The sequence below is a fragment of the Serratia sp. GW822-FHT06E05 genome, assembly GCF_058799445.1.
On sequence record NZ_JBXALM010000001.1, the window covers coordinates 172,514 to 229,054 of the forward strand.

At 56.6% G+C, this 56,541-nt stretch carries 53 protein-coding genes and 1 riboswitch (2 of these 54 only partly in view); of the genes, 25 read left to right on the plus strand and 28 right to left on the minus strand.

The annotated features are described in order from the left end of the window. A protein-coding gene (locus AC1RKC_RS00780; RefSeq protein WP_176983520.1) for an ABC transporter substrate-binding protein crosses the window boundary here: on the minus strand, positions 1–1,226 show its 5' portion. Its footprint begins 28 nt before the window's first position; 1,226 of the gene's 1,254 nt are visible here — the first part of the coding sequence; the start codon lies at positions 1,224–1,226; its stop codon lies beyond the left edge, outside the window. 465 nt (positions 1,227–1,691) lie between these two features. On the opposite strand from AC1RKC_RS00780, the gene AC1RKC_RS00785 reads away from it, so the two are divergent. The 4 genes from AC1RKC_RS00785 to AC1RKC_RS00800 all read left to right on the plus strand — a co-directional run bounded on the left by AC1RKC_RS00785 (position 1,692) and on the right by AC1RKC_RS00800 (position 6,912). Continuing rightward, positions 1,692–3,353 (plus strand): DUF4091 domain-containing protein, encoded by a 1,662-nt coding sequence (locus AC1RKC_RS00785; RefSeq protein WP_115058744.1) that lies wholly within the window; start codon positions 1,692–1,694, stop codon positions 3,351–3,353. Between the two features lie 168 nt (positions 3,354–3,521). Next, entirely contained in the window at positions 3,522–5,243 is a 1,722-nt protein-coding gene (gene olsF / locus AC1RKC_RS00790; RefSeq protein ID WP_020827038.1) for an ornithine lipid synthase OlsF, read from the plus strand. 99 nt (positions 5,244–5,342) lie between these two features. Next, on the plus strand, positions 5,343–6,125 hold the full coding sequence (locus AC1RKC_RS00795; protein WP_261439507.1) for an N-formylglutamate amidohydrolase: 783 nt from the start codon (positions 5,343–5,345) through the stop codon (positions 6,123–6,125). Between the two features lie 73 nt (positions 6,126–6,198). Continuing rightward, the gene (locus AC1RKC_RS00800) at positions 6,199–6,912 is read left to right on the plus strand and encodes a flagellar brake protein (protein ID WP_020827036.1); all 714 of its coding nucleotides are present in this window, start codon (positions 6,199–6,201) and stop codon (positions 6,910–6,912) included. Positions 6,913–6,953: 41 nt separating this feature from the next. Here the strand turns inward: AC1RKC_RS00800 and pdxY are convergent, their stop codons facing one another. The 3 genes from pdxY to AC1RKC_RS00815 are packed head-to-tail and all read right to left on the minus strand — an operon-like array spanning position 6,954 to position 8,764. After that, positions 6,954–7,793: a pyridoxal kinase gene (gene pdxY, locus AC1RKC_RS00805; protein ID WP_187961359.1), complete on the minus strand. Its 840-nt coding sequence runs from the start codon at positions 7,791–7,793 to the stop codon at positions 6,954–6,956. Between the two features lie 3 nt (positions 7,794–7,796). Further along, positions 7,797–8,510: a glutamine amidotransferase gene (locus AC1RKC_RS00810; RefSeq protein WP_046373448.1), complete on the minus strand. Its 714-nt coding sequence runs from the start codon at positions 8,508–8,510 to the stop codon at positions 7,797–7,799. After that, positions 8,507–8,764, minus strand: coding sequence for a hypothetical protein (locus AC1RKC_RS00815; protein ID WP_258089620.1), 258 nt, complete (start codon positions 8,762–8,764; stop codon positions 8,507–8,509). The genes AC1RKC_RS00810 and AC1RKC_RS00815 overlap by 4 nt, the downstream gene beginning before the upstream one ends. 68 nt (positions 8,765–8,832) lie before the next feature. Between AC1RKC_RS00815 and AC1RKC_RS00820 the strand changes: the two genes are divergently transcribed. After that, the gene (locus AC1RKC_RS00820; RefSeq protein WP_493092239.1) at positions 8,833–10,137 is read left to right on the plus strand and encodes an aminotransferase class I/II-fold pyridoxal phosphate-dependent enzyme; all 1,305 of its coding nucleotides are present in this window, start codon (positions 8,833–8,835) and stop codon (positions 10,135–10,137) included. A 1-nt stretch (position 10,138) separates the two neighbouring features. Here the strand turns inward: AC1RKC_RS00820 and AC1RKC_RS00825 are convergent, their stop codons facing one another. The 4 genes from AC1RKC_RS00825 to AC1RKC_RS00840 form a co-directional block, all read right to left on the minus strand. Continuing rightward, positions 10,139–11,122 (minus strand): MsnO8 family LLM class oxidoreductase, encoded by a 984-nt coding sequence (locus tag AC1RKC_RS00825; protein ID WP_048758770.1) that lies wholly within the window; start codon positions 11,120–11,122, stop codon positions 10,139–10,141. A gap of 156 nt (positions 11,123–11,278) precedes the next feature. Continuing rightward, on the minus strand, positions 11,279–12,112 hold the full coding sequence (pbpG, locus tag AC1RKC_RS00830) for a D-alanyl-D-alanine endopeptidase (RefSeq protein WP_493092238.1): 834 nt from the start codon (positions 12,110–12,112) through the stop codon (positions 11,279–11,281). Between the two features lie 163 nt (positions 12,113–12,275). Then, positions 12,276–13,190, minus strand: a complete 915-nt coding sequence (ppk2, locus tag AC1RKC_RS00835; protein ID WP_048758773.1) for a polyphosphate kinase 2 — start codon at positions 13,188–13,190, stop codon at positions 12,276–12,278. A gap of 26 nt (positions 13,191–13,216) precedes the next feature. Beyond that, positions 13,217–14,827 (minus strand): inorganic phosphate transporter, encoded by a 1,611-nt coding sequence (locus AC1RKC_RS00840; RefSeq protein ID WP_020827028.1) that lies wholly within the window; start codon positions 14,825–14,827, stop codon positions 13,217–13,219. A gap of 204 nt (positions 14,828–15,031) precedes the next feature. Between AC1RKC_RS00840 and AC1RKC_RS00845 the strand changes: the two genes are divergently transcribed. Continuing rightward, a complete protein-coding gene (locus AC1RKC_RS00845; RefSeq protein WP_020827027.1) occupies positions 15,032–16,060 on the plus strand; it encodes a transporter in 1,029 nt (342 codons plus the stop codon). Here AC1RKC_RS00845 and AC1RKC_RS00850 read toward each other — a convergent pair whose 3' ends face one another. The 9 genes from AC1RKC_RS00850 to AC1RKC_RS00890 all read right to left on the minus strand — a co-directional run bounded on the left by AC1RKC_RS00850 (position 16,061) and on the right by AC1RKC_RS00890 (position 23,517). Further along, positions 16,061–16,594, minus strand: a complete 534-nt coding sequence (locus AC1RKC_RS00850; protein ID WP_046373455.1) for an SRPBCC family protein — start codon at positions 16,592–16,594, stop codon at positions 16,061–16,063. A 3-nt stretch (positions 16,595–16,597) separates the two neighbouring features. After that, positions 16,598–16,945: an ArsR/SmtB family transcription factor gene (locus tag AC1RKC_RS00855; protein ID WP_020827025.1), complete on the minus strand. Its 348-nt coding sequence runs from the start codon at positions 16,943–16,945 to the stop codon at positions 16,598–16,600. Between the two features lie 88 nt (positions 16,946–17,033). After that, positions 17,034–18,260, minus strand: coding sequence for a Zn-dependent hydrolase (locus AC1RKC_RS00860; RefSeq protein ID WP_234529200.1), 1,227 nt, complete (start codon positions 18,258–18,260; stop codon positions 17,034–17,036). Next, positions 18,257–18,748, minus strand: coding sequence for an L-2-amino-thiazoline-4-carboxylic acid hydrolase (locus AC1RKC_RS00865; protein ID WP_234529201.1), 492 nt, complete (start codon positions 18,746–18,748; stop codon positions 18,257–18,259). The genes AC1RKC_RS00860 and AC1RKC_RS00865 overlap by 4 nt, the downstream gene beginning before the upstream one ends. A 28-nt stretch (positions 18,749–18,776) precedes the next feature. Beyond that, entirely contained in the window at positions 18,777–19,937 is a 1,161-nt protein-coding gene (locus AC1RKC_RS00870; RefSeq protein ID WP_261158924.1) for a branched-chain amino acid ABC transporter substrate-binding protein, read from the minus strand. Between the two features lie 34 nt (positions 19,938–19,971). Beyond that, positions 19,972–20,685, minus strand: coding sequence for an ABC transporter ATP-binding protein (locus AC1RKC_RS00875; protein WP_174574285.1), 714 nt, complete (start codon positions 20,683–20,685; stop codon positions 19,972–19,974). Continuing rightward, complete coding sequence (locus AC1RKC_RS00880) at positions 20,678–21,448, minus strand: ABC transporter ATP-binding protein (protein ID WP_493092237.1); 771 nt, start codon at positions 21,446–21,448, stop codon at positions 20,678–20,680. Before AC1RKC_RS00880 ends, AC1RKC_RS00875 begins: the two co-directional genes overlap by 8 nt. Further along, positions 21,445–22,557: an ABC transporter permease subunit gene (locus tag AC1RKC_RS00885; RefSeq protein ID WP_256813700.1), complete on the minus strand. Its 1,113-nt coding sequence runs from the start codon at positions 22,555–22,557 to the stop codon at positions 21,445–21,447. Before AC1RKC_RS00885 ends, AC1RKC_RS00880 begins: the two co-directional genes overlap by 4 nt. Before the next feature lie 9 nt (positions 22,558–22,566). Beyond that, positions 22,567–23,517 carry a branched-chain amino acid ABC transporter permease gene (locus tag AC1RKC_RS00890; RefSeq protein WP_256813701.1) on the minus strand — a complete coding sequence of 317 codons (951 nt, stop codon included), beginning with the start codon at positions 23,515–23,517 and terminating at the stop codon, positions 22,567–22,569. A gap of 172 nt (positions 23,518–23,689) precedes the next feature. On the opposite strand from AC1RKC_RS00890, the gene AC1RKC_RS00895 reads away from it, so the two are divergent. The 3 genes from AC1RKC_RS00895 to AC1RKC_RS00905 all read left to right on the plus strand — a co-directional run bounded on the left by AC1RKC_RS00895 (position 23,690) and on the right by AC1RKC_RS00905 (position 26,968). Further along, positions 23,690–24,598 carry a LysR substrate-binding domain-containing protein gene (locus AC1RKC_RS00895; RefSeq protein WP_129982799.1) on the plus strand — a complete coding sequence of 303 codons (909 nt, stop codon included), beginning with the start codon at positions 23,690–23,692 and terminating at the stop codon, positions 24,596–24,598. Between the two features lie 84 nt (positions 24,599–24,682). Continuing rightward, a complete protein-coding gene (locus AC1RKC_RS00900) occupies positions 24,683–26,563 on the plus strand; it encodes a potassium transporter Kup (RefSeq protein ID WP_115058755.1) in 1,881 nt (626 codons plus the stop codon). 102 nt (positions 26,564–26,665) lie between these two features. Then, positions 26,666–26,968, plus strand: a complete 303-nt coding sequence (locus AC1RKC_RS00905) for a cupin domain-containing protein (protein ID WP_048758784.1) — start codon at positions 26,666–26,668, stop codon at positions 26,966–26,968. On the opposite strand, the gene AC1RKC_RS00910 is transcribed toward AC1RKC_RS00905, so the two are convergent. After that, positions 26,969–27,553: a TetR/AcrR family transcriptional regulator gene (locus AC1RKC_RS00910; RefSeq protein ID WP_046373465.1), complete on the minus strand. Its 585-nt coding sequence runs from the start codon at positions 27,551–27,553 to the stop codon at positions 26,969–26,971. 141 nt (positions 27,554–27,694) lie between these two features. Here AC1RKC_RS00910 and AC1RKC_RS00915 point away from each other — a divergent pair, with 141 nt between their 5' ends. The 3 genes from AC1RKC_RS00915 to AC1RKC_RS00925 are packed head-to-tail and all read left to right on the plus strand — an operon-like array spanning position 27,695 to position 30,573. Then, positions 27,695–28,750 carry a sugar phosphate isomerase/epimerase family protein gene (locus AC1RKC_RS00915; RefSeq protein ID WP_020827013.1) on the plus strand — a complete coding sequence of 352 codons (1,056 nt, stop codon included), beginning with the start codon at positions 27,695–27,697 and terminating at the stop codon, positions 28,748–28,750. A 28-nt stretch (positions 28,751–28,778) separates the two neighbouring features. After that, positions 28,779–29,675, plus strand: coding sequence for an alpha/beta fold hydrolase (locus tag AC1RKC_RS00920; RefSeq protein ID WP_115058757.1), 897 nt, complete (start codon positions 28,779–28,781; stop codon positions 29,673–29,675). Beyond that, positions 29,665–30,573: an alpha/beta hydrolase gene (locus tag AC1RKC_RS00925; protein ID WP_187961346.1), complete on the plus strand. Its 909-nt coding sequence runs from the start codon at positions 29,665–29,667 to the stop codon at positions 30,571–30,573. Before AC1RKC_RS00920 ends, AC1RKC_RS00925 begins: the two co-directional genes overlap by 11 nt. A gap of 52 nt (positions 30,574–30,625) precedes the next feature. On the opposite strand, the gene AC1RKC_RS00930 is transcribed toward AC1RKC_RS00925, so the two are convergent. After that, positions 30,626–32,059 (minus strand): NAD-dependent succinate-semialdehyde dehydrogenase, encoded by a 1,434-nt coding sequence (locus AC1RKC_RS00930; protein WP_048758792.1) that lies wholly within the window; start codon positions 32,057–32,059, stop codon positions 30,626–30,628. Positions 32,060–32,272: 213 nt separating this feature from the next. Between AC1RKC_RS00930 and AC1RKC_RS00935 the strand changes: the two genes are divergently transcribed. Continuing rightward, the gene (locus AC1RKC_RS00935; protein WP_149573213.1) at positions 32,273–33,100 is read left to right on the plus strand and encodes an AraC family transcriptional regulator; all 828 of its coding nucleotides are present in this window, start codon (positions 32,273–32,275) and stop codon (positions 33,098–33,100) included. A 105-nt stretch (positions 33,101–33,205) separates the two neighbouring features. Further along, a complete protein-coding gene (locus tag AC1RKC_RS00940) occupies positions 33,206–34,171 on the plus strand; it encodes a DMT family transporter (RefSeq protein ID WP_020827008.1) in 966 nt (321 codons plus the stop codon). Between the two features lie 31 nt (positions 34,172–34,202). Here the strand turns inward: AC1RKC_RS00940 and fusA are convergent, their stop codons facing one another. The 4 genes from fusA to AC1RKC_RS00960 all read right to left on the minus strand — a co-directional run bounded on the left by fusA (position 34,203) and on the right by AC1RKC_RS00960 (position 40,249). Further along, entirely contained in the window at positions 34,203–36,308 is a 2,106-nt protein-coding gene (fusA, locus tag AC1RKC_RS00945) for an elongation factor G (RefSeq protein ID WP_493092236.1), read from the minus strand. Positions 36,309–36,580: 272 nt separating this feature from the next. Beyond that, entirely contained in the window at positions 36,581–37,618 is a 1,038-nt protein-coding gene (locus AC1RKC_RS00950) for an ABC transporter ATP-binding protein (RefSeq protein ID WP_176983532.1), read from the minus strand. Continuing rightward, a complete protein-coding gene (locus AC1RKC_RS00955) occupies positions 37,615–39,198 on the minus strand; it encodes an ABC transporter permease (protein ID WP_020827005.1) in 1,584 nt (527 codons plus the stop codon). The genes AC1RKC_RS00950 and AC1RKC_RS00955 overlap by 4 nt, the downstream gene beginning before the upstream one ends. 34 nt (positions 39,199–39,232) lie before the next feature. Beyond that, the gene (locus AC1RKC_RS00960; protein ID WP_308531327.1) at positions 39,233–40,249 is read right to left on the minus strand and encodes an iron ABC transporter substrate-binding protein; all 1,017 of its coding nucleotides are present in this window, start codon (positions 40,247–40,249) and stop codon (positions 39,233–39,235) included. A 515-nt stretch (positions 40,250–40,764) separates the two neighbouring features. On the opposite strand from AC1RKC_RS00960, the gene AC1RKC_RS00965 reads away from it, so the two are divergent. From AC1RKC_RS00965 to AC1RKC_RS00985, 5 genes are all read left to right on the plus strand, one after another. Beyond that, the gene (locus tag AC1RKC_RS00965; RefSeq protein WP_115058762.1) at positions 40,765–42,429 is read left to right on the plus strand and encodes an ABC transporter substrate-binding protein; all 1,665 of its coding nucleotides are present in this window, start codon (positions 40,765–40,767) and stop codon (positions 42,427–42,429) included. Positions 42,430–42,575: 146 nt separating this feature from the next. Further along, positions 42,576–42,749: riboswitch (M-box (ykoK) riboswitch) on the plus strand. Positions 42,750–42,821: 72 nt separating this feature from the next. Next, a complete protein-coding gene (locus AC1RKC_RS00970; RefSeq protein ID WP_081667701.1) occupies positions 42,822–43,844 on the plus strand; it encodes a magnesium transporter in 1,023 nt (340 codons plus the stop codon). Between the two features lie 142 nt (positions 43,845–43,986). Continuing rightward, on the plus strand, positions 43,987–44,079 hold the full coding sequence (gene mgtS, locus AC1RKC_RS00975; RefSeq protein WP_020827001.1) for a protein MgtS: 93 nt from the start codon (positions 43,987–43,989) through the stop codon (positions 44,077–44,079). Between the two features lie 110 nt (positions 44,080–44,189). Beyond that, on the plus strand, positions 44,190–44,369 hold the full coding sequence (locus AC1RKC_RS00980) for a hypothetical protein (protein WP_488764984.1): 180 nt from the start codon (positions 44,190–44,192) through the stop codon (positions 44,367–44,369). Between the two features lie 26 nt (positions 44,370–44,395). Then, a complete protein-coding gene (locus tag AC1RKC_RS00985; protein ID WP_048758808.1) occupies positions 44,396–45,778 on the plus strand; it encodes a cation diffusion facilitator family transporter in 1,383 nt (460 codons plus the stop codon). A 13-nt stretch (positions 45,779–45,791) separates the two neighbouring features. Here the strand turns inward: AC1RKC_RS00985 and AC1RKC_RS00990 are convergent, their stop codons facing one another. Together AC1RKC_RS00990 and AC1RKC_RS00995 are read right to left on the minus strand one after the other, a co-directional pair. Further along, complete coding sequence (locus tag AC1RKC_RS00990; RefSeq protein ID WP_392456060.1) at positions 45,792–46,244, minus strand: GNAT family N-acetyltransferase; 453 nt, start codon at positions 46,242–46,244, stop codon at positions 45,792–45,794. 45 nt (positions 46,245–46,289) lie between these two features. After that, entirely contained in the window at positions 46,290–48,017 is a 1,728-nt protein-coding gene (locus tag AC1RKC_RS00995; RefSeq protein ID WP_488764983.1) for an ABC-F family ATP-binding cassette domain-containing protein, read from the minus strand. Between the two features lie 506 nt (positions 48,018–48,523). Between AC1RKC_RS00995 and AC1RKC_RS01000 the strand changes: the two genes are divergently transcribed. Next, on the plus strand, positions 48,524–50,950 hold the full coding sequence (locus AC1RKC_RS01000; protein WP_488764982.1) for a DUF3772 domain-containing protein: 2,427 nt from the start codon (positions 48,524–48,526) through the stop codon (positions 50,948–50,950). A 6-nt stretch (positions 50,951–50,956) separates the two neighbouring features. Here the strand turns inward: AC1RKC_RS01000 and AC1RKC_RS01005 are convergent, their stop codons facing one another. Then, on the minus strand, positions 50,957–51,454 hold the full coding sequence (locus AC1RKC_RS01005) for a DUF2938 domain-containing protein (protein WP_488764981.1): 498 nt from the start codon (positions 51,452–51,454) through the stop codon (positions 50,957–50,959). Positions 51,455–51,554: 100 nt separating this feature from the next. Here AC1RKC_RS01005 and AC1RKC_RS01010 point away from each other — a divergent pair, with 100 nt between their 5' ends. After that, complete coding sequence (locus AC1RKC_RS01010) at positions 51,555–52,220, plus strand: ArsR/SmtB family transcription factor (protein WP_493092235.1); 666 nt, start codon at positions 51,555–51,557, stop codon at positions 52,218–52,220. 21 nt (positions 52,221–52,241) lie between these two features. Here AC1RKC_RS01010 and AC1RKC_RS01015 read toward each other — a convergent pair whose 3' ends face one another. Further along, a complete protein-coding gene (locus tag AC1RKC_RS01015) occupies positions 52,242–52,415 on the minus strand; it encodes a hypothetical protein (protein WP_020826993.1) in 174 nt (57 codons plus the stop codon). Positions 52,416–52,589: 174 nt separating this feature from the next. Between AC1RKC_RS01015 and AC1RKC_RS01020 the strand changes: the two genes are divergently transcribed. Next, entirely contained in the window at positions 52,590–52,859 is a 270-nt protein-coding gene (locus AC1RKC_RS01020) for a PTS sugar transporter subunit IIB (protein ID WP_493092234.1), read from the plus strand. Here AC1RKC_RS01020 and AC1RKC_RS01025 read toward each other — a convergent pair whose 3' ends face one another. Next, positions 52,860–53,795: a LysR family transcriptional regulator gene (locus AC1RKC_RS01025; protein ID WP_048758812.1), complete on the minus strand. Its 936-nt coding sequence runs from the start codon at positions 53,793–53,795 to the stop codon at positions 52,860–52,862. A 123-nt stretch (positions 53,796–53,918) separates the two neighbouring features. Between AC1RKC_RS01025 and AC1RKC_RS01030 the strand changes: the two genes are divergently transcribed. The 3 genes in view from AC1RKC_RS01030 to AC1RKC_RS01040 are tightly spaced (at most 33 nt apart) and all read left to right on the plus strand, a layout consistent with a single transcriptional unit that may run on beyond the window. Then, complete coding sequence (locus tag AC1RKC_RS01030) at positions 53,919–55,184, plus strand: ABC transporter substrate-binding protein (protein ID WP_493092233.1); 1,266 nt, start codon at positions 53,919–53,921, stop codon at positions 55,182–55,184. 33 nt (positions 55,185–55,217) lie between these two features. After that, positions 55,218–56,213: a carbohydrate ABC transporter permease gene (locus tag AC1RKC_RS01035; RefSeq protein WP_020826989.1), complete on the plus strand. Its 996-nt coding sequence runs from the start codon at positions 55,218–55,220 to the stop codon at positions 56,211–56,213. Beyond that, a protein-coding gene (locus AC1RKC_RS01040) for a carbohydrate ABC transporter permease (protein ID WP_115058768.1) crosses the window boundary here: on the plus strand, positions 56,210–56,541 show its start. 514 nt of this gene lie beyond the right edge of the window; 332 of the gene's 846 nt are visible here — the first part of the coding sequence; it begins with the start codon at positions 56,210–56,212; the stop codon falls past the right edge of the window. Before AC1RKC_RS01035 ends, AC1RKC_RS01040 begins: the two co-directional genes overlap by 4 nt.

Consider the following 56,541-nt stretch of genomic DNA (forward strand, 5'->3'; position numbering starts at 1 on the left):
TTGACCGACTTATCCATCTCCTGTTTGGCATCCGCGCCCATAAAGATTTTCTTCAGACTGGCTATCCACATGTTCTGCCATTTTGGCGTGTTGGTCCCGGCGGTCGGGTAGGCCTCGGTCACGTTGAGAGTGTCGATATAAGGCGTAACATCGACCTTCTTGATTTCCGCCGCCCAGGCTTTCGCCGCCACTTTATTGGCCGGGATCACCACTTTCGCCAACTCGGTTTGCGAAGCTTCGGTGCTCATAAACTCGATGTATTTCCAGGCTTCTTGTTTGTGGGTGCTGTTGGCGGACATGGCGAACGCCAGGCTGTGCGCCACACCGGATTGACGTTCGATTTTCGGCATCATTACCACGCCGATATGGTCGTTAATCAGCGGGTTGTTGGCGAACGGGGCCGCTAACCACGAGCCGGCATACACCATGGCTGCGCGGTTGGACTGGAAGATGTTCTCGGTTTTGACTTCGCTCATTTGCTGGGCGCTGGGCATCAGCCCGTCTTTCATCATTGACTGCAGCTGCTGATATACCCAGATGGACTTGTCGTTGGCGATGTCGGTCGGCTGGCCGTCTTTCGGGACGATGTGGTTGCCGTTCTGGAACAGCAGGTTCATGTAGCTGTCCTGGCCGTCGATGCTAAGGTCCATCACCAACGGGAAGGCACTGCCTTTCAAGCCGGTTTTCAAGGCTGCGGCTTTGGTTTTCAGGTCATCCCAGTTCCAATCGCTGGTGGGGTAGCTGACACCGGCCTGATCGAACAGCTTTTTGTTGTACCACACCGCAATAGAGTCCACGTCGCGCGGGATGGCCATCTGTTGGCCGTCATACTGATAGGCTTTTACCGAACTGGCGACCACGTCATTTAGCTTGACGCTGCTGCCGCTAATATAAGGTGTTAAAGGTTGCATAATGCCGTTTTTGGCATATTGAACAAAATAAGGCATGTTTATCCAGAATATATCTGGCGCTACGCCGCCAGCTGCGGCGGAATCCAATTTAACGAAGTATTGTGCCGACGGCGTTAATTCTATGGCTATTTTAATGTTTGGGTTTTCTTTTTCAAAGCGTTTGGCGATTTCCTGCTCGGCCGGTAATTGATTTCTGTCCCATACGGCATAACGCAAAGTTATTTGATCGGCGGCATATAACATGGTCGGCAATAATAATGCCGTCGCAATGGCAGAATGCGCCAGAAGACGGCCGGTATTTTTTATCGGTGACATTGCTTTCCCCTCGGTGGACGACGAATAAATATTTTCGTAACGTGAATTCTTTCTATCCCTTAACTTTCAATGTGTCAATACACCCCGATCTGCCCAAAAATGGGGCGCGAATGTTTCGATGTTGTTAAGATCGAAAGGGTTGGGGCGTAAACCGAAAGCGTAAGTTGTTCACAATTCGTTAACCTTTTGCGGCGGTTTTGGCCCTGCCGTTGGGCAATGACTGGCTGCTGGGGTCATAGGAATAAGTGATAACCCTTGCACCATAATGGGGATTAAAAACATTTTTATTGTGCATGTCTGGGTATCTTTCATTTTTGTGATGCAAATAAACAAAAAAATTGTATCGGCAGGCTTTGCCTCGACGTAAACGCCGTTTTTTGAATGACCACTATTGTTTGAATCGATAAAAGGGTTTAGCCTGAAAATCACTCATCGGTATTTCCCCATTAGAGCGAGATTATTGCTATGCGCCTTTCATTGACTTTTACTCACAGTCTGGAAAAGATATTTCACAGCCATAATGCACCACAGATTGATCAAATAAATAAGTTGAGTGGCCTGAGTAATGAAATGATTTCCTGGCAGGGGGTTTATTGCCTTCACCGGGCCGATAACGAAACTCGGCGTGAATTAAGCTACCGTCTTGAGGGATCACTGGCGGAGTATATCAGCGTGCGGCAGGTGCAATCGGTACCCAGCCACTTTCCCTGTTATGCCCAGACCGATGAGAACTATCTGCGTACCGAGCCGGGGTTATTTCCCGATCCGTTGATGCCGCTGGCCGAGCAGCGTTTCTTTGTCGCCAACAATTATTACGGCTGCCTTTGGCTGACCTATACACCGCCGTCGACGCCTGTGCCAGGCGGGGATTACCCGCTGAACCTGACCTTGTTTGATGTTATCAGCGGCGAAGCCTTGGCCAGCGCCGCCCTCACGCTGCATATCGTCCCGGTTGAACTGCCGCCGCAAACCCTGTTGCACACCGAATGGGTGCATACCGATTGTCTGGCGGATTATTACCGCGTGCCGGTGTTCAGTCCCGAATACTGGCTGGCGGTACGTAACTTTGTTCGCTGTGCGGTCAACAGTGGAGTCAACATGCTGCTGACGCCGATCTTCACGCCACCGCTGGATACCGCCGTCGGCGGCGAGCGCACCACGGTACAGTTGATTGGCGTACAGCGTTCCGCGCAGGGTTATCGGTTTGATTTCCAGCGGCTGGCCCAGTGGGTGGATATGGCGCAGGAAGAGGGGATTGAACATTTTGAGATTGCCCCGTTGTTCACCCAGTGGGGGGCGGCGCATGCGCCAAAAATTCTGGTGGAGATCGACGGCGCACTTTGCCCGCTATTCGGTTGGCACACTGACGCCCACGCGCAGGAGTATCAACAGTTTTTGCAGGCGCTGTTGCCGGCGTTGACCGCCTGGTTCCGCGATCGCCAGTTGCAACAGCAGGTCTGGTTCCATATCTCGGATGAGCCGACGCTGGAGAACATCGCCGTTTATCAGCGTGCCGTTGCCGCCTTGCGCCCGCTGCTGGCAGGATTTCGCACTTTTGACGCGCTGTCAGACTACGCGTTTTACCGGCAAGGCCTGGTGGAAACGCCAGTGGCCGCTACCGACCATATAGACGCTTTCCTTGAGCATCAGGTTCCGGGCCTGTGGGCCTATTACTGCTGCGTGCAAAAGACCGAGGTGGCCAACCGTTTCTTTGCTCAACCTTCGGCGCGTAATCGTATTCTGGGCATCCAGCTTTACCTGTACAACATCAGCGGTTTTCTGCACTGGGGGTTCAACTTCTATAACAGCGGCCATTCGCGAGAAAAACTTAACCCCTACGCGGTGACCGATTGCCGAAATGCGTTTCCTTCCGGCGACGCCTTTGTGGTTTACCCCGGCGAAAACCTGACGCCGGTGGAGTCGCTGCGGTTACGGGTGCTGCATCAGGGCTTGCAGGACATGCGTGCGCTGCAGCTGTTGGAAAGCCTGACGGATCGCAACACGGTAGAGGCATTGATTGAACAGGAACTGGGGATGCGTATCACTTTTAAACGTTATCCGCATCAGGCAGCACCGCTGCTGCGGCTGCGTGAAGCGGTGAATCAGCGGATCGAAGCGCTGATTTAATTGGCATAAAATGCGGCGAGGGGGCGACAAGCAGAGTGTCGCCACCAAGTTTTCAATAATTTGCTATACCTGATAGGTCGAGGGATTTCATTTTTTTGTCATGTTACTGACATGTTAGGGTCATAGCGCTGGCTTAATTTTGCAGCGACTAAGCCAGGAGATAACGCGATGTTTAGCTTGGACTCTCTGTTGCATGATGCATTTCCACACCGCAATACCCCTGCCTGGCAGCGTAGCCTGCTGAGAACTTTACTCTTCGAAAAAGAATTCAAACAGTTTGCCGCCGATTATCCCCATCTGAAAGGCCTGGATCTGATCGAGCAGGTGGTGGACTACTTCAACCTCAGTTGTGAACTGGTGGATGGTGACCTGGAAAACATCCCGAGCCAGGGGCCGGTGGTGCTGGTGGCTAATCACCCGATAGGGTCACTTGACGGACTGGTGCTGCTGCGTGCGGTCGCGGCGGTGCGACCGGATGTCAAAGTGGTGGCCAGCCAACTGCTGACCTATATCGAACCGCTGCGCAGCCTGTTCGTACCGGTAGACAACGTCGCCTATAAGACCAGCCGCAAGCAAATTGAAGGTATGCAGGCGCAATTGGACAAGCAGGGTGCGCTGATCCTGTTCCCCGCTGGCGAAGTGTCGCGCATGAGCCCGAAAGGCATTCGTGACGGGCATTGGCATACCGGTTTCTTGCGACTGGCGGCCAAGGCGCGCGCACCGATTGTGCCGATCCACATCAGCGCCCGTAACAGCAATTTATTCTACTTCACCTCCCTGGTTTATCGACCTCTGTCCACGCTATTACTGGTGCGCGAAATGTTCCAGCAGCAGGGCGGGCGCATTAAAATCCGCGTGGGTGGCCGTATTCCCTTTGCCAACTGGCACGACGGCCATACCAGCGCGAAAGATCTGGCGGAGCGTTTCCGCCGACACGTTTATCGCCTGGGACAGGGTAAAGAAGGATTGTTTGCCAGCGAATCTCCGATAGCCTTGCCGGAAGACCGACTGGAACTGAAGAAAGCGTTGGCAAACTGTGAGCGGCTGGGGGTTACCCCGGACGGCAAAATCATCTTCCTGTATCGCCGTCAGGATGAAGCGCGTACGCCTATCCTGCGTGAGCTAGGACGCCTGCGCGAAATCGCTTTCCGCGCGGTGGGGGAAGGCTCCGGTCGCCGCCGCGATCTGGACAGCTACGACGACGACTATTACCACCTGGTGCTGTGGGATGCGGACGAGTTGGAGATTGTCGGCGCTTACCGCTTTATCCCAACTGCCGAGCAGTTGGAGCGCAAGGGCCTGGAAGGCATTTACAGCAACAGCCTGTTCCATTATGACCGCGATATGGCACCTATTCTGGCGCAGGGGATTGAGCTGGGCCGCAGTTTCATTCAGCCGGCCTACTGGGGTAAACGCGGGCTGGACTACCTGTGGCTGGGCATTGGCGCCTACCTGGCGAAGTACCCGCAGTACCGCTATCTTTTTGGCCCAGTGTCTATATCCGGAGGCATGCCGGTAACGGCGCGCGATCTGCTGATCGCCTTCTACCGGCTGTATTTCTCGCCGGACAGCGCGCTGGCGCAGTCGCGGCAGCCGTATCCCGCCTCGTTACCTCAGGTGCTGGCGCAGTTTGCCGGCGATAACTATCAGGAAGATCTGGTGCGACTGAAAAGCCTGTTGAGCAATATCGGCTGTTCGATCCCCACGTTGTATAAACAATATACCGAGCTGTGTGAACCGGGCGGGGTGCAGTTCATCGATTTTGGCACCGATCCGGCCTTCAATAACTGTATTGATGGGCTGGTGCTGGTCGATCTCACTCGGCTTAAACCTGCGCGTTTCCAACGTTACATCGCAGTGCATCAGCCGCAGGAGGCGTGCATAGAGTAATTGGCGTGGCGCTCATGCGTTTTTGATCTAATCCGAAGCTTGGCGTCGGCGGGGGGAAATAGCCTAAGATAAGGCTTTGTTCCTCCGCCGGAGTTTTTCATGCCACAGCCGTTCGCCCCGTTTTTGTTGTCCGCCGAAGATCCCGCCGCCGTCGCGATTGAAACGCCAAAAGGCCTCGCGCCCTTCTTATTGCTTTGCGATCACGCTGGGCAGGCGATACCGCAGCAATTGGGCGATCTTGGGCTGCCGCCCGGCGAAATAGACCGTCATATTGGCTGGGACATCGGCGCACTGAACGTTTCACGTCACCTTAGTCGCCAGCTGGACGCTCCGGTGATTCATCAGCGCTATTCGCGTTTGGTTATTGACTGTAATCGGACACCCGGCATCCCCAGTTCCATACCAGAACTGTCCGAGTTGACGCCGATCCCCGGCAACGTGGGCATTGCGGCCGAACAGGCGCTGGCGCGCGAGCATGAAATTTTTCTGCCTTACCATCAGGCGATAACCGACAGCCTGGATGCGCGCCAGCGTAGCGGCTTGCCGACGGCGATCGTTGCCATGCACAGCTTTACGCCGGTGTTTAAAGGCAACGCGCGCCCGTGGCAGGTCGGACTGTTGTTCAACCGTCAGCCGGAGTTCGCGTTGTTGCTGGCTGAGCTGCTGCGTGAAGAAGGGGATTTGCAGGTGGGCATCAACGAGCCCTATGCCATGACCGACGCGACGGACTACACCCTGCCGGTGCATGCTGAGCGCCGGCAATTGCCCTATGTCGGTATCGAGATCCGCCAGGATCTGCTTGCCGATCAACAAGGTCAACAGGCCTGGGCAGAACGCTTCGCCAGACTGTTACCGCAAGCCTGGCATCGCTGGCAAATTTGACTTTAGGAATATTCCCAGTGATGATAACTGTAAGGAAAGTGTCAACGTCATTGGGAAGTGCCAGGAGCGTCAAGTGGAGCAGAATGATAACGGATTGTTTATCAAGCAGGAGCGCTTTGAAGTACTGGCGATTCTGCGTGAGATTTGTAAACAACGCACGCCGCTACGGGTCGTAAATGAGAAGCAGCAGTTTCAGAGTTTGTTATTGAGCGTCGGGCCGGACAACATCGTGTTTAGCGGCGATGAGGTGGATGCGACGGTTGATGGCGAATACACCATCGTGATTGAAAGCCATGATGCGAAGATCGAGTTCTCCGTAGGTCGGGCCGAATTCATCGAGCAGCAGGGCGTCAATGTCTGTTCAACCCAATTGCCGAAGCAGCTGGTTTACATCCAGCGCCGCCGTCAGTTCCGTGTGACTACCCCTCACTGGCGCCAGTTTTTGTGCAGTGGTGAATACGCCGATGGCAGTGAATATCAGCTGAGGATCCACGATCTGTCCGCCGGTGGTGTAGGGCTGCGCGTTGACGGTCCGTTACCGCCAAACCTACAGCCCGGCTTCCAGTTCAAAAAAGCGTTGTTGGATCTTGGCAGCTACGGCAGTTTCAAGGTCAATATGGAGCTGGTGGTGATCAACGACGATCACGAGCTGGATGACGACGACAACATGGTGCATTTTTCACGCCTGTCGTGCCGCTTTATGAAACTGGGTTTGGCCATGGAAAGAAAAATTCAGAGTGCAGTGTTTGCGTTTGAATTGGACTTCAACAAAAAGAAAAAACGCTAACCAAGACGCGAGGGGCAGCTGGCTGCCCCGTCACTCCAGGCCTATTTCAAGGCGCGCAGACTGCCAATTTCCTCCAGGCCGAAATGCTCCGCTTCCGCCAGAACATCACAAACTTCCCCCCCGGCGGTCACGATCGCCTCATCGAGACTTTTGCCGTGCAGCAGATGGCTGACCAGCAACGCGGCGAACATATCCCCGGTGCCTTTGACCTTTGATTGAATTCTGGGGTGGGTATAGCTTTGCACTTCGTCGTGCTTGACCAGCAGTAACCCCAGTTGATCGTCGTTTTCCGCCACGCCCGGTGCGCTGGTCACCAACACCCACTCGGTGGTGTCATTGAGCAACGCCTGTGCAGCCTGCCGCGTCTGTTCCTGAGTGGTCAGAGGGTGACCGCAAAGCTGCTCCAGTTCGAAGCCGTTAGGGGTCAGGCCATTGGCCAATTTCAGGAAGGGGGAGCGGTAGCAATCGACAATGCGCTTATCGACATAAACCCCTTCGCCGTAATCGCCCATCACCGGATCGATATAAATCTTTATCTGCGGATTGATCGCGCGCACGCGCTGTAACCAGGTATCCAGAATATGGCATTGGTCGACATTGCCCAGATAACCGACAATCACCGCCCGGGTGCGATTCATCACGCCGCGGGCCAGCAAATCCGCCAGAAAACCGCCGAACCATTCGGCGGAGATCACGCCGCCGCTGGGCGCACCGTAATAAGGGGGGCAACCGAACAGCACGCTGGGCACCTGCAGCACTTCCAGCCCCTTTTTCAACAGCGTGCGGTAGGCTATCCCGTTGCCGACGCTGCCATACACCACCTGAGATTGAATACTGATGACATCAATCTGCGGCGGCTGTAATTGAGAAATTTGTTGCATCTATCACTTCCTTGGTTCGATTTTATCCAACCAGCGCGTAAATACCTGGCGGGCGCGTTGCTCCAATTCTGTGCCGTAACGCGCGGCCTGTTGGCGCAAAAGCTGCGGCACGATGCCGGCCAGCTCAAGTTCACAGGCATGTCCCACCAGCCACCGTTCCAGATCGCGGTGATCGGCTTCCAGATGGAACTGTAGCCCAAGGGCGAAATCCTGATACTCAAATGCCTGATTAGGGCAGATATCGGTACCCGCCAGGCGGGTCGCGCCTTCGGGGATCATAAACATATCGCCGTGCCAGTGAAGCACCGGCGTGGACGCCAGTGGCGCCAGCACCGAGTCTTCATTATCCGTCAAGGTTAAGGGAGCGTAACCGATCTCTTTCACGCCAAGCGAAACGACCTCGGCACCCAGCGCCTGGGCAATCACCTGCGCGCCGAGACAGACACCGATCGTAGGCCGTTTTTGCTGGAGACGCTGGGTAACCAGTGCTAACTCATCGTTGAGAAACGCATAGTGTTGCTGGCCGGCGAAGTGTTGAGCGGCGCTGATTGGCCCGCCCAGCACCACCAGCAGGTCGGTATCCTCGTTAACGATGGTGCGGATGTCGTCACGGCCCGCGTCGAAATAATCAATCTGATAGCCACGCAATGACAGCAGTGAGCCCAGAATGCCGAGGTTTTCAAAATTCACATGTCGGATCGCGACAACTTTTTTCATTGTTGTGGTACCTCTTGGCTATGAGGGTAAGGTTCCAGTTCCAGCGTATCGCCCAGGATGGTGATGCCGCCAGTGCCGCTTTGATAAACTATCCGGCGCTCTTTGACCTGGCTGATACTCAACTGGTAGCCCTGATCGGCAGGGAACAGCGCCTGAGCCTGCTGAAGCTGATCGGCAGCCCAGGGCGTGAACATCTGCAAGCGGCCAAAGGCTTTCCCGCCCTGTTTAATATCCAGTACGTAATGTTTTTCCATCTTTACCCCTTAACTTTTCCGTTCGAAACAGGTAATCTATTTTGAACTAATACAAAAAGGTTTTATGTATGAGCTCATTGTATGCAAAAGGCGGCAGCGCTGTCCAGATTGCTGAACAGATCAGCACGCAGATAAAGCAGGGTGATCTGCAGCCGGGTGACCTGCTGCCGCCGGTGCGTCAATTGGCCGGCAAGTTGGGGGTCAACCCCAATACCGTCGCCAGCGCCTATGCCAAACTGCGTGATGCCGGTTTGGTGGCTACCCGCGGGCGTGCCGGTACTCAGGTACTTGAGCAACCTTTAATGACGGTGCGCAATGTTCGGCAAGTGCCTGAGGGGATGGGGGATTTGGCGAGTGGTAATCTGGATGCCACGCTGCTGCCGGCCCTGTCGCTGGGCACCGAAGACGTTTTCCCGCAGCAGACCGGTTATGACGTCAGCGGGGATTTACCGGCGTTATGTCGGCTTGCCGGCGACTGGCTGAGCCAGCAGGGCGCAGAGTTGCAGGAACCGGCGGTGTTTTCCGGCGCGCTGGACGCTATCGAAAAGGCGTTGCGTATCCATGCGGCGCCGGGAGCCTCGGTGTGGGTGGAAGATCCCTGCTGGCCACCGCTACTGACGCTGTTGCGGCATCTGCGGCTGAAGCCTTTGCCGTTACCGGTTGATGAACAAGGGTGCCGCTTGCCGGAAAAAGAGGCCGCACCTCTGGGAGCCGCGGTGATCCTGACGCCTCGGGCACAGAACCCGACCGGCATGTCATTAAGCGCGGGCCGGGCCGCGAGTTGGCGGGAATTTCTGTCGCAAAACCCCGGTTGTCTGGCGATCGTCGATGACTTCTGGGGACCGCTGTCGCAGCGGCCGCTGCATTTGCCCTTTACCGCAGATAATGGCCTGTATGTGTTATCGCTGAGCAAGTTCCTCAGCCCGGATCTGCGTATTGCGCTGGCCTGCGGCAAGCCGCAGCTGCTGCAGACCATGCGGGCGGATCAATACATTCGCGAGCGCTGGGTCAGCCATATCCTGCAGCAGATTGCCGTTAAACTGTGGACGCAGGCCCAGCAAGAGGGGCTGTTTGCACGGGCGCAGCAAACTTATCAGCAGCGGCGTGACGATTTGTCCGAGCGGCTGCGCGCATTGACCGGCGTGCCGGTGTCGTCGGGAGAGGGAGTGCATATCTGGTTGCCGGTGCGTTCAGAAGCCGCCGCCAGCCAAATGATGGCGCAGCGTGGCTGGCTGGTGCAGAGCGGCGAGCCCTTCCGCCTGAAAAGCGGCCCGGCGATCCGCATCAGCCTGGCTAACCTTGAGCCGGCGCAGCTGGAAACGTTGGCTCAGGATCTGGCCGTCGCCATCGGCACCGGCACCGTGGTTAACTGAATCAAACAGCATCACCCGCTAGCGCCAGCAATTGCAGAGAGGCGAGGCGGGCGGCAGGCTGGCTGATGGGGGTATCAATCACAAACTCCTCTACGCCGTACTGTTGGTGTAACTGATCCAGCTGTTGACGCACCTGCCGGGCGGTCCCCAGCAGTATGTGGCTTTCGCGCGGTTCGATACGGTAATCGGTAGCGCCGGCCTGTTGCACAAAGCTTTCCGCCTGCTCAAGACTGCCGACGGTCACGCTTTGCCCGCCGGTCACGTGGACACGATACTGCTGGATCCCAGCTGCCAGATCCTTGGCCTGGCTTTCGCTGTCGGCGACGATCGCTGCCACCGCCAACAGGGCTTTTCGACCACCGCTTTGCTCACTGTAATGAGCCAGCGCCCGTCGGATATCCTCCGGGTTGCCATTGAGATGAGCGGCAAATACGAAGGCCCAGCCGTGTTCGGCGGCCAGTTGGGCGCTTTCATTGCTGGCGCCCAGCAGAAAGCGTTGCGCCGGCTGAACCGGCTGTGGCGTTGCGCTCAGGCCGGGCTGTGCATCATCGTTCAGATAGGCATTTAGCTGCGCGAGCTGTTTAGGGAAGTCAGGCTTATTCTGCTGATCGTGCGCGGCCTGCAGCGCCTGAGTCGAGAGCGGTAGCCCGCCAGGCGCTTTTCCCACGCCCAAATCAACCCGGCCCGGTGCCAGCGTGGCCAGCAGATTGAAGTTTTCCGCCACCTTATAAGCGCTGTAATGCTGCAGCATGACGCCGCCGGAGCCGATACGGATCCGTGAGGTTTGTCCGAGCAAGTAAGCAATCAGCACTTCAGGGGAAGGGCAAGCCAGCTGCGGGGTATTGTGATGCTCCGCCAGCCAAAAACGGCGGTACCCCCAAACTTCCGCCTGCTGTACCAGATGCAGCGTGCGTTTGAGCGCCTCGGCGGCGCTTTCTCCTTCGGCAATCGGACTTTTTTCCAACACGCTCAGGGCATAAGCCATTTTCCTGTTCCTTTATCATCGATGATTGATGACAAATACCATGCAGAACACCAGCGGCGTAATATTGATTGGAGATAGGATATTCCATTGATAAAAAACGGATTTAGATATGCGCGGAGTGGTAAAGGGGCGCGTGGTTGACGCGCCCGATTCACATCAGGACTCCAGCCAGGCCTTCAGGCGAATAGCGTCGCTGTAGTGGCCGTAGCGCTGCTTTGAGCCGAGGAGGATGATCACCACCGGCTGCCCCTTGATCAGGGTTCGCATCACCAGACAGTGGCCGGCTTCGTTGGTGAAACCGGTCTTTTGCAGCTGAATTTTCCAGGCCGGATTGTTGATCAGCCCATTGGAACTGCGATAAACCAGCTGGTCCCGACCAGGACGGACGATTTGCTGCTTGTCGGTGCTGAAACGGCGAATGGTCTGATAACGGTAGGCGTGATTCACCATTTTCAGCAGATCCCTGGCGCTGGCAACGTTGCGCGGCGTCAGGCCGGTCGGATCGTAAAAACGGGCGTGTTTCATGCCGAGGCTGCGTGCTTTCTGATTCATTTTCGCCACAAAGGCTTTTCGTCCCCCGGGATAGCCGCGGCTCAACGCGGCCGCCGCACGATTTTCCGATGACATCAGGGCGATGTGCAGCATATCGCGCCGGCTGAGAATGGAGCCCAGGGTCAGGCGAGAATGGGTCTTCTTGAGCAGATCGCGGTCGGCAGGAGTGACTTTTATCGGGTTGCCCAGCGGGCGTTTGCTGTCTAATACCACCATGGCGGTCATCAATTTGCTCAGCGAAGCTATCGGCAACACGCGGTTGGCTTGTTTCTGATACAGCGTTTTACCGGTACGCTGATTGACCACCAATACCGAAGCAGAGTGAAGCGCCAGCGGCGCAGCAGCCTGCGCAGAGGGCTGAAACAACAGCAGCGTGAGAATCAAAATGACGCCGAAGCCTGAGGTGGAAAAGCGAAAAAGGGAATTCAATAAATGCATGGCAACCGTGACTATGTTCCTGACTGATGAAAAAATATCAGCAAGAGTCTGCACAGCAAATGTGGAGAAAATAAGGTGACCCTTCCGGATCTGAAAACTCGGCGGTGGCGTTCTGGCGTGAGGAGAAGGCAGGGAGGCGGCCAAGCGCCTCCCTGGCAGGGCATCAATACACTTCTGGCACGACCATATTATCCGGCACCGGGCTGCGACTGTAGTCCGGGCTGCGTTTGCGTGGTGGCAAGGTGATCACGTTGCCTTCGGCTTCTTCGTAGGGCACTTGCTTGAGCAGATGGCTGATACAGTTAAGCCGGGCCTTTTTCTTGTCGACACCCTGAACCACCCACCATGGCGCCTCAGGAATGTTAGTGCGCGCTAACATGACTTCTTTGGCCTCGGTGTAATCCTCCCAGCGTCGGCGGCTCTCCAAATCCATTGGGCTGAGCTTCCACTGCTTGAGCGGATCGTGAATGCGACTGAGGAAACGCAGTTCCTGCTCATCGTCGGTGATCGAGAACCAATACTTGACGATTTGAATGCCGCTGCGCGTCAGCATCTTTTCGAACTCCGGTACGCTGCGGAAAAACTCTTCGTATTCCTCGTCGTTGCAAAAGCCCATCACTTTTTCCACTCCGGCACGGTTGTACCAGCTGCGATCGAACAACACCATTTCGCCGGCGGCCGGCAGGTGGGCGATATAGCGCTGGAAGTACCACTGGGTACGTTCGCGATCGTTGGGGGCGGGCAGCGCGGCCACACGGCAGGTACGCGGGTTCAAACGTTGGGTGATGCGTTTGATCACACCGCCCTTGCCGGCGGCATCGCGGCCTTCAAAGATGATCACCAGACGGTGGCCGGTACGCATCACCCAGTCCTGCAGTTTGACCAATTCACCCTGCAGTCGCAGCAATTCGCGAAAATACTGTTTGCGCCAGGCTTTTTTCTGGTCGCTGTCCACCTCGGCGTCGTCAAAGCGCAGGTCGTCCAGTTCCATTTCCAGCTCTTCGTCATAGCTGTCGTAGAATTCCTGCAGCAGGCGCTGGTTGAAGGTGTCGTCGTGATTAAATTCATGCATAGCCATAGTTGATTCTCCGTGTTAGCCCGGTTTTAAAAATGGGTGAAGATCCAGTAGAGCCCGGCGGAAAGCAGCACCGAGGCCGGCAACGTCAACACCCAGGCCATCAGCAGATTGCGTAGGGTGGACATTTGCAGGCCGGAGCGGTTGGCCGCCATGGTCCCGGCAATGCCGGATGAAAGAACGTGGGTGGTGGAAACCGGCAGGCCGAAGGCGTCCGCCGCCCCGATAGTGGTCATCGCCACCAGCTCGGCACTGGCGCCCTGCGCATAGGTAAGGTGGCTTTTGCCGATCTTCTCTCCCACGGTGACCACGATGCGCCGCCAGCCGACCATGGTGCCCAGCCCAAGCGCTATCGCCACCACCACCTTGACCCAGAACGGAATAAAGCGGGTGGCGCTGTCCAGTTCGCCTTTCAGCGCGTCCAGATTGCGTTGCGAGTCAGCGGGGATCTGAAGTTGTTTTTCCGTCTTCAGGTGCTTAATGACCTCCGACGTCAGGTACATATCATTTCGGGTGTTGGATACTGCCTGCGCAGGGATTTTGTCGACCGAACCGTACTGGCGAATTTGATCGCCGATGGCGCCGGTCAGTTGGGCCAGGGCAGGCACCACCTCCGGCGTCAACTCGCTGGTGCGAACATAGCCGGTGAGGACTTCACGCGCAGGAACCTGACTGACCGCTGGGAACTGTTGCAGCAGTTGGTTTTTTGTCACTTCCGCCAATGCCGCTACGCGGGGGATTTGCTCCGGCGGCATCGAACGGTTCAGCGCATAGGCAATCGGCATGGTACCGACCAGGATCAGCATGATCAGGCCCATGCCTTTTTGCCCGTCATTGGAGCCGTGAGCAAAGGAAACGCCGGTACAGGTGAGGATCAGCAGGCTGCGGATCCACAACGGCGGCGGCGAGTCATTTTTGGGGGCGGTATACAACTGACGGTTTTTAACAAAGACCTTCAGCGCCAGCAGCAGCAAGGCGGCAAATACGAAGCCGATCACCGGTGAAAGCAGCAGGGCATACCCCACTTTAATGGCTTGCCCCCAGTCGACGCCGCTGGTGCCGGTGCGGCCGTGGATCAGGGCATTAGCCACCCCTACGCCGATGATCGAGCCTATCAAGGTATGCGATGATGACGCAGGCAGCCCCAGCCACCAGGTGCCGAGGTTCCAGATAATCGCCGAGAACAGCAGGGCGTAGACCATGGCGAACCCGTTGCCGGTACCGGCCTGCAAGATCAGTTCAACCGGCAGCAGCGAAATGATGCCGAAGGCCACCACGCCGCTGGAGAGCAAAACGCCGAGAAAATTAAAGAACCCCGACCAAACCACGGCCACCATCGGCGACAAGGAATGGGTATAAATCACGGTGGCTACCGCATTGGCGGTATCGTGGAAACCATTAACGAATTCAAAGCCGAGCGCGATCAATAACGCCATTCCTAATAAAAGAAACGGAACGTAACTGGTATAAACCGCGCCGGCATCGCTGACGTCGTTAAATAGATTTACGCCAGCAAAAGCTATCCCCAGCACTAATAATAAAATAAAAAAAAGAACAGTGAGTCGACTGTTCTTTTGGTAGATTTTTGGCAGGCTTGACGCAGATGGCGCACCCGCTTGAACGGCGCTGTTATCGCTCATAAAGGACCTTCCCGATAGGCTTCATTAGATTTCTGACGGTGCTGTACGGTGTTGCCATCAAAGTATTGGGAAATAATGTGACTTTTTTATGACGTTAATATTAATCATCGGGAACAGTGAAAATAATTAACGTTGGCATTTAAAGGTTGATATAAAGACTGAGATTGATTAATTCATGCGTGCGGTTATTCGGGACAAAGGTTTATGGCTCAAACGGTTGCGGAAAAATTACACAAACTTGATTTTGACGATGAGGTCACCGGGCTGATTTACGGCCACGTTTTTCGTACGTCAGAGCCACCGCAGCGGGTCTCTTCGCAGCAGGCCTGCCAGGCCTATCAGACGCTGTCGCCGGGGGAGGGATTTATCTGGCTGCATCTCAACCTGAATCATGCCGCGGCGGAAAAATGGCTAAAAAACCACTTCGAGATTTCTGAGTTTTTCTTTGACGAGATCCGCCACGGTTCTCATACCACGCGCATAGAGCGTCAGGGAGAAGATCTGTTCGCGGTGCTCAACGACGTAATCTTCCACCCGAAAGAGAACAACCCGGAGATTGCGACGCTATGGCTGTATTGCCGTAGCGGCCTGGTGGTCACGGTGCGGCACAAACCGCTGCGTTTGATTGAGCGGCTGCTGGGGCGACTGGGGCCGCTGCAGTTGGCGTCTTCTACCGAATTGCTGGCGCATTTGCTGGAAGAGCAGGAAGAGGTGCTGGAGCAGGTGGTGCGGCAGGCCAACCAGTACGTCGATACCATTGAAGATCGCCTGCTGAGCAACCATGTGAAACGCAACCGCACCGAACTGGGCAGAATGCGCCGTATGCTGCTGCGTTTTCAGCGTCTGCTGGCGCCGGAGCCCGCGGCGCTGTTTCGTTTGCTGAACCGGCCACCGACCTGGCTGAGCCGGGACGTGGTACAGGATCTGCGGCAATTTACCGAAGAGTTCACGGTGGTGCTAAACGATCTCGCCAGCTTGACCGAACGCATTCGCTTGTTACAGGAAGAGATAGGCGCCAAGCAGATGGAACAGAACAACCGCACGCTTTACACCCTGACGGTGATCACCGTGTTGGCACTGCCAATCAATATCGTCGCCGGTTTCTTTGGCATGAACGTGGGGGGGATCCCGCTGGCCAGCAACCACCACGGCTTTGTTTTGCTGGTGTTGCTGGTCGGCGGCTTTACGCTGGTTACCGGCTATCTGGCTTTCAGACGCCGGGATGAAGGCTGATCACAGTCTGGCCCGGTACTCTTCTTCCAGGCGAGTGTGAGTGCTCCAGAACGGCTGCGGCTGACGATTGTGCAGACGATCGACCAGGATATCCAGGTGGGTATGCCAGCCCCCGGCCACGCTGAGCATTTCATCACGGTTGGCCAGGCGACGGTGGGTGACCGTCAGCAGCACGGCTTTGCCCTGTTCGGTCAGTTCGAAGGTCACCTCGGAAGGGCGGCTTTGCCCCTGTTCAGCCCAGGTAAAACTCAGCAGCCGCGGTGGGAAAAGGCAGGTGATATGGCCGACGTTGCTGACGCTGCAGCTTAGGTGCTTATATTTGGCCGGCGTTTGCTCGTGTTCGCCGGTCAGATCGGAATTGCGAAACACCAGCTCTACCTGGGCGCCGTTTTCCAGCTTCATTTCGCCGGCGGCCAACCAGGTGGCGCGTTTGTCGGATTCCGTCAGATAGGCCCAGACCCGTTCGATAGGGCCGGGCAGCAGCCGCTGAATACGCAGCGTGCCAGTTTCAATAATCATGCCGTAGTCGTTCATGGTTCACTCCTTGGGAGGATTCGGTTCCGGTTGCAGCAGCGCTATTTCCAGCGCGTCCAGCCGCTCAGTCCAGAAATGCTCGTAGGTTTGCAGCCATTGCATGGCCTGCGCCATAGGCTCGGGTTCAAGCCGGCAGATATGGTTTCTTCCCTGCACGGTACGCTGCACCAGCCCAGCAAGCTCCAGTGCTTTGATATGCTTGGAAGCGCCGGCAAACGACATCTGCAACGGCGCAGCCAGTTCGCCAATGCTGTGCTCGCCACCGGCCAACGACCGCAATATTGCGCGGCGTGTCGGATCGGAGAGCGCATGGAAAATGGCGTCCAGCTGTGAGGAAGATAATTTAACCATATGGTTGAATATAGAACAGGCAGGCTAATATTCAACCAGTTTGTTGAATATTTTTTCTGGCTCCGACAAACAGGCCGGAGCCAGGGGATCAGGCGTGAGTTTGCGCCAATATGGCATTGAGCAACACGTTGGCACCGGCGGTCGACCACGCCGGGGAGATGTTTTCCAGTTCGTTGTGGCTGATGCCGTCCACGCAGGGGATAAATATCATCGCCGTAGGGGCTACCCGGTTCAGGTAACAGGCGTCATGACCGGCACCGGAAACCATATCCCGGTGCGAATAGCCCAGGGTCTTGGCGGCCTGCCGCACGCTGTCGATACAAGCTGGATCAAAACGTATCGGCTGATATTGGAATATACGCTCGGCATGGGCATTTAGCCCATCGACGCCCACTTCGGCCACCGCAGCCAGCAAACGTTGTTCCATCTGCGCCAATACTGCCTCTTGCGGGTGGCGGAACTCGACGCTGAAAAACACCTTGCTCGGCACCACGTTGCGGGAGTTGGGTGTGATTTGCGCCATACCTACCGTGGCACGGGCATCCGGCATAAAGTCGTTACCGATATCATTGACCGCCTTGACCATGGCGGCGAAGCCGAGCAGGGCGTCGCGCCGTCTATCCATCGGCGTCGTACCCGCATGGGCGCTGAACCCGGTGATCTCCAGTTCATACCAGCGCTGCCCCTGTGCGGCGGTCACCACGCCAATCTCAATGTTTTCCGCTTCGAGGATCGGCCCTTGCTCAATGTGCAGCTCAAAGGCGGCGTGAATCGGCGTGTTGCCCACCGGATGCTCACCGGCGTAGCCGATTTGCTGCAAGGCTTCGCCGATGCTGGTGCCCTGTGCATCCTGGCGCGACAGGCCGTATTCAAGCTCGAACACGCCGGCAAATACCCCAGAAGAGATCATTGCCGGCGCAAAGCGTGCGCCTTCTTCATTCGTCCAGTTAATGACTTCCACCGCACGTTCGGTTGCGATTTGTCGATCGTTCAGGGTGCGGATCACCTCCAGCCCGGCCAGCACGCCGTAAATGCCGTCGAAACGGCCGCCGTTGGGCTGGGAGTCAACGTGGGAGCCGGTGACCACCGGGGCCAGATCCGGGCGAGTGCCTTCACGGCGCAGGAACATATTGCCCATGCGGTCGATGCGTACGCTGCAGCCGGCCTCCAGGGCCCACTCGCGCAGCTGGTTGCGCGCCATGCGGTCTTCTTCGCTCAGGGCCAACCGGGTCACGCCGTCTTTCGGGATAGCCCCGAACTGCGCCATGTCGAGCAGGCTTTGCCACAGGCGTTCTCCGTTTACTCGATGCGTCACTTTTTTTCTCCCTGCGCTTTGGCGGCATAGCGAAAATCGCAGCAGGGCGCGCCGGACATGATGGTCTGGGTGCGCTGCAGTTCGACGTCGGGCGCGTAGCCGACGATAAACTGGCTGTCGCGCGCGCAGGACAGCAGATGGCCGATCTCACCCAGCCCCATCTGATGGTACATCTCGGCATAGCGACAGCGGGTGACGTCATAGTCAAAATGCTGCTCGTCCTGGTAGATCACCTTCACCTGCAGCGCATCGTCTTTTTCCCACAGGTACTGCAAGGCGGCGAAACTTTGCAAATCCGCGCCATTCGGCTCCTGCGCGGCGAAGTTTTTGCCGGCTTCAATGGCGGCATTTTCAATTGCCTCGCCAATCACCGCCTGTGCGCGCTCTTTGCCGATCTCGCGCACCAGGATCTGGTAGATCGGTTTGATGATTTCCGCTTCTATGCGGCGCCGTGCCAGAATACCCAACTCGTTTTTTGCATCGCTCATCACCTTGCTCCTCATTGCTTGCGGATTTTTATTGTTTTTTTGCGCCGCCCAATACGGTCTGCGGTTGCCATTTGCCGTCAACCACCCGGTACAGGGTGAAGCTCGGCTGTTGCAGGTTGCCCTGCGAATCGAATGCAATGGTGCCGGTGACGCCTTGATAATGAATGGCTCGCAGCTTCGGCAGATAATCGGCCGGATCGGCGGATCCTGCCTGCTCGATGGCGGCAATCAGTACCCGAGTGGCGTCGTAGGCGAACGGCGCATGCAGTTCGATATGGGTTTTATAGCGGTCGCGATAGGCCTGCTCAAAGGCTTTGCCGCCGGGCATATGCTCCAGCGGTAAGCCAGGCTCCAGGGCCACAACGCCTTCACCTTCTTTCTGTGCCAGCGTCAGGAAGGTCTGGCTAACGAAGCCGCCGGCCCCCATCAGCGGGGTGTTCATGCCCAACTGTTTGATACGGCGCGCCAGCGGCGCTGCCTGTGAGTCGACGCCGCCGAAGAAGATCAAATCGGCGTTCTTGCTGCGCACGGTGGTCAGCACCGCGCTGAAGTCGACGGTCTTGTCGTCGACATATTCACGCGCCACCGGCTGGATACCCTGAGCCGCCAACGACTTGATGAATTCATCCGCCAGTCCTTGCCCGAACGCGGTGCGGTCGTCAATCACCGCAATGCGCTTGGCTTTTAGCTGTGTGACGGCATAGATCCCGGCGTAATTGCCGCCATCGTCGTCATGGCCCATGACGCGGAAGCTGGTATCAAACCCTTGTTGAGTATAGCCATGGCCGGTGGCGACCGGCGCAACCTGGGCAATACCGGCGTCGTGGTAAATACGCGCCGCAGGAATGCTGGTGCCGGTGTTCCAATGGCCGACCACACCGACCACGCCTTCGTCGACCAGACGTTGCGCCACCGCGACGGCGGTGCGCGGATCGGATTGATCGTCTTCGGACAACAATTTAAAGGTGACCGCTTTACCGTTCAGCGTGGGTTTCTGGGCATTGGCATCGGCGATCGCCAACTGAGCGCCGTTCTCCAAATCTTTGCCGATACGGGCGGAAGGGCCGGTTAAAGGACCGGCCAGGCCGATCAGAATGGTTTCATCGGCCAGCGCCGACGAGGCGGCACCCAGGCTGACCAGAATAGCGGCGGCCAACGCCAGCGGCTTGAAGCGAGTTATGTTGTGCATGTAAAACTCCCGGTGTGGTTAAAAGTAAAAACGGTTATTCGCCCAAATAGGCTTGTTTAATTTTTTCATCGTCCAGCAGGTCGGCAGAGCGGCCGCTATGGTTCAGATTGCCGCTGTCCAGCACATAAGCGCGATCGGTCGACGCCAGCGCCAGCCTGGCGTTTTGTTCAACCAGCAGTAGCGTGACACCGTCACGTGACAGGCGTTTGATAACCTCAAAAATGGCCTCAACCACGATAGGCGCCAAGCCCATAGAGGGCTCATCCAGTATGAGCAGGCGCGGGCGGCTCAGCAGTGCACGACCGATCGCCACCATCTGCTGCTCACCACCGGAAAGTAATCCGGCCTGTTGACGCAGCCGTTCGCGCAAGCGAGGGAAAAGCGCGCAAACCTGCTCCATATCCTGTCGAACCGCCGGTTTGTCAGAGCGTGAATAAGCGCCAAGCTGCAGATTCTCCAATACCGTCATGCGGGCGAAAATCCCGCGGCCTTCCGGCACCATCACCAGCCCCTGCTGCAGCAAGCGATGCGGGGGTACGCCACGAATGGAAAGGCCGTCGAACAGGATTTCTCCTTCAAACGGCTGCAGGCCGGTCAGAGCGCGCAGGCTGGAGGTCTTGCCCGCGCCGTTGGCGCCGATTAACGTCACCTGTTCGCCGCTGTTCACCGTAAAATCGATGCCTTTCACCGCATGAATCCCGCCGTAAGACACTTTTAAATTTTTAACGCTGAGTAAGGGCTCAGACATGGGCAGCGCCTCCCAGATAAGCGCGGATCACCGCAGGCTCACGCCTTACCTGTGCCGGTTCGCCTTCGGCGATGACTTTGCCGTAGTCGAGCACCGTCATGCGGTCGCATAGCCCCATCACCAGCTTGACGTCATGCTCGATCAGCAACAGCGTTTTGCCACTGTCTCGAATGCGTAGCAGCAGATCGCGCAGTGCCACTTTTTCGGCCGCGTTCATCCCGGCGGCGGGTTCATCCAACGCCAACAATTTGGGCTCGGTCGCCAATGCCCGGGCGATTTCCAGCCGGCGCTGGTGGCCATAGGAAAGATCGCCGGCGCGATAATGCGCGAACTGACTGATGCCGACGTAGTCGAGCAGCGCGTGGGATTTTTCCCGCGTGGCCTGTTCTTCCTGTCGGGCGCGCCGATGGCGTGAAATCGCTGCCCACAGGCCGTTGCGGGTGCGCAAGTGGCAGCCGACCATCACGTTTTCCAGCACGCTCATCTCATTGAACAGGCGCAGGTTTTGGAAGGTGCGGGCGATACCGGCCTGGGCCACCTTATCGATAGCCTGCGGCCTGTAGCGTTGATCATGCAGGCGGAATTCGCCGCTGTCGGCGCGGTACAGACCGGTGATCAGGTTGAAGCAGGTGGTTTTGCCGGCACCGTTGGGGCCAATCAGGCCGTAAATCTCTCCCTGACCGATGCTGATACTGACATTGTCCACCGCGGTTAATCCGCCAAAGCGTTTACTGACGTGACTGAGCGTGAGAAGCGGCGTCATAAAGTGGCCCCCTGTGGATGACGTGCGGGCCACAGGCCTGCCGGGCGATACAGCATCACCAGAATCAACGCCAGCCCGTAGAACAGCTGACGGATGATTTCCGGATCGATCCACACCTGGCCGAACAGGGCCTGTTGCAGCGGCCCCATGGTGCTGCGCAGCAGTTCAGGCAAGGCGGCCAGCAACAAGGCGCCGAGGATCACCCCGGGGATATGGCCCATGCCGCCCAATACCACCATCGCCAGTACCGCGATGGATTCTTGCAGCGTAAAGGACTCCGGTGAGACAAATCCTTGAAATGCTGCGAATAAAGCGCCGGCGATGCCGCCAAAAGTGGCGCCGATGGCGAATGCCAACAGCTTGAAATTACGGGTATTGATGCCCATCGCCCGTGCCGCGTCTTCATCTTCGCGGATGGCGGTCCAGGCCCGACCCACCCGTGAATGTTGCAGGCGAAAACAGATAAACAGGATCAGCAGCAGCAGGGCGGCGAACAGGTAGTAATAGAGGTACAGTGACGAAAAGCGGAAACCGAACCACTGATGCATGCCCGAAAACTTCAGGCCAAACAGTGAAACCGGATCGATGCCGGAGATCCCTTTGGGGCCGTTGGTGATGTTCAGCGGCCGATCCAGATTGCGCATCAAAATGCGGACGATCTCGCCGAAGCCCAAGGTGACGATCGCCAAATAGTCTCCACGCAGTCGCAGCGTCGGTGCGCCCAGCAGAATGCCGCACAACGCCGCCAATATTGCCGCCAGCGGGATCAGCAGCAGGATCGACAAATGCAGCCCATCGGGGAACCACTGCAACAGGATTGGAAACTGCTCGGTCAGGTGGGGTGACGACAGCAGAGCGGTCAGGTAGGCGCCTACCGCGTAAAAAGCGATAAACCCCATGTCCAGCAAACCGGTTAGGCCAACCACGATGTTCAGCCCTAACGCCAGCATCAGGTAGAGCAAGGCAAAATCAATCACCCGCACCCAGTAGTTACCACCGGCGGCACCGGCCACCCAGGGGGCAAGCAGCAGGCCGAGCATAAACAGCGCCACGCCGAGTTTGGCGCGGCCAGGGGAATCGGTTTGCTGTAGGTGAGTCAAAACAGTCATTTTGTATCCTCAGGCGCGGGTGGCGACGCGTTCGCCCAGCAGGCCGGATGGGCGAAATACCAAAACGGCGATCAATATCAGGAAGGCGAAAACGTCCTGATAATTACTGCCGAAGGTGCCCCCGGTCAGTTCGCCGAGATAACCGGTGCCCAGCGACTCGAACAACCCCAGCAACAGGCCGCCGAGCATGGCGCCGCGCAGGTTGCCGATACCGCCCAATACGGCGGCGGTGAAGGCTTTGATGCCCGGCAGGAACCCCATGGAGAAACCGGCATTGCCGTAGTTGCTGGCCATCATGATGCCCGCCACGGCCGCTAAAGCACCGCCGAGGGCGAACGTCAGAACGATGATGCGGTTGGGGTCTATGCCCATCAGGCCGGCAACCTGCGGGTTTTCCGCCGTGGCGCGCATGGCGCGGCCAAAGCGCGAGTGTTCGACCAATAGCAGCAGCCCGGCCATCACCAGCAGCGCGATAGCCAGCGTGGCAATAGCGGTACCGGTGATCACTGCCGGCGCGTGGTTGGCTCTGCCAGACGTCAGGGCGATGGGCTCCATGGGCAACAGTTGCGGGAACATTAAGGGATTGCGTGACCAGATCAGCATCGCCAGCGTTTGCAGCAGCAGAGAAACGCCAATCCCGCTGATCAGCGGTGCCAGGCGCGGGGCATTGCGCAGACGGCGATAGGCCAGACGCTCAATACTCATCGATACCAGCGAGCAGACCGCCATGGCGATCAGCGCCGCCAGCAACAGCGTGACGTAAGGTGATAGCGTCGGGAAATGATGTTGTAACACACCGATGGCGGACAACGCGCTCAGCGCGCCGACCATCAGCACATCGCCGTGGGCAAAATTGATGATGCGCAGAATGCCGTACACCATGGTGTAACCCAGGGCAATCAATGCATAAATGCTGCCAAGCATCAGTCCGTTGACGGTCTGCTGTACCAGCGTATCCATAGGAAGGAGTCCCGAAAAATAATGATTCAGGAAGCTCACAGTAGAGAATTAAAAAAAATTGTAAAATACGGAAAAATAATTTCTTATACAGAAAATGTGTGTTTTTAATTGTTTGATTTATTTGTATATTAATTTTTAATCATCGGCGATTTTTCAGCAAAATAGTCAACATATGAAAAAAACAGAACAATGCAATGCGTCGTTACCCAATGATCCACCGCTGCGCGCCGTGCGGGCATTTGAGGCTATCGCGCGTTTGGGGAGCATCAGCGCCGCGGCGCTTGAACTGGAAATATCGCCTTCGGCGGTGAGCCATCAGCTCAAAACGCTGGAGGCCTTTCTGCAAATGCCGCTGACCGAACGCCAGGGGCGCCGGTTAATATTGCGCAGCGAAGGACGGGACTATTACCGTTCTATCCGCTCGGCATTTAACGTATTGCGTCAGGCAACCGAGCAGGTGCGCGAGCAGTCGGCTTCCCGGCAGGTCACCATCAGCCTGATCCCGTTGTTCGGCATGGGCTGGTTCATTCCGCGACTGCGCGGCTTTCTGCGCGAAAATCCCGAGATAGATATCAACGTGGTGTATGCCAATCATCGCAATTACCTCAGCGATGCCGCAGATATCTCGATCCGCTTTGGTGCGGGGCAATGGAGCGGCTATCGCAGTGAAAAACTGATGTCCGGCAAAATGGTGCCGGTATGCAGCCGCAGCTTTATCAAGCTGCACGGGCTGTTGGACACGCCGGAGCAACTTGCACCTTTGCCGTTGCTGCACGACGAAGAGCGCGCTACCTGGATGCAGTGGTTTCAGTCAGCCGGTGTCAAACGACCGCTGCGCAGTACCGGCCCGATGTTTGAAGACGGTCTGCTAACGTTGGCGGCGGTGCAGGCGGGCCTGGGCTGTGCGCTGATGCGTGAACCCCTGATCGAACCCTATCTCAACAGCGGTGAGCTGGTTAAGTTGTTCGATCTGGCGATTGACGATGGGCGCGATTACTACCTGTGCGTGCGGCAAGACAATGAACTGTCACCAGAAGGGTTGAACTTGCAGCGCTGGCTGCTGAAAGAGGCGGGGAACTGAAGGTTTTCACCCAATATCGGCACGCGCTAACCGCCTGAATTGACTATCCTGAATAAATCGTAATGGCTTATTCAGGAAACTTCGATGAGCACAGGGAATGAACAGGAACAGACGCCGAAAATAAGCATGCCGCTGTTGGCCGGTGGCGCACTGGGGGTAGTGTTTGGTGATATCGGCACCAGCCCGTTATACACCCTGAAAACCGTGCTCTATCTCTCGGGGGATGCGCCGTCCGCGCCGGTGATCCTGGGCCTGCTGTCGCTGATTTTCTGGACGCTGGTGATCGTCACCTCGCTGAAATACGCCATGTTTGCCATGCGCATCGATAACCGCGGTGAAGGCGGCATTATGGCGTTGATGTCGTTACTGGTCAGCAAGAAAAAGGCCCGGCCGATGGTGCTGTTTGCCGGCCTGTTCGGTGCGGCGCTGATCTACGGCGACGGGGCCATTACCCCGGCGATTTCGGTGCTGTCGGCGTTGGAAGGGCTGAACATCGTGCTGCCCGAGTCGAAACCCTATATTTTGCCTGCGGCGGTGCTGATCCTGGTGAGCTTGTTTGCCATTCAGCCGTTAGGGACCGCGCGTATCGGTAAAGTCTTTGGGCCTATCATGGCGCTGTGGTTTTTCTCTATCGCGGTGCTGGGTATTTGGGGCATCGTTCAGCATCCGGCGGTGCTGATGGCATTGAATCCGCTGTACGGCATCCACTTTCTGTTTTCCAACGGGCTGACCAGCTTTTTAGTGCTGGGTGGGGTGTTTCTCTGCGTCACCGGCGCAGAGGCGCTGTATGCCGACATGGGGCACTTTGGCAAAAAGCCGATTTGGCTGGCCTGGTTTGGTATCGTCTTCCCCAGCCTGCTGCTGAACTACGCCGGCCAGGCCGCGTTGATCCTCTCCGGCGCCGACGTCACCCAAAACATCTTTTTCCGCCTGTGCCCGCCGATGCTGCAGATCCCTCTGGTGATCCTGGCGACCTTGGCCACCATTATCGCCAGTCAGGCGATCATCAGCGGCGCCTTTTCCATGACTCGTCAGGCAATCCAACTGGGTTGGTTGCCGCGTTTGCGGGTGAAACAGACCACTGAGGAGAGCTACGGGCAAATCTATATCGGTGCCATCAACTGGTTGCTGATGGCGGTGACGGTTTTTCTGACGGTGTTTTTCAAGTCTTCCGACAATCTTGCCGCGGCTTACGGCATTGCGGTTTCTCTCACCATGATCATGACCACCGGGCTTTTGTTTGTGGCCATGCGCGAAGTATGGCGTTGGGGAACGCTCGCCAGCCTGTTGGTTGCCGGCGGCTTTTTTATCGTCGATCTCAGCTTCCTGTTGGCTAACCTCAGCAAAGTCATGCAGGGCGGTTATGTCCCGTTGCTGATGGCCACGCTGGTCTATGGCGTGATGTTAATCTGGCATCGCGGGGTGCTGGCGGCTTCCCGCACGCTGGGGGAAAAGAACCTGCCGCTGGCGGATTTTCTGGCGCATCTTGAAGAACGTAACATCCCAAGGGTGCCAGGCACGGCCATTTTTCTGACCCGAACGTTAAATGGTACACCGCCGGTGATGAGATGGCAGGTTAAACGCAACGGTTCGCTGCACGCCAATGTGCTGGCGCTGCACATCATGATTGTTAACGAACCGCGGGTGGCAAACGCCGAACGTTTGGTGATGCGGCAACAGTCGCCGGGTTTCTGGTGCGCGGTAGCCAGCTATGGCTTTATGGAACGACCCAATATTCCGCGTTTATTACAGCATGCGGAGGCGCAGAAAACCGGGCTGAACTTTGACGATGCTACCTATTACCTGGGCCATGAAAGCGTGGTGCGCCGTGAAGCCCGTGACCGATTGCCGGCCTGGCAGCGCAACATTTTTGCGCTGATGGTGCGTAACGGCATGCACGTGACGGATTATTATTATTTGCCCAGCGATCAGGTGGTGGAGATCAGCCGTCGGGTGCCGGTTTGATCCGTCTGGCTATAGGTTAAAAGCAAAGGTTATTTAGCCGTCGGAGCGCGAGGGAGTAAATTGCCGTGGCAGCGAAGGGCGCTGCTTGCTGATGAAGGGCTTATGTCATTATTCGATCTTACCGCGCTGGCCGCCGATTTGCCGCAGGCATGGCGCTCCAGCGTACTTGGGCAGGTAGGCGCGGCCAATATCAAAGTGTTGCGGATGGATCAGCGTGAGATTGCCGAAGAGGTCCACGATTATCATGAAGGATTGCTGGTGATCGCCGGGCAACTGCGGCTTGAAGTGCAGGGTGAGGAAATCACGGTTAACGCCGGGCAATTGTATCAGGCCGCCGCTGGCGTGCCGCATCGGGTGCTGGCGGGCAGCCAGGGCACCCTGGTGATTTTTGATTTGCCGGAGTGATCAATCCAACGTGGCGAGCGCAATTTTGACCGCCGCTTCCAATCTTGCCCTGCTGACGCCATCGCGCGCCTGAATCGACAATCCGTGCAGGAAGGCGGCGAAATAGTCGCCAAGAGCATCGGCATCGGTATCGGGCGGCAGTTCACCGCAGGCGACGGCGGCGTGCAGGCGATCAATAATGCCTTGGGTGCGAAGCAGACGATGTTCCGCCAGCCAGGCTTTGATCCCGCTGTTTTCGTCGCTGACGCTGGCGGCAGAGGAAACCACCATACACCCCTGCGGCAGGTCTGCGCGGCTGTAGAGCGCCACTGCATCGTCCAGCATGCGTTTTATCGCCAGGCGCACGCTGCTTTCTTCACTGAATGCGCGATCGGCAAATCCGCCTTCATGGCTTTCGTAACTTTCGATGGCTTCACGAAACAGCAACTCTTTCGAGCCGAACGCCTTGTAGATACGGGCGGAAGCGATGCCCAGTTCGGTCACCAAATCCGACATCGAGGTGCCTTCGTACCCCTGACGCCAAAATAAATCTCGTGCTTTCAGTAACGCCTGCTCACGGTCGAATTCGCGCGGTCTGCCTGCCATTAATCAATTCCTGGTTGCCTGTCCCTCAGCGAAACAGGATCGCTTAAATCTATTGTAATACCAACGAGTTTTTAAAATTCGCTTGCTGAGAGATTCATTTAAGCCTATTGTTTGTCAATCGACAAACAATAGGAGTTTACGATGAAAACCCTGAAAGGTCCAAGCCTGCATCTCGCCCAATTCAGTGACGACGCTGCCCCATTCAACAGCTTGCCGGCTATCGCTCAATGGGCGGCAGAAACCGGTTTTAAAGCCCTGCAGATCCCCGCCTGGGACAGCCGACTGTTTGATCTGGCCACCGCGGCGGAAAGCCAGACTTATTGCGACGAACTGATCGGCATGCTGGCGGAGCAGGGACTGGTAGTCAGCGAACTGACCACCCACATTTTCGGTCAGCTGATGGCGGTGCATCCGGCTTATGACGCATTGTGCGACAGCTTTGCGCCACCGGCATTGCATGGCAACCCGCAGGCGCGCAGCGAGTGGGCGCACCAGCAACTGCTGCTGGCGGCCAAAGCCTCAGCGCGACTGGGCCTGACCGAAATGGGCACCTTTTCCGGTTCGCTGGCCTGGCCTTATCTATTCCCGTTCCCGCAGCGCCCGGCGGGGCTTATCGAAACCGCGTTCGATGAGTTGGCCAAACGCTGGCTACCGGTGCTCAACGCCTGCGATGAACAGGGGGTGAACCTGTGTTATGAAATCCACCCCAGTGAAGACCTGCACGACGGCGTGACCTTTGAAATGTTCCATCAGCGTGTTGGCGGACACCCGCGCTGCCAAATACTGTTCGATCCGAGCCACTTCGTGCTGCAACAGCTGAACTATCTGGATTACATCGATATTTATAAGGATTTCATTCGCATGTTCCACGTCAAGGATGCCGAATTCAATCCGACCGGGCGGCAGGGCATTTACGGCGGTTATCAGTCATGGACCGAGCGCGCCGGACGTTTCCGATCATTGGGTGACGGCCAGGTGGATTTCAAGGGCATCTTCTCCCGGCTGACGCAGCACGGTTACGACGGTTGGGCCACGCTGGAGTGGGAATGCTGCCTGAAGCATCCACAGGATGGGGCTCGCGAAGGTGCCGCCTTTATTCGTGATCACATCATCAACGTGACCGACAAGGTGTTTGATGACTTCGCCGGTGCGCCGGTTGATCAACAGCAAATCAATACCTTGCTCGGCCTGCGCTGAGCCCGCAATTCCACGACGGAGAACATCAATGACACTGCAAAATAACGGGTCCATGACCAATGGACCTGAGCCGGAACACGTCTATGCGCGGGTAAAGGGTAACCGCATCCACTGCGTCACGCTGGGCGAAGGGCAGCCGGTATTGCTTATCCCTGGCTGGCCGCAGACCTGGTTTACCTGGCGTCATGTCATGCAAGCGCTGGCGGCGGCCGGTTTTAAAGCGATAGCGGTAGACCCGCCGGGCATCGGCGATTCGGACAAGCCGATCGGGGGATATGACACCGGCAGCGTTGCCGCGACGCTGCACCAGACCATGCTGCAACTGGGGCATGAACGTTACCAACTGATCGGCCATGACATCGGCATGTGGGTTGGCTATGCAATGGCGAGTGACTTCCCGCAGGCGGTGACGGGGCTGGTGCTGACGGAAGCGGTTATTCCTGGCCTGGCACCGGCGCCACCGATTTTTGTCCCGGCAGATCAAAATATTTTCCTGTGGCACTTCATGTTCAACCAACTGGCGGATCTGCCGGAGACGTTGACGCTGGGCCGTGAGAGGGAGTATCTCAGCTATATCTTTAACCGCTGGTCCTATCGTCGGGATCGGGTGGCGGCAGAAACCTATATTGCCGCCTATTCAGCACCGGGAAGCCTGCGGGCCGGTTTTGACTACTACCGCGCCATTCCGGAAACCATCCGCCAAAACCAGCGGCGGGCAGAGACTCGGCTAACCATGCCGGTGATGACCATTGGTGCAGAACATGCTACTGGCGAGGCGCCATTCGTCACGCTGCGTGACAACGCGGTGGATCTGCGAGGAGAAACCGTGGCCGGCTGTGGCCATTTCATCACCGAAGAGTGTCACGAGGAATTTATCGCGTTGGTGATCCCCTTCCTGTCAGGGAGCCAGAACCATGCCGCTTGATCCTCAGATTGCTCGTTTTCTGGCGGAGGCTGCGCAGGCACCAGCGCCTGCATCGCTCAGTGAGATGCGGGAGGTCGCTCAGGCCGGCTTGTTGGCGCTGCAGGGTGAAGCCGAAGCCAGTGGTGGCGTCCGTGATGGTTGGGTGACCGCTGACGACGGGCAGGCTATCGCCATTCGTGCCTATACGCCGGGAGGAGCGACGCCGGGTGAGCCTTTGCCTGCGATGCTGTATGCCCACGGCGGCGGCTGGTGTCTGGGATCGCTGGCGCTGTATGACCGGCCTTGTCAGGCACTGGCCAATGCCACCGGGCGAGTGATCCTGTCGGTTGATTACCGGTTGGCGCCTGAGTATCCCTATCCACGGCCGCTTGAGGACGTGTATCAGGCCCTGTGCGGCGTGGTGGAAAGGGCCGATGAGTGGGGCGTTGACGTTGCCCGCATGGCGGTAGGCGGCGACAGCGCAGGCGGCAACCTGGCCGCGGCGGTGGCGTTATTGGCCCGAGACCGCAAGGGGCCGCAGATTGAGCATCAGCTGTTGCTGTATCCGGCATTGAGTCGTGCTATGGATACCGCAAGCTATGAGGAGTACGCGCAAGGGTATTATTTGACGCGGGAAGTGATGGCGTTTTGTTGGAACACCTATCTGGGCGAAGCGGACAAGCCGCAGGATCCTTACGCAGAGCCACTGCATGCCCCAAGGTTACAGCGGTTACCCCCGGCGACCATTCTCAGCTGCGAATACGATCCGTTGCGTGATGAAGCCGAGCTTTATGCCAAGCGGTTACAGGAGGCGGGCGTAGCGGTGCGTTGCGAGCGGCTGCCGGGCATGGTGCATGCCTGCATTCACATGCTGGGCTTGACCCCGGCGGCGCGGGTGTTGTTCGACAAGGTTGGCTGATAAAAAATGCCCCGTATGAATGATACGGGGCATATGTACCGGCCTGAATGGCTTAACGGCCGGCGACGGTGACGAAGCGGGTTTCCAGATAGGATTCGATCGCTTCGCTGCCGCCTTCGGTACCGTGGCCGGAGTCTTTCACCCCGCCAAACGGCGTTTCCGGCAGGCCAAAACCGATATGGTTGATGCTGAGCATGCCGCTTTCCACATCGCGTCCCAGCGCCGTCACCGTGGCGATGCTGCGGCTGTAGGCGTAAGCCGCCAGACCGTATGGCAGGCGGTTAGCCTCGGCAATGGCTTCCTCATAAGTGGTGAACGGACGCAGCAGGGCTACCGGACCAAAAGGTTCTTCAGACATCGCGCGCGCACTCAACGGCACGTCACGTAATACCGTCGGTTCAAAGAAATTGCCGACGCCCGCCACCCGGTGACCGCCGGTCGTGGCTTTAGCACCCTGGGCAATCGCATCCTTCACAAAGGCATCAATGGCTTCTACGCTGCGTTGCAGAACCATCGGGCCCATGGTGACGCCTTCCTCCAGACCATTGCCCAGCTTGATATCACGCACCGCGGCTGTGAATTTTTCAACGAAGGCTTCATAAACGCCTTGCTGGATCAGGAAACGGGTCGGGGCGATGCAGACCTGGCCGGCGTTGCGGAATTTGGCCAACGCCAGCTCTTTGGCGGCAGCGTCGAGATCGGCATCGTCAAAAATCAACACCGGCGCGTGGCCACCCAGCTCCATGGTGGCTTTCTTCATGTGCTGGCCGGCCAGTGCCGCCAAATGTTTACCCACGCGGGTGGAGCCGGTGAACGAGATTTTGCGAATGGTCGGATGCGGGATCAGGTACTCGGAGATCTCCGCCGGAGTCCCGTATACCAGCGCGATAACGCCCGCCGGCACGCCTGCGTCGGCAAAGGCTCTGATCAGCTCCGCCGGTGAGGCCGGAGTTTCTTCCGGGCCTTTGACGATGATCGAACAGCCTGCTGCCAGCGCGGCGGACAGTTTGCGTACGATCTGATTAATCGGGAAGTTCCACGGAGTAAAGGCGGCAACCGGCCCAACCGGCAGTTTCAGGGTCTGCTGCTGCACATCGCGACTGCGGGACGGGATAATCTGGCCGTAGGTGCGGCTGGCTTCGCCGGCAAACCAGTCGATCACATCCGCCGAATTAAGAATTTCAACCTTGGCCTGCGCCACCGGTTTGCCTTGTTCCTGACTCATGATGGCGGCGATCTTCTCGGCGCGCTCACGCAACAACGCTGCGGCCTTGCGCATCAGGTTTGCACGCTGATAGGCGGAGGTGTCGCGCCAGACTTTAAAACCGCGTTCGGTTGCGTCCAGTGCCAGATCAAGATCGGCTGCGGCGGCATGCGCCACGCTGCCAATCACCTCATCGGTCGCGGGGTTGGTGACCGGCGTGGTTTTGCCGGCGACTGCGTTACGCCATTGTCCGTCGATATAGAGTTGAGTATCTGGATACATTGTTGCCTCTTACTTTCAAGGGGTTAAAAACGGGTTTCCCGTTCTGCGGCGGGATAATCAAGACGCCGGTGCCGGCTTGCTGACGCCGGGCGCTGAGTAAAATACCCTACGCTGAATGAGTACCAGCGTCCAGAGAACCGCGTTACGCACTACTCAAAACCTGCCGCGTTGACTATCATATCGGCACCAGCGAAATAGAAGCAGGGTGGCAAGGTGCAGGGTGTTCCACAACAGTTTCCCTTTGAAAAAGACAGCGCGCAATTTCGGCATTTGCCGCAGGTGCCGGGCGTTGAGCTTTATCACGCCCATATAGAGCGCTATGTTTTTGAGCCGCACACGCACAATGCATTCGCCATTGGCACCGTCGATTTTGGCGCTGAACGTTTCCGCTACCGTGGCGCGCAACATTTGGCGGCGCCGGGTTCGTTGGTATTGATGAACCCGGACGAGTTGCACACCGGTGAGGCGGAAACCGCCGGCGGCTGGAATTACCGGATGCTGTATCTGGAGCCGGACACGCTGGAATTGCTGTCGGGTGAGCAGGGGTTCTGGTTTACCGAAGCGGTACGCGAGGAGCCATTGGCGGCGCAGCGATTGTCCGCCACGCTGGCCGCGCTGTGGCAAGCCAAAGATCCCTTGACCATCGACGACTTGCTGATGCAGGTCATCGGCATTTTCCGCCCACACATTCAGGCGGCACGTCCGTTGAAGGCAGAGGCGGCGCACCGTTTCGATATCGTCAAAAGCTACCTGCACGATAACTTTGCCTCTGTCATTACGCTGGAGCAGTTAGCGGCGCTGGTTTCGCTCAGCCCATATCATTTTCTGCGTAAATTCAAAGCCCAATATCACGTATCCCCCCAACAGATGCTGATGGCGATCCGTCTGTCACAGGCCAAACTGATGCTGGGGCGCGGTATGCCCGCGGCCCAGGTGGCGGCAGCGGCGGGGTTGACCGATCAGGCGCATTTGACGCGCGCCTTTGCCAATCGTTACGGTGTCACGCCAGTGCGCTACCAGAAACAGGTCACCAACCGCTAAAACAGCAACCTGCTACAATATTTTCCCGCCCGAGCTCGTTAGGCTGACCCCCAAGTATTTAATCACGGGTCCGCATTGCTGTTCCCGGTTGTTGATGGAGTCATTATGTTTGTCGGCGTGTTATTTGCCTTGTCTGCCGGGCTGATGTGGGGGCTGATTTTTGTCGGCCCGGTGTTAATCCCTGAATACCCGGCGGCGTTGCAGTCGACCGGGCGTTATCTGGCCTTTGGGCTGATTGCCTTGCCGTTGGCGTGGTTTGATCGTCATCGTCTGAAAAAGTTACATCGTCACGATTGGCTGGAGGCGTTAAAGCTGACGGCGATTGGCAACCTGCTGTATTACCTGTGCCTGGCGAGTGCCATTCAACGTACTGGCGCGCCGGTTTCTACCATGATTATCGGTACGTTGCCGGTGGTCATTTCGGTGACCGCCAACCTGTTTTACAGCCAGCACGATGGCCGACTTTCCTGGCGTAAACTGACGCCGGCGCTGGTGCTGATTGCCTGCGGTCTGGCATTGGTCAACGTTGCCGAACTGCAGGGCAATACGGCCCCGGTTGACGTCTGGCGTTATACCAGCGGCTTGGGCCTGGCGGTGTTGGCGGTGGCGTGCTGGACCTGGTTCCCATTGCGTAATGCCCGCTGGCTGCGGGAGAACCCGGGCCAAAGGTCCGCGACCTGGGCAACGGCTCAGGGGCTGGTGACGCTGCCGCTGGCACTGATCGGTTACGTGGTGGTTTGCGGTCAATTGGCTTTTACCCAGCCGGAGTTTGCATTGCCTTTCGGACCCAGGCCTGAAGTATTTGTCCCGTTGATGATTGCCATTGGCATGTTGTGTTCGTGGATTGGCGCATTGTGCTGGAATGAGGCGAGTCAGCGCCTGCCGACGGTGTTGGTCGGGCCGCTGATCGTCTTCGAAATTCTGGCGGGGTTGGCTTACACCTTTATGCTGCGACAGGCCTGGCCACCGCTGCTGACGTTGGGCGGTATTGCCTGCCTGATCGTGGGAGTGGTGTCTGCGATGCGGATTAAGCCACAGCCGGTGGTGGTCAGTATTGGGGCCAAGGAGTAATGCCTGCCGCAGAGCGCGGCAGGCGGTAAGTTTACTTTTTGCTGTGGTGAATGATCTCTTCGGCCACGTTGCGCGGCGCTTCGGCGTAGTGGCTGAACTCCATGGTGTAGGTGGCGCGCCCCTGCGACATCGAGCGCAAGGTGGTGGAATAGCCAAACATCTCCGACAGCGGCACCTTGGCATGAATCTCCTTGCCGCCGCCGCCCGGAATATCTTCCATCCCTTGCACCAGTCCGCGGCGTGACGACAGATCGCCCATCACGCTGCCGGCGTAATCTTCCGGCGTTTCTACCTCTACCGACATGATGGGTTCGAGGATCACCGGATCCGCCTGACGGCAGGCCTCTTTAAAACCGAAGATGGCCGCCATGCGGAACGCCTGCTCCGAGGAGTCGACGTCGTGGTAAGAACCAAAGGTCAGGTGCACTTTGACATCGACCACCTGATAGCCAGCCAGCACGCCGTTATTCAAGGCTTCCAGCACGCCTTTTCTTACCGCCGGGATAAATTCGCCCGGGATCACGCCGCCTTTGATTTCATCGAAAAATTCAAAGCCCTTGCCCGGCTCATTGGGTTCCACCGTCAATACCACGTTGCCGTACTGGCCTTTACCGCCGGACTGGCGCACGAACTTGCCTTCCACGTCGGTCACGCGCTTGCGGATAGTTTCGCGGTAGGACACCTGCGGTTTGCCGGTGGTGGTCGCCACGCCAAATTCACGCCGCATGCGGTCGACGATAATTTCCAAATGCAGTTCGCCCATGCCGTAAATAATGGTCTGGCCCGACTCTTCGTCGGTACGCACGCGAAATGACGGATCCTCTGAGGAAAGGCGTTGCAGCGCGATGCCCATCTTCTCCTGATCGGCTTTGGTTTTCGGCTCAATCGCCTGAGCGATGACCGGTTCCGGGAACACCATTTTCTCCAGCGTGATAATCGCGTTGGGATCGCACAGGGTGTCGCCGGTGGTAACATCTTTTAGCCCCACGCAGGCGGCGATGTCACCGGCGTGCAGCTCTTCGACATCTTTACGATCGTTGGCGTGCATTTGCACGATGCGGCCAATACGTTCTTTCTTCCCCTTCACCGGGTTGTATACGCTGCTGCCTTTGGCCAATACGCCGGAATACACTCGCACAAAGGTCAATTGGCCGACGAAGGGATCGGTCATCAGCTTGAATGCCAGCGCCGAGAACTTTTCATCGTCAGACGCGCGGCGGATCACGATATTGTCGCGCTCGTCGTGGCCTTCCATCGGTGGAACGTCAAGCGGCGAGGGCATCAGCTCAATCACCGCGTCCAGCATGCGTTGCACCCCTTTGTTGCGGAATGCGGAACCGCACAGCATCGGCTGAATTTCGCCGGCCACGGTGCGCAGGCGCAGGCCGCGAACGATCTCTTCTTCGCTTAGCGGTACCTGATTAAGGTACTTGTCCATCAGCTCCTCCGAGCCTTCGGCGGCAGCTTCGACCATTTTATCCCGCCATTCCTGTGCCGATTCACGCAGTTCCGCCGGGATCTCTTCAAAGCTGAAACTCATCCCCTGGGTTGCTTCGTCCCACAGGATTGCTTTCATGGTCACCAAGTCCACCACGCCGGTGAAGTGGTCTTCGGCACCAATGGGTATGACGATCGGTACCGGATTGGCCTTAAGGCGCTCGATCATCATTTTGCGCACGCGGAAAAAGTCAGCGCCCACGCGGTCCATTTTGTTGACGAACGCCAGCCGCGGCACCTTGTATTTATTGGCCTGGCGCCAGACGGTTTCCGACTGTGGCTGTACGCCACCCACCGAGTCGTAGACCATGACCGCGCCATCGAGCACGCGCATCGAACGTTCGACCTCAATGGTAAAGTCTACGTGCCCGGGGGTGTCGATAATATTGATGCGGTGCTGCGGATAATTATGCTGCATGCCGTTCCAGAAACAGGTCGTCGCCGCCGAAGTAATGGTAATACCGCGTTCCTGCTCCTGCGCCATCCAGTCCATGGTGGCGGCGCCGTCGTGCACTTCGCCCAGCTTGTGACTGACCCCGGTGTAAAACAGAATCCGCTCGGTGGTGGTGGTTTTGCCGGCATCAATATGCGCCGAGATGCCGATATTGCGGTAGCGTTCGAGGGGGGTAGTACGTGACATAATTAACCTTTCTTAGCCGCATCAAAGAAGGGCGGCTTTAAGCAGCATGAATAATTATGATAATCCTCTGTGGGTTATCTCCGGACGGGTGAATGCTTGCACCGGTCACAAACTAATCGTAGTTGATGAAAGGGTTTTTACTCAACGATGGCTGCGATAGGTTTTATCGTTAAGCGAGTTGAGTGAGACGCCAGGGTACTGCAACGCGAAGGCCAGGTTCGGGGGATACCGGCACCTGTTCTGTAGGCACCGGTTTGACTGAGATGCAGGTATTACCCGGCAAAAATATGTGCCTGACCGATGATATTCAGATTGACCAGAGTACCGGCGCGAAGGCCTTCGCGGCTGACGGTTTTAAGCTCAATCGTGGCGTCGTTGTTGGCCATACGCAAATTCAGGGTGGAGACAAAACCGGCGAAATCGATGTGGGTCACTACCGCCTGGCTGGAGTGTTGCGACTCGGACTGACTGATTTGGACTTGCTCCGGCCGCAGCATGATGCGAGCAGGCCCACGGCGGTTACAGTCGTCCACGGCAATCCGCCCCAACGCGCACTGGGCCCAACCCTGTTCCAGATCGGCGGAGAGCACCAGCGTCTCACCTAAAAATGTGGCGGTGGGTTCGTCGACCGGTCGTAGATAAAGATCCTGCGGCGGCCCAACCTGTGCCAGACGGCCATTGCGCATCACCGCCACCTGATCGGCAAACGACAACGCTTCAGTCTGATCGTGGGTCACCAAAATAGACGCCACTTTGGCTTCGGCCAGCAGCTCTGCCACCGCTTTGCGGGTCGCGGCACGCAAGCCAGTATCCAGCGCGGAGAAGGGTTCATCCAGCAACATCAATTTCGGCTGCTGGGAGAGTGCCCGGGCCAACGCCACGCGTTGCTGTTGCCCGCCAGAAAGTTCGTGGGGCCACAGTGCACCCAGGCGACGATCCAGCGCCACCATGTCCATCAGCGCATCTATACGCAGCTGCTTGTCGCGCTTGCTGCCCTTCAGGCCAAAACCGATATTGCCAGCCACGGTGAAGTGCGGAAACAGCGCGCCATCTTGCGGGACAAAACCAATGCCCCGCAGGTGCGCCGGCACCCAGCCGCTGCCATTGTCCATCGAATGGCCCTGCAACATCACCCGACCGCTGTCCGGTATTTCGAAGCCGGCGATGATGCGCAGCAGGGTAGTTTTCCCCGAGCCGGAAGGGCCGACAATCGCGGTGCGGCTGCCCGGGGCAACCTGCAAATCAACATGCTCCAGCACCTTGATCGCGTTATAGGACTTACCGATGCCTTGTAGTTCAAGCGTGCTCATAATCCCGCCGTGCGTTTGGATTGAGAATAAAGAAGCCAGGTCAGTGGAAGTGATAACACCACCATAATCAGCGCGTAAGGGGCCGCCGCCACATAGTCGATCTCGCTGGTCAGCGCCCAGAAAGCGGTAGCTAACGTGCGGGTGCCGTTGGGGGCCAGCAGCAGGGTGGCAGTCAATTCGTTGGAGATGGCCAGAAACACCAGTGCCGCACCGGCGGCCGCGCCGGGAGCCGCCAGTCGCAGCGTGGTACTCCACAGCGCCTGCGCCGGGGATCGGCCGAGGCTGCGCGCCACATTTTCCAACTCTACCGGTGCCTGAGCGATGCCCGCACGCAGGTTGATCAAGGCTCGCGGCATAAACATCAGTAAATAGGCCAGCAGCAGGGTAATTTCGGTTTGATAAATTGGGCGGAAGCTGTGAATGGTGATGGTGACCAACGCCAACGCCACGACGATACCGGGCAGCGAGCTGGTGACATAATTGCAGCCTTCCAAAATCCGATACAGTCGTGCCGGATAGCGTACCGAAAGCCAGGCCATTGGGATGGCGCATAAGGTGATCAACAGCGCTCCGCTGGCCGCCAATGACAGCGTTTGCAGCAGGGCTGGCAGCAGTTCGGCATTGCGCCAGACCTCAAATCCACCCAAGGTCAGCCAGCGGGCCAGCGTGATAAAGGGCACGCCCAGCGCCAGCGCGGTGAGTACCAAGGGCAGTAGCAGGCCGAACAGGGTAGCGGCAGGCCCAAGACGGTAAGCGTTCTGGCTGCGGGCGCTGCCGGAACCGACGCGAGCATAGCGTGCTCGGCCTCGACTGCCGGCTTCCAGCAGCAACAGCACCAGGCAGCAAAGCACCAGTACCCCGGCCAGCATATTGGCCGCCGGGCCGTTAAAAGTGGACTGGAACTGATCGAAAATGGCGGTGGTGAAGGTATCAAAGCGGATCATCGCATACAGGCCGTATTCCGCCAGCAAATGCAAAGCGATCAACAGTGAACCGCCCCAAATCGCCAATTTCAGCTGGGGCAATACCACGCGGAAAAACACCGCCAGCGGGCGGGTGCCCAGCGAAGTGGCGACGTCTTCAATACCGGGATCAAGCCGGCGCAGTACTGCGGCCGCCGGCAAGTAAATAAACGGGAAGTAGGCAATGACCGAAATAAAGACCCCTGCGCCCAAGCCATGCATCGAAGGTACCAGGCTTATCCAGGCGTAGCTTTGCACAAAGGCGGGCACCGCCAGCGGTGCGGTTGCTAACAGTGACCAGATACGCCGTCCGGGCAAGGTGGTACGCTCGGTCAACCAGGCCAATGCCACCCCAAGAACGGCACAAATAGGCAGTGTGAAGACCACCAGCAACAGAGTATTAAGCAGCAGTTCGGCCACCCGGGGGCGAAAAACCAGAGCTTTCACCGTCGGCCAACCGGTTTCAAACGCCACGCTAATGACAAACCCCAACGGCAACAGTGCCAGCAGGGAGAGTAAAATGGCGACCGCCACGATAAACAGCCCCGGCCGCTGATGGCGTCGGGCTGAAGCGTAACGTGGCGCTGCACCGGCAGCGTTGAAACCTATATTCGACATAGGGCTAAAAGCTCTCTTTACGGACAAGACTGGCTTACAACAAACCGGCTTCGGTCATCAATTCGACGACTTTTTTGCCGTTCAGCGCGGAGGCGTCGACTTTAGGCGCGTCCAGCTCTTTCAGCGGTACCAGTTTCGGGTTGGAGGCTGCGTTAACGCCCACGGCATATTCGAACGCATTGTTGGTACGCAGGATCTCCTGGCCGTTTTTACCGGTGATCCACTTCACGAACGCCTGAGCCTGCTGCTGGTGTTTGCTTGAGGCCAACACGCCACCACCGGAGATGCTGACAAAAGCACCCGGATCCTGGTGTTTAAAGTAGTAGAGCTTGATATTTTTACTGTTCTCGCCGGTCTTGGCACCGTCGACAAAGGGATAATAGTGATAGATGACACCGCTGTCGATTTGGCCGGCATTCACCGCTTTCATCACGGTACTGTTGCCTTTGTAAGCGGTGAAGTTGGTTTTCATCGCTTTCAGCCATTCCAGGGTGGCTTTCTCGCCTTTTAGCTCCAGCAAGGCGCTGACGATCGCCTGGAAATCCGCACCTGAAGGTGAGGCAGCCCAGCGGCCTTTCCATTCCGGCTTGGCCAGATCCAGCAGTGATTTCGGCAATTGCGTTTCGGTCAACTTAGCCGGGTTGTAGACGAACACCGTTGAGCGGGCAGCAATGCCTATCCAACGGCCATGCTGTGGACGGTACTGCGGTTCAACCTGGGCCAGGGTAGCGGCGTCCAGGGGCGCAAACAGTTTGGCGTTATCCACCAACACCATCGCCGGGGAGTTTTCCGTCAGAAAAACGTCGGCAGGGGATGCACTCCCTTCTTGCACCAGTTGATTACCCAACTCACTGTCGCCACCATTACGCAGGGTCACTTTAATGCCGGTGTCTTTGGTAAAACCGTCCACCCAGGATTTCACCAGGTTTTCATGCTGGGCGTTATAAATAACGATACCTTCATCCTGAGATGCAGCATTGGCGGAAAACGCCAGCATCATGGACGACGCCAACAGGGCAATGGGGCCGAGAGAAGTGAAACGCAGCTTCATACAGTCATCCTTTTTATTGAGAGAGTGCAGAGAAGAAAAGCGAATGAATAAGGCCTGACGAATGCCGGGCAGCCCTGATTGTATATAAGAACATTAATAATGATAGTGAAAACGATTCGTATTAATTTATTTTTATAAATTGCTCACTAATTATCTTGTCTTAAGGAAAAATTAAGCTTGCGTATTATTGATTCTTTTATTCGCTAATTCATCAGTATTTATAATGCGTTAATCGATTGGCAGTGCAATGAAACAATAACCTCGCTGTTTGGCCTGTCATCTCCGCGGTCGGTGCCGCTGCTCTCAGAACCACGAGTGACGCTGTTTAATGCATTCAATCATCGCCATTAAGTGTTGGCCGGGTAGCCGTTAACATTCCTTCAGCCCTGGTGAAAAACAGACTCATCAGGATGGCGAGTAGGAGTCTGATAATGAAAGAAATTCATGTTGTTTCACACCAGTTATTTTGGTTATGAGTCATAGCGTTTAATGATTTAATTTATTCAACTGCTTCGATGAATATAGGCGTCGACAAAACACCAATAAGGGATAACGACGTGACATATTCATTCAAGCTTAAGGGATTGGCTGGTCTAATCATCTTGTCTTTGCAGGCTGGCGTGGCGGTGCAGGCCGCCGAGGTGCCTGCAGGCGTTCAACTGGCCGCCAAACAGGAGCTGGTGCGGGCCAATGGTTACGAGCCGGCTACGCTGGATCCGAACCTGGCGGAAAGCAACGTGGAATTTTATATCTTCAATGACCTGTTTGAAGGGCTGCTGCGGGTGGGAAAAAATGGCGAGGTGATCCCCGCATTGGCCACCAAGTGGGAAACTAAGGGGACTGTCTGGACCTTCCATCTGCGGCCAGAAGCGAAATGGTCAAATGGCGATCCGGTGACCGCCGATGATTTCGTCTTTAGCTGGCGGCGCTTGACCGATCCCAAAACTGCTTCACCCTACGGCAGCTATCTGGCGTCGGCCTATGTATTGAATGCGGCGGAAATTAACGCCGGTAGCAAACCGCCGAGCGAACTGGGCGTGAAAGCGTTGGATGCCCATACCCTGCAGGTGACGCTGGCTGAACCTAACTCCTATTTGCTTAAACAGCTGGTGCATTTTCCGGTGCTGCCGGTAAATCGGAAAGTGGTGGAGCAATACGGCAAAAACTGGACCCAACCGCAAAACTTCGTCGGTAACGGAGCTTTCAAACTGGCGCAGTGGGTGGTGAATGAAAAAGTGGTAGTAGAGCGCAATACCCAGTATTGGGATAACGCCCACACTGTGCTCAATAAGGTGACATTCCTGCCGCTGCAAGGGTTCCCGGAAGTGGCGCGTTTTCGCGCCGGTGAGATCGAACTGGGTTATAGCGCGCCGCCAGAGTTATACCAACAGCTGAAAAAAAACCTGGGCGATGAGCAACTGGTGACTTATCCGCTGCTGTCGACCAGCTACTTTGCCTTTAATAACCGGCAGCCGCCCTTTAACGACGTGCGGGTGCGTCAGGCGCTGAATCTGGCGCTGGATAAACAGGTAATTGCCGGCAAGGTCTTGGGCTATGGTCAACAGCCGGCCTGGACCTTTACCCCAACCGGCGCCGGTGGCTTTACCTTACAGCCTGGCGTGGCGGCGGGGTGGTCGCAAGAGCAACGCATTGCCCAAGCGAAAAAGCTGCTGGCGGAAGCCGGTTTTAACGCGCAGCATCCGTTACGTTTCACTCTGCTGTACAGCAACGACGCCACCATCAAGAAAATTGTGATCGCCGCTAGCGCGATGTGGAAAAAGAACCTGGGAGCAGAGGTCACTTTGCAAAATCAGGAGCGCAAGGTGGTATTGGACAATATCAACAACGGTCAATACAGTGCGGCGTTCAGCCGTTGGTTGGCGGATTACAACGATCCTTCCACTTTCCTGAATGTATTCCGCTCTACCAGCAGCGAGAACTCGGCCAAATATGCCAATGAGCATTACGATCGGCTACTGCACCAGGCTACCGCGGCGCAAAGCCCGGAACAGGTGCAGCAGGCCTTCCAGCAGGCAGAAGATGTGTTGGCGGTGGATACGCCGGTGGCACCGGTGTACTACGAGGCTAACGCCACGCTGGTCAAACCCTATGTGAAAGGCATCGACTTTACCCGCCAAGGGCCGTTGTACGACAAAAACGTGTATATCCTCGCGCATTGACGGTAAATAATGTGGGTTAGGATTGTTCCGGCCCACATTTTATTATTTTTACCGAAAATGTTTTTTCTAAATGTTTCATCAACGGCAAGCCAGATTTTTGCCCATCGATTAAAAACCCTGCCTATACTGCCCCCCGTAGTTTATATGCAGTATCTCGTTTGGCGAGGCTCCTATACAAACACAGGTTACTGATCTGACGACATCGAGAGATGCCCAAGGTTAAGACAGGCTTTATCGGATTAAGGTTCAGCCCAAAGTAACTTCTGATTAACACATCAGATACGTTGTATAGTGCTAAAACCTGGACGCGGAGATAGGCTTTCTGCACTCCCTCTGTGGTTAACGCCCCTATGCGATTCGCTGTTGAAGTTTAAACAGAAATAGGGACTAACATAATGAAGTCACATCAAAATTACCTCTCCCCGGCGCTGGCCCGTGCTGAAACTCAAGACGAGTCTTCGATTGCGAGCTATATGAACGCCGATTTTATTACCGTTCCCGGCAATATGACGGTCAACAAAGCCAAGGAATATTTTCTTTCTCAGTTAAAAACGGATGAAATTCCCGCTCAGCTGTTTGTCACTGCTGATGATTATCATCTGCGCGGTACGCTGTCGGTAAAAAAATTATTGCAGTGCGAGGACGATGATAAACCTGTTGGCGTGATGATCAATCACAGCTATTTCCAGGTCTCTCCCGATGACGACCGTAATGACGTTGCCCATTTATTGGGTAAGGGCGGGCTGGACGTAGTACCGGTGGTGGTGAATAAAACGCTGGTGGGCGTGCTGGGCGAAAAAGAAATCGCCCGGCTGATTGAAGACGAAAATACCGAGGATGCGCAACGCCAGGGCGCCAGCCTGCCGCTGGACAAGCCTTATCTCGAAACCAGCCCCTGGGCATTGTGGCGCAAGCGTTCGGTGTGGTTACTGATGCTGTTTGTCGCCGAAGCCTATACCGGCAATGTGTTAAAGGCCTTTGAAGAACAGCTGGAAGCGGCGATAGCACTGGCATTCTTCATTCCGTTGCTGATCGGTACCGGCGGTAACAGCGGTACTCAAATCACTTCTACGTTGGTACGTGCCATGGCGCTGGGAGAGGTCAGCCTGCGTAACCTGGGCGCGGTGATCCGCAAAGAGGTGTCCACCTCGCTGCTGATAGCCGCTACCATCGGCATCGCAGCCTGGGCGCGCGCCTGGATCATGGGCGTGGGTATGGACGTTACTATGGTGGTCAGCCTGTCGCTGGTGGCGATTACCGTTTGGAGCGCCATTGTTTCATCCATTATCCCGATGCTGCTCAAGCGTGTGGGCATTGATCCGGCGGTAGTGTCGGCGCCGTTTATCGCCACCTTTATTGATGGTACCGGGCTGATTATCTACTTCAAAATCGCCCAGCACGTGCTGGGGATATAAAGGGGCTTCCGCTCCGTGTGGTTGCCGGAGCGGAAATTAATTCTCAGTAAACAGGAGGTGCGTAAATATTCATGAATAATGAGATTATCCACTTTTTAATTAAAGAGGCTTTTATCGACAATAATTAATCGAGGACGAAATAATGGGAAACATGATCTTCTTTGTAGGATTCCTGAGCATCATCAGCTCACTGGGCCTGTTCGCCGCCTATATGAGCTCTAAATGGGATGATTAATGAACGCTAAAGATCCGCCTGGATGCATCCTCCCCGAAGTGTTTTATTACGACGGGGAGGATGCGATTAAACTCTGACCGCCTGATGCGGTTTTGTGGAGTATAACGATAATGATTATTTCTATTCTTGGTCTGCTCTATGCCATTTTGATGATTGCCGTGGGTGTGAATGAGATTTATTTTTATTCAACCGGAAAATCAGAATTTCTGTCTAGTTTAATGCTGACATTCTCGGGTAGTATGCTGCTGGTTGCTTTTTCCTGGCAATACTCGACTAAAATAAAGAAATGAATGCCCCTTTGAATGTGAGCCGTAATATGCAAAATGAAAAACAATCCGTTGCCAGAAATTCGATGATAGCCAGCGGGCTATTGGCGACCGGGAAATTTATTGCCGGCATTTTTACCGGCAGTATTGGTCTTATTTCTGAAGGGATCCACTCTTTCACCGATTTTATTGCCACCAGTATTACCTGGCTGGCGGTGCGCATCAGCGACAAACCCGCTGATGACGACCATCATTTTGGTCATGGCAAGGTCGAAAATCTGGCCGCGCTGTTTGAAGTACTGTTGCTGTTGGGGGCTGCCGGCTGGATTGTTTACGAGGCCGGCAAAAGCCTGCTCGGGGAGGCGCATGAAATTGTCGCTGCCCCTGTGGTCATTGCGGTGCTGTTGATCTCGATTGTGGTCGATTTTTTCCGCGTCAGGGCGCTGAATCGCGTGGCAAAGGCCACTGACAGTGCGGCGTTGGAGGCCGATGCGCTGCATTTCTTCTCAGATATGTTGGCTTCCGCCGTGGTGCTGTTGGGCATGGTGTTCGTCATGCTCGGCTTCAATCGTGCAGACGCCATCGCGGCGTTGATCGTAGCCTGTTTTATTGTGGTCGCGGCGGTGAAACTGGGGAAACGTTCATTCGATTCGCTGATGGATACCGCGCCTGCCGGTGCCAAGGAAGAAATCGATGCCTTGCTCCAGAGTTTCCCCGCAATACTGGCCACCGAGAATATTCGCATCCGCAACGCCGGTGCCATGTTGTTCATTGAGGTCACCGTCGCCGTGTGCCGCACCTTGCCGCTGGAGCGTATCAACGCGCTGAAAAAGTCGATTGCCGAACGTCTGGAACGGCAATATGCCAATGCCGAAGCCACGGTGATTGCCAACCCGCAAACCCGCAGCGACGAAGACATGGCGACCCGTATCCGGGTGATCGCCGCCAACCACGGGGCGGTGGTACAAAATTTGGCCCTGCAACAGCTGCCGGAACGCATGTCGATCAGTCTGGATCTGGCCGTACCTGCCAGCGCCAGCGTGGCACAGGCTCACGATATCGCCAGTGAGATTGAAACCTTGCTGCGCGAGGCGATTGGCGAGGAGACTGAAATTGAAACTCATCTTGAACCGCAGACGCACCACTGGGTAGCCAGTGAAGATGTTGCACCGGAAGAGCTGGCGCACATTCGTCAGATCCTGCATGTGGCGGTAGAGAACGGTGAAATGGTGCAGGACGTGCATAACATTCGCGCACGCAAAACCGCGAACGGCATTATCGTCAACTTTCATTGTCGGGTTTCCCCGGCGGCCTCTATTGTGTCCGCGCATGCTGCGGTAGACAGCATCGAACGCCAGTTACGCGCACTTTATCCCAGCATATCGCGGGCAGTAGGGCACGTGGAGCCGATTAAGCCTAAACCCGGCATCTAGTTTCTGGTGCTTATCAAGGGGCGCTGCCGACGCAAAATGACAGCGCCCAGTGAGGTCGGATCCCCGGTTTTTCAACCCAGGCCCGGTAAGCCGTCGGTGGTACCACCGACAGCCAAAAGGCGAGGCCGCCCGGATTGTCTGCCAGCACCGACAGCTGCCAACGACCGGGATGCAGGGCAAACAGTGCCTGCACGGCACTTTTACCTATGCCGTATTTTCGCCAGGGTTTGGCGACATAAAACTCCGCCATCTCCATAGTAGTAGCTGGCAGCAGCGTTCTGACCAAGGCAAATCCCACCGGTTGTGCCTGGTTTACTATCAGATACGGGTACCTGCCGTTTTCATGCCAATAGCGAGCCAGGTGTGGATAGTCAGTATCCGCAGCCAGCTCCCGCAAATAGTTGGGCAGCATCGCCGCCAGCAAGGGTTGCTCCTCACGGGTTGCCAACCTGAGATGAATATTCATATCCGCTCCCTAAGGAAAAGGCCGCCCGCAGGCGGCCTGTACAGGTTAGTCCAGATTTAACTGTGCGGTAATGGTCGCGATTTCACTTCGCCATTGCTGCTGCAGCTGCACTTTTTGATGCTTGGGTTTACGCGCCAGATCTTCTTGCAGTTTGCTTTCCAGTTCAAACAGCGTGGCCAACAGTCGCTCCTCGTCTGCATGCTGCAATTCGCGACTGGCAGGCTGCTGGGACGAGGTGGTCATTGGCGCGGCCTCCGTCGCTTGTGCCAATCGGTGGTAGACCGGCTCCAGATCCCGCCACTCTTCCAGCCTTTGCTGGTCAATCAACCAGAAGCGGTTACAGCTATTTTCGATCAGCATTCGGTCGTGGGTGACCAGCATCACTGCGCCTTCAAACTGACGCAGGGTCTCGGCCAGCTCTTCTTTGCCTTCCATATCCAGGTGGTTGGTCGGCTCGTCGAGCAATAACAGAGAGTAGTTGGCCAGCGTCAGCCCAACAAACAGCAGGCGCGAACGCTCGCCGCCGCTCAGGGTGCTGATGCGCTGCTGATGACGCAGGTAAGGGAACCCGGCACCAATCAGCGCCATTTTCCGCTGTTCCTCGGTCAGCGGCGCGAAATGCGACAACGCCTCGCTCAGCGTATCCTCGTCACGCAGTTGCTGCAGGCTTTGATCGTAATAGCCGATGCGGACTCGCGGGTGGAACACGGCTTCCCGTTGGTTTGGGTCTTGGTATTCGCGCCACAGATGATGTAGCAACGAAGATTTACCGCAGCCGTTACGCCCGACGATGGCGATGCGATCCCCGCTTTTAACCCGCAGCGATGCAAGCCTGAACAGAACCGGAGCCTCCGCCGCCGGGCGCACGTCCAGTTGCGGCAAGGCCAGCAGGCGATCGGCATCCAGCACCTCGCCCTTTAACCTGAGCCGCCATTGGCTGCCTGCGCTCAACGTGGTTTGCTCTTCTTTCAGCCGTTCAACGCGTTTTTCCATTTGCTTGGCCTTGCGAGCCAGGTCTTCGTTATCGTAAACCCGCCCCCACACGGCCAACCGCTGGGCACTTTTCGCCACCCGGTCGATCTCTTTCTGCTCCGCCTGACGGCGGTGTGTGTCCGCTTCATCCTGTTCCTCCAGTGCCTTGCGTGCGGCGGTACAGGGCAGGCGGAAAAACTGCAGAGTTTTATCGCGCAGGATCCAGGTGCAGTTGGTGACCTGATCCAGCAAATGCCGATCGTGAGATACCAGTACGAAGCTGCCGGACCAGTTTTGCAGAAACTGCTCCAGCCACAGCAGGGTCGGCAGGTCCAGGTGATTGCTCGGCTCATCCAGCAGCAGCAGGTCGGGTTGGCGAATCAACGCGCGCGCCAACAGCAAGCGCGTATGCTGGCCGCCGCTCAGTGTGCCCGCAGTCAGTGTCCATGACGTTGGCGCAAAGCCAAGGCTGCTTAGCAGCACTTCGCCTTGCCAGCTTTCACTGACGCGTTGGTTTTCCGGTAGTCGCGCCATGACCGCATCCAGCAGGCTGCAGTCGTGCAGAGCTTCGGGCAGGTGCTGTTCCACCCGCGCCATCAGGCACTGGTGGGCAGGGGTTACGCTGCCGGTGCTGGCGGGCAGATCGCCACTGAGGATTTTAAGCAGGGTGCTTTTACCGCAGCCGTTGTGGCCGATTAAACCGATGCGATCGCCTTTTTTCAGGCTAAAGGAAACCTCAACCAGCAGAGGGCCGAAATTGTTGTCGTAGCCGACAGATAATGCAGAAAGTAATGTGCTCATTGCTTACTCAAGAGTTACAGGCATGTGTATGCCTATCGTCAAACATCGCTGACGACAACCCGGTAAGCCGGAGGGAAGGGACTCAAATGTTAGTAAGCTTCGCTCAAGCCTGGGTTATCGCAGCACGATACCGGCAATGCTTGAGCAGCGGCAATTACTATAGAAGTGTGAGTAAAAAAACAATTCACACATCGGCATAGTAATCCTCCTTTTATAACGTAGGTTAATGAATGAGCTGAGTATAGGGGGCTTTGGCAGGTTGCGCTAGTGTAAATTTGCAGCGTTATCAGTGCGGTAAGCGGTAAGCGGTAAGCGGTAAGCGGTAAATCTTCATTGTTTTTAGTGACGTTGTCACCATGAGAATCGTGCTGAATGGGAGTAATACTGATATTTAAGCGGAGATTAAGCAGTTATCATAATCTCAGTTTATGATTAGCCAGGCGGGTCGGTGACTACCGGCCCGCCTGTTTCGTTTGTCTATCATGTAAAGGCTGAGCCACGAATTTATGTTAAAGCCCCGTCAGATTATTCTTTTCCTGTTCCTGCTGTTTGGCTTGCAGTTGGTGCCGCTGACCAGCGTTGCCGCACAGGATGACAGCCCGGTAGCCGAAAGCCAGCCGGACCCTGCGACCGCCCTGAAAAACTACCAGAAGCAGTTGGACAGCATCAAACAGCAGGTTTCCAAAGCCAGTAACGATACCCAGCTCAGTAAGCTGAAATTGACCACTGACGATCTGGCCGCCAAGCTGGAAAAGCTGGCGGCCGACTTGCAACCGGCGCAAGAGAAGCTGCAGGCGCAGCTGGACGTGTTGGGGCCGCAACCGGCGGCAGGCGCGTTGGCGGAAAACGCGGCAGTGGTACAACAGCGCAATGCCTTGAATAACAGCAAGAAGCAGCTCGACGAAGCGGTTCAACGCGCACAGGCGATGAGAGCTGGCGTGCTCGATCTGGGGCAACAAATCAGTGACTTACGTCGCGTCGCGTTCAAAAGTCAGCTGGCGTTGAACACCGGTAGCGTGTTGGGCACCAAATTTTGGACGCCGGTGATAAAGCCTGCCGATGACGACGTGCAGCGCCTGGATCAGTTCAACGCCGCAATGAAACAGACCTGGGACGCCAGTTGGCAGGAAGATTCACGTTACGGCACCCTGGGTCTGTTGGTATTGGCGGTGGTTATCTGGTCGTGGGGGCGCTATTTTTCCGAGCGTTTCCTGGCGTGGGTGAGCATCCGTTATCTTCCGGACGGGCGTTTGCGCCGCAGTTTTATGGCAATCATGACCGTCACCGTCACGGTTGTTACTACCAGCATTGCGTTGAACCTGCTGTTCCTCACCTTCACACGCGTACAACCCTTACCGGTGATGCTGGAGGATTTCGCCGGGAGTTTTTATCAGTTAGGGATTTTCTGCGCGCTGATTGCCGGACTGGGGCGCGCAACGCTGTCACTTAATCGCCCTTCGTGGCGCCTTGGCACCCTGGATAATGCCGTTGCCTCAGGTCTGCGCTATTTCTCGCCGCTGTTGGCCGGGCTGGCATTGGCATTTGGTACGGTAGAACTTATTAATAATGCCGTCAGCGCCAGTTTGAGTACCACCATTTTTGGTAACGGCCTGGTTGCCGGCTTGATTGGCATGGTGTTGCTGGCGATGCCACTGCGTTCTCAGCGTATCCGCCGTCAGTTGGAGCAGCAGGGCGAACACGTAGAGAAGCGCTCCACCATCAGTGGGCTTTTGCATATGAGCACCCTGGTGTGTTCAAGCGTGATCTTGCTTTCGCTGCTGATAGGGTATATCGCTTTTGCCCGTTTCCTGACCTATCAGGTGATTTGGATCGCACTGGTGTTAATGACGTTCTATTTCCTGGTGTTGTTCGCCACTGACCTGTGCGCGGCAATCTTCTCGCCGCAAACCGCCAGCGGCAAGATGCTGAAGAAGTCGCTTAATTTTAAGGATCGCCACCTGGAGCAGATGGCGATCATCTTCACCGCCATCGCCAAGTGCTCGCTGCTGTTGTTGATGATTGTCTCGTTGTTTAACGGCTCGTTTGGCACCACGACGCCCAACTCGCTGTTGGAAAAGATCATCGCCATTCTTAGCGGCGAAGGGCTGAAACAACTGAACATTGTGCCCGGCAACCTGATCAATGCGGTGATTTGCCTGGCCATTGGCATCTATATACTGCGAGTTACCCAGCGCTGGTTAAGCCAGGAACTGCTGCCAAAAACCATTGCAGACATTGGTATTCGTGCGTCGCTGGTGACGTTGTTCAGCAACGTGGGCTACGTGCTGTTGATCCTGATTACCCTGGCGGCGCTGGGCATCCAGTGGAACAACCTGGCCTGGATCGTCAGTGCCTTGTCGGTGGGTATCGGTTTTGGTTTGCAGGAAATCGTGAAGAACTTTATTTCCGGTTTGATTCTGTTGACCGAACGCCCGGTGAAAGTCGGCGATATGATCGGTATCGGCGGCGTAGAGGGGGACGTGCGTCGTATCAATGTGCGCGCCACCGAGATCCAGCTTAGCGACCGCTCGACGATGATCGTACCTAACTCTCAACTTATCTCGCAAAACGTGCGTAATGCCACCATGGGCAATGCGCAGGGGGTGGTAACCATTGCGCTGACCTTCCCGACGGATATCGATCCGGAGCAGGTTCGCAACATCCTGCTGAGCGCTTATCAGGAATATGAGGCCATTCTGGATGCCCCGGCGCCCTATGTGCGCTTCAGCCAGCTCGGCCCGGATGGCATTATCCTCAGCGTGACCGGTTATGTCGCCAGCCCGCGCATGGTCGGTTCAACCAAGAGCGAACTGTTGTTCAATATTCTCAAATTGCTGCGGGCACACCGTGTCAACATGTCGAGCCCGCAGGAAGTGGTGTTTATGAAACAGCAGGCGAAAAATCTGGCCAACGAAGAAGAACAATCTTCGTAGCTGGGATTACCACAGCCCGGCGCAAAGGACAGCGCTGAGATAAAGGCCTACGCCGAACACGGCGTGGGCCATCAGGCTGCGCAACCGTGCCACCGGCGGATTAGGTGTTTTGCTGGCTGCGATACCGGCACCCATACCGGGCTGCATCAGTAAAAACGGGGCGCAGACGCTGACCACGCCAAACGCCAGCGCCGGTAACAGCGTAGGGTGACGCAGCCAGTTTTGCCCGCCCAGAACCAGCAGCAAGGCGGCGAAAACTATCCCTATGGCGTAATGGGCCCCCCAGCCGATCGGCTTTTCGAAGCGTACCTGCGCTGCTTGTCCGATGTTTTCATGCCTAAAGCGGCCACGTGGAAAATGTCCGATCCAGCGGCCCACCATCGCGTAGTTTAGCGAGGGGATGCCAAACACTCGCTGGAGTAACCCAGCCCAAAGATCCATAACCAGCGTGGCTCCGGTGCCGAGAGTCAACGATGCCACGATAAACTCCATTTCGTTATTCACTGCCCATTCTCCTTATTGTTGGGGATGGTCGATTATTCATGGGGTTTTTGATACACTATCATTCAATTGATTTATTGAATGATGAAAGAGGGCGGATGGAATGTCAACCAAGGATAACGATCCTCAACCGCAGCTGTTTGCCGAGTTGGCGGAATTGGCACGCAGCCTGGGGAACGCGCATCGGCTGATGTTGTTGGAGCATATTGCCCAGGGTGAGCGAGCGGTGGAACGGCTGGCGGCACTTGCCGGGCTGACGATCGCCAATGCTTCGCAGCACCTGCAACACTTGAAACACAGCGGGTTTGTGCAGAGCCGTCGTGATGGCAAACAGGTGCTATATCGCCTCGGCGACGGCCCGGTGCTCAACCTGTTGGCGGCACTGCGTCAGTATGCGGAACATAACCGAGCGGAAATCCGCGCGCTGGTAACGGACAGCCTGCAGCAACCTGAGGCGTTAGAGGCCATTTCGCGTGAAGAGCTGCTGTCGCGGATAGAGGAAAACGACGTAATTCTGCTCGACGTACGCCCGCATGAAGAGTATGCGCTGGGGCATTTACCGGGCGCATTGAACATTCCGTTGGAAGAGCTTGAGCGTCGATTGGCCGAGTTACCCGAAGGCCGTGAAGTGGTCGCCTATTGCCGCGGCCCTTACTGCGTGCTTTCGGTTAACGCCGTTGCTGCGCTGCGCGCCAAAGGTCGCGAGGCCCGCAGGCTGGAAGACGGATTTCCTGACTGGAAAGCGGCGGGCCTGCGTATAGAGATCTGATCGCGGCCCGCATGGCTTGCGTTAGTGCATCGCCGGTACCACGGACTGAGAGCAGTCGCTGTTGGCGCTGGCGGAGGAATTATTGCAGGTTTGTGGATCATTATGCACCGGCGGTGGCGGCACATCCTGTGGGCCGCCCCGGCCAAGGCAGCCGGAAAGCATCAGCATCAAAAACAGGGGAATTATCGCTTTCATCTCAATTACCTCCTATCTGTACACTCCGTTAAGTATATGCCTTGTAACAGATTGGGGGCGCCGAATGATGCGTTATAGATAGGGTCTATATTGCACCGGGTGAAACCAATTTCACTTCGGCCTGCCGCCGGCTCTATGCTGTTGTTGCATAGGCAATCTTTTTCTGGAGGCACAATGGAAACACATCAGCTTGCGGCGTCGGTGCTGGCCGCCTTTGGCGGAGCGGAAAACCTGACCAAAATACGCTACTGCGCCAGCCGTATCAGGGTGGAACTGCGCGATGCCGGGTGGCTGGATCGACCGGGCATCGAAGACCTGAACGGTGTTAAAGCGCTGTTGGAGGTCGACACTCCACGTCTGACTACCGAATATCAGCTGGTGGTGGGGCCGGGCAATGCCCGACCGCTGTACCAGGCGCTGGTGGCGCTGACCGGCGAGAAGTAGCTACGACAACAGCGGGCGGATCTGTTCCAGGTGCTGCTGCATTAGTGTTTGCATCTGCACCACATGCGGGGCATCCGCCTTTTCACGCATCAGATAGATACCGACGGTGCAACGTGGTCCCGGCTGGATCAGCTGCAGGGGTTCAATGCCGTAATCCGCAAAATAACCCGCCATACAGGAGGGATAGCTCAGCAGTACCGCATCGGAATCGTTGATCATGTCTACAGCCGACATCATGGAATTGGTCGAACAAATTACCCGCTCCGCCAGATGCAGGCGGTTTCGCGCCAGCTTTTTCGGCTGCATATCTTCCACCATATGATGATAACGACTTTCATCCGGGGTTAGCTCAACGCAGGGGTAGTCCAGTAGCGCATCCGGGCCCACCGTTTGTCCCAGCAGCGGGTGTCCGCGCCGCACGAACATACTGTCGGTGGTGCCAAACAGCGGCAGAAAGCTGATACCTGCTTTAGGGTTCAGCCCCTGAATTTCATGGCCGATAAACAAGTCGATATCCCCGCCCAATAACAGGTCCATCAGGCGCAGGTGGTTGCCCAGATCGATATGGATATTCACCATCGGATGCAGCTTGCGGTAGGCATTGAAGCTGTCGCGTACAAACATATACCACCAGGCATGACCCGTGCCCATACGCAGGCTCTGCTCCTGACGTGCTTTGATAAATGCCAGTTTGATCAGCGTGTTGTCGTAGATACGCTGCATCATCTGCGCCTGCTCCAACAGCAGATCGCCGTACTCGGTGGTTTTTACCCCGGTTGAGGTTCGCTCCAGCAGCTGTACCCCGAGGTTCTCTTCCAGTTTCTTCATGTTGTGGGTCAGCGTCGGCTGGCTCAGGCAAAGTTTGTTTGCTGCATGACTCACATTTTTGAACATCGCCACTTCGATAAACTGCCGCAGAATTTTGTCCACGATCATATTTTCCACTGGTGGTATAGAAAGTTTCTATATCGTAGCGGTGAAAAACGATTTCCGCCAATGACCTGCCTTCGATAGCTTGCTCCTATGCCGGTATTCCCAGCCGCCACCAGAGAGGATGCAATGAGAAGATTGATACCGAGTATGGTTGCCGCCGCACTGGCGTTGATGTCCGGGCAAGTATTGGCCGACACGTTGCGTATGCAATGCGCGCCAAGCAAAGAAGGGCGCCAATACTGCAACGAGATCAAACAGCGCTTTGAGGCTCAGACTGGCCATACCCTGGAATTTATCGATCTGCCTCCTGCCTCCGATGAAAAGCTGTCGCTGTTCCAGCAACTGTTTGCCGCCAAAGACGCCAGCGCCATCGATCTGTTTCAGGCCGACACCGTATGGATCGGCGTATTGAACAAACACCTGCTGGATCTGACCGACAGCGTGAGCGACATCAAACAGGATTTCTTCCCCGCCGCCTGGCAAAACAACGTGGTTAATGGCCGGGTCAAAGCGGTGCCAGCCTATCTGGACAGCGGTGCGCTCTACTACCGCAAGGATCTGCTGGAGAAATACGATGAACAACCGCCGGAGACCTGGGCCGATCTGACCCGCGTCGCAACCCACATTCAGCAAGCTGAGCGTGCCGCCGGCCACAAAAACTTTTGGGGGCTGGTGTTTCAGGGAAAATCTTATGAGGGGCTGACCTGCAACGCCCTGGAGTGGGTAGCGTCGCAAAACGGCGGCAGTTTTATTGATGCTCAGGGCAATATCACCATTAACAACCCGCAAGCGGCGCAAGCGCTGAATATGGCCGCCGGTTGGATTGGCAAAATCACGCCGAAAGGCACGCTTGGCTACATGGAAGAAGAGTCGCGGGCGGTATTCCAAAACGGCGATGCGCTGTTTATGCGCAATTGGCCCTACGCCTACGTGCTAGCGCAGGACAGTAGCAGCGCGATCCGCGGCAAAGTGGGTGTGATGCCGTTGCCGAAAGGGGCTGACGGCCATTCGGTCAGCGCGTTGGGCGGTTGGCAGTGGGCGATCAACGGCTATACCAAACACCCCGAGGCGGCCATCGCGCTGCTGAAAATCGTCAGCGATGCCGAATCGCAAAAAAGGGCGCTGGCGTTACTGGGTCAGGCTCCTTCGCGCACCGCGCTGTATGACGATCCGCAAGTATTGGCGCAGGCGCCTTATTTGGCAGATTTCAAGGGCATATTCGCGCAGGCCATGCCGCGCCCGGCCACTCAAACCAAACGGCAATACGCGCAGGTTTCCCGAGCCATCTACAACGCCACCTTTGACGTATTGCGCGGTGACAGTGACGGTGTCACCGCCGTGGCGGATTTACAGCAGCGACTGGAACGGATCAAAGCCAGAGGATGGCGCTGAATCATCTCCCCATTAACCGCCGGAGTCTGATGCATGAAACGCGATACGCACGCTTTATCCCTGACGGCTACCCCTGATGAGTCAGCCCAGGTGCTGCCGGCCAGGCGCAGCAAGCTTAATCACCAGCAGCGGCGCAGCCGCATCGCCTGGTTACTGGTGGCGCCGGCGATGTTGCTGCTGGCGGTGGTAGCCGGCTGGCCGCTGCTGCGCACCCTGTTTTACAGCTTTACCGACGCCATGCTGGACGCGCCGGACGATTATCGGTTTGTCGGCTTCGCCAACTATCTGGATCTGACCGAGGGCGGCCACCACTACGGGGTGTTGGCGGATCCGCTTTGGTGGCTGGCGGTAGGCAACACGCTGCGCTTCAGTTTGCTGTCGGTATCGCTGGAACTGGTGTTCGGCATGCTGCTGGCGCTGCTGATGAATCAAAAATTCCGCGGCCAGGGGCTGGTGCGCACCGCCATTTTGGTGCCCTGGGCCATTCCGACCATCGTGTCCGCCAAAATGTGGGGCTGGATGTTCCACGATCAGTACGGCGTGGTGAACGACCTGCTGCTTAAAACCGGCATTATCGCCACGCCCTTGGCCTGGGTAGCGGAGCCGGGGCTGTCAATGTGGGCGGTGGTGATTGCCGACGTGTGGAAGACCACGCCGTTTATGGCCTTGATGTTGCTGGCGGCGCTGCAACTGATCCCCGGCGATCTGTATGAGGCCGCCCGCGTCGACGGTGCCAATGCCTGGCAGCGGTTCCGCCGCATCACCTTGCCGTTGATTATGCCGGCAATGATCGTCGCGCTGATTTTCCGGGTGATGGATGCGCTACGGGTATTTGATCTGATTTACGTGCTGACTTCCAACAGCGAAGCCACGGTATCGGTGTCCGGTTACGCCCGCGATCGTATGGTCAGCTATCAGGAAATGGGCTCCGGCTCTGCCGCATCGGTACTGGTCTTTATGATGGTGGCGGGGATCGCCGCTTGCTTCCTTACGCTGGGCCGCCTGAACGACAAGGAGAAACAAGCATGAAACTGAGCCGCCAACATCAGAAATACGGCCATAAAACGCTGATCTTCGCCGCGGCCGCCTTGGCCAGTGTGATCTGCCTGTTTCCGTTCTACTACGCGCTGATCACCTCGTTGCGTTCCGGGCAGGATCTGTTCCAGGTTGCTTATCTGCCGGGCAATCTGCACTGGGGTAATTATCTGACCGCATTGATGGAAAATGGCATTGCCCGCAGCCTGCTGAACTCCATTGTTGTGGCGACGCTGACGGTAGGCATTTGCCTGCTGGTGTCGATCACCGCCGCTTTTGCTCTGGCGCGTATCCGTTTTCGCGGCCGTAAGTATCTGCTGTT

Bases quoted from the DNA above. Each gene is read 5' to 3' on its own strand.
- mgtS (WP_020827001.1), top strand. From the start codon at position 43,987: ATGGGAAACATGATCTTCTTTGTAGGATTCCTGAGCATCATCAGCTCA.
- AC1RKC_RS00820 (WP_493092239.1), top strand. From the start codon at position 8,833: ATGAGCTCATTGTATGCAAAAGGCGGCAGCGCTGTCCAGATTGCTGAA.
- AC1RKC_RS01010 (WP_493092235.1), top strand. From the start codon at position 51,555: ATGTCAACCAAGGATAACGATCCTCAACCGCAGCTGTTTGCCGAGTTG.
- fusA (WP_493092236.1), bottom strand. From the start codon at position 36,308: ATGTCACGTACTACCCCCCTCGAACGCTACCGCAATATCGGCATCTCG.
- AC1RKC_RS00875 (WP_174574285.1), bottom strand. From the start codon at position 20,685: ATGTCTGAGCCCTTACTCAGCGTTAAAAATTTAAAAGTGTCTTACGGC.
- AC1RKC_RS00980 (WP_488764984.1), top strand. From the start codon at position 44,190: ATGATTATTTCTATTCTTGGTCTGCTCTATGCCATTTTGATGATTGCC.
- AC1RKC_RS00985 (WP_048758808.1), top strand. From the start codon at position 44,396: ATGCAAAATGAAAAACAATCCGTTGCCAGAAATTCGATGATAGCCAGC.
- AC1RKC_RS01025 (WP_048758812.1), bottom strand. From the start codon at position 53,795: ATGATCGTGGACAAAATTCTGCGGCAGTTTATCGAAGTGGCGATGTTC.
- AC1RKC_RS00920 (WP_115058757.1), top strand. From the start codon at position 28,779: ATGACACTGCAAAATAACGGGTCCATGACCAATGGACCTGAGCCGGAA.
- AC1RKC_RS00870 (WP_261158924.1), bottom strand. From the start codon at position 19,937: ATGCACAACATAACTCGCTTCAAGCCGCTGGCGTTGGCCGCCGCTATT.
- AC1RKC_RS00990 (WP_392456060.1), bottom strand. From the start codon at position 46,244: ATGAATATTCATCTCAGGTTGGCAACCCGTGAGGAGCAACCCTTGCTG.
- AC1RKC_RS00845 (WP_020827027.1), top strand. From the start codon at position 15,032: ATGGCTCAAACGGTTGCGGAAAAATTACACAAACTTGATTTTGACGAT.
- AC1RKC_RS00855 (WP_020827025.1), bottom strand. From the start codon at position 16,945: ATGGTTAAATTATCTTCCTCACAGCTGGACGCCATTTTCCATGCGCTC.
- AC1RKC_RS01015 (WP_020826993.1), bottom strand. From the start codon at position 52,415: ATGAAAGCGATAATTCCCCTGTTTTTGATGCTGATGCTTTCCGGCTGC.
- AC1RKC_RS00890 (WP_256813701.1), bottom strand. From the start codon at position 23,517: ATGGATACGCTGGTACAGCAGACCGTCAACGGACTGATGCTTGGCAGC.
- AC1RKC_RS00950 (WP_176983532.1), bottom strand. From the start codon at position 37,618: ATGAGCACGCTTGAACTACAAGGCATCGGTAAGTCCTATAACGCGATC.
- AC1RKC_RS00880 (WP_493092237.1), bottom strand. From the start codon at position 21,448: ATGACGCCGCTTCTCACGCTCAGTCACGTCAGTAAACGCTTTGGCGGA.
- pdxY (WP_187961359.1), bottom strand. From the start codon at position 7,793: ATGCAACAAATTTCTCAATTACAGCCGCCGCAGATTGATGTCATCAGT.
- AC1RKC_RS00960 (WP_308531327.1), bottom strand. From the start codon at position 40,249: ATGAAGCTGCGTTTCACTTCTCTCGGCCCCATTGCCCTGTTGGCGTCG.
- AC1RKC_RS01020 (WP_493092234.1), top strand. From the start codon at position 52,590: ATGGAAACACATCAGCTTGCGGCGTCGGTGCTGGCCGCCTTTGGCGGA.
- AC1RKC_RS00885 (WP_256813700.1), bottom strand. From the start codon at position 22,557: ATGACTGTTTTGACTCACCTACAGCAAACCGATTCCCCTGGCCGCGCC.
- AC1RKC_RS00815 (WP_258089620.1), bottom strand. From the start codon at position 8,764: ATGGAAAAACATTACGTACTGGATATTAAACAGGGCGGGAAAGCCTTT.
- AC1RKC_RS01000 (WP_488764982.1), top strand. From the start codon at position 48,524: ATGTTAAAGCCCCGTCAGATTATTCTTTTCCTGTTCCTGCTGTTTGGC.
- AC1RKC_RS00795 (WP_261439507.1), top strand. From the start codon at position 5,343: ATGCCACAGCCGTTCGCCCCGTTTTTGTTGTCCGCCGAAGATCCCGCC.
- AC1RKC_RS00930 (WP_048758792.1), bottom strand. From the start codon at position 32,059: ATGTATCCAGATACTCAACTCTATATCGACGGACAATGGCGTAACGCA.
- olsF (WP_020827038.1), top strand. From the start codon at position 3,522: ATGTTTAGCTTGGACTCTCTGTTGCATGATGCATTTCCACACCGCAAT.
- AC1RKC_RS00785 (WP_115058744.1), top strand. From the start codon at position 1,692: ATGCGCCTTTCATTGACTTTTACTCACAGTCTGGAAAAGATATTTCAC.
- AC1RKC_RS01035 (WP_020826989.1), top strand. From the start codon at position 55,218: ATGAAACGCGATACGCACGCTTTATCCCTGACGGCTACCCCTGATGAG.
- AC1RKC_RS00900 (WP_115058755.1), top strand. From the start codon at position 24,683: ATGAGCACAGGGAATGAACAGGAACAGACGCCGAAAATAAGCATGCCG.
- AC1RKC_RS00995 (WP_488764983.1), bottom strand. From the start codon at position 48,017: ATGAGCACATTACTTTCTGCATTATCTGTCGGCTACGACAACAATTTC.
- AC1RKC_RS00905 (WP_048758784.1), top strand. From the start codon at position 26,666: ATGTCATTATTCGATCTTACCGCGCTGGCCGCCGATTTGCCGCAGGCA.
- ppk2 (WP_048758773.1), bottom strand. From the start codon at position 13,190: ATGGCTATGCATGAATTTAATCACGACGACACCTTCAACCAGCGCCTG.
- AC1RKC_RS00895 (WP_129982799.1), top strand. From the start codon at position 23,690: ATGAAAAAAACAGAACAATGCAATGCGTCGTTACCCAATGATCCACCG.
- AC1RKC_RS00955 (WP_020827005.1), bottom strand. From the start codon at position 39,198: ATGTCGAATATAGGTTTCAACGCTGCCGGTGCAGCGCCACGTTACGCT.
- AC1RKC_RS00865 (WP_234529201.1), bottom strand. From the start codon at position 18,748: ATGAGCGATGCAAAAAACGAGTTGGGTATTCTGGCACGGCGCCGCATA.
- AC1RKC_RS00910 (WP_046373465.1), bottom strand. From the start codon at position 27,553: ATGGCAGGCAGACCGCGCGAATTCGACCGTGAGCAGGCGTTACTGAAA.
- AC1RKC_RS00825 (WP_048758770.1), bottom strand. From the start codon at position 11,122: ATGGCTTATGCCCTGAGCGTGTTGGAAAAAAGTCCGATTGCCGAAGGA.
- AC1RKC_RS00915 (WP_020827013.1), top strand. From the start codon at position 27,695: ATGAAAACCCTGAAAGGTCCAAGCCTGCATCTCGCCCAATTCAGTGAC.
- pbpG (WP_493092238.1), bottom strand. From the start codon at position 12,112: ATGCATTTATTGAATTCCCTTTTTCGCTTTTCCACCTCAGGCTTCGGC.
- AC1RKC_RS00965 (WP_115058762.1), top strand. From the start codon at position 40,765: ATGAATATAGGCGTCGACAAAACACCAATAAGGGATAACGACGTGACA.
- AC1RKC_RS00840 (WP_020827028.1), bottom strand. From the start codon at position 14,827: ATGAGCGATAACAGCGCCGTTCAAGCGGGTGCGCCATCTGCGTCAAGC.
- AC1RKC_RS00925 (WP_187961346.1), top strand. From the start codon at position 29,665: ATGCCGCTTGATCCTCAGATTGCTCGTTTTCTGGCGGAGGCTGCGCAG.
- AC1RKC_RS00850 (WP_046373455.1), bottom strand. From the start codon at position 16,594: ATGAACGACTACGGCATGATTATTGAAACTGGCACGCTGCGTATTCAG.
- AC1RKC_RS01030 (WP_493092233.1), top strand. From the start codon at position 53,919: ATGAGAAGATTGATACCGAGTATGGTTGCCGCCGCACTGGCGTTGATG.
- AC1RKC_RS00940 (WP_020827008.1), top strand. From the start codon at position 33,206: ATGTTTGTCGGCGTGTTATTTGCCTTGTCTGCCGGGCTGATGTGGGGG.
- AC1RKC_RS00810 (WP_046373448.1), bottom strand. From the start codon at position 8,510: ATGAAAAAAGTTGTCGCGATCCGACATGTGAATTTTGAAAACCTCGGC.